This window comes from Pseudaquabacterium rugosum (assembly GCF_038066575.1).
Lineage (GTDB): Bacteria > Pseudomonadota > Gammaproteobacteria > Burkholderiales > Burkholderiaceae_C > Pseudaquabacterium > Pseudaquabacterium rugosum.
Window position 1 is genome coordinate 111944 of the sequence record NZ_JBBUTF010000011.1, and the last position, 56739, is coordinate 168682.

Sequence of the window (56739 nt, forward strand, 5' to 3'; positions counted from 1 at the left end):
AGATGGCGCCCGGCACCGTCGTCGACGAGGTCGCCCTCAGCGAGGAGTTCGGCCTGTCCCGCCCGCCGGTGCGCGAGCTGCTGCGCCAGATGGCCGCCGAGGGCTACATCGAGCTGGAGGCCAACCGCGCCGCGCGGGTCTCGGCGATGGGCTTCCAGTCACTGCGTGGCTTCTTCCTGGCCGCGCCGCTGATCTACATCGCGACCACCCAGCTGGCGGCCGAGCACGCCACGCGGCAGGACATCGACTCGCTGAAGGTGATCCAGCAGCGCTTCCGCACCGCGATGGAGAACCGCGATGTCGAGGGCCGCGTGCTGTGGAACGACGAGTTCCACCTGGAGATCGGCCGCATCGCGCGCAACCCCTACCTGATGCCCAGCCTGAGGCGCCTGCTGATCGACCACGCGCGCCTGGGCAAGACCTTCTATCGCCATCCGAGCACGCCGGACATGGAGGCCAATCTGGAGGCCGCCGTGGCCCAGCACGACGAGATCATCGCGGCCATCGCCCGCCATGACGCGGAGGGCGCCGGCGCCCTGGTGCGCGCCCACCTCGACCTCTCGCGCCACCGCATGGCCGAGTACGCGGCGCCGGAAGGCATCGAGATCCCGCTGGTCTACTGAAGACGCCGCGAGGCCGCGCACGGACGCGGCGCCTCGCCATCGCACCGCACCGCCGACCGGCGGTGCGCCGCCGTCCGCAGGCCGCGCACCTGCGGCACCGCTGCCGCCACGGCCCGGCCTCCTGACCTGATCCGCCCTCATCCGCCCTGTCCCGGGTTAACCCCGAATCTCGTCTGGCGCACTCATCATACCATGACACCATCACTCCACTGAGATGGCGCTGCGCGGCAGCGCGCATCCCGCCTGCCGCATGGACACCGCTGACACCCCACCGGACGACGTCGTCCGCCTCACCTATCGCATCGAGAGCGCGGGCGACACCCACGCGCTGGCGCGCAAGATCGCGCACGACCAGTCGACCGGCACCTTCGTCCACCTGCCGGGCGAGACGCCCGAGCTGAAGGCCCGTGTCGGCGCCCGCGTGGTGGCCGTGCGCGACCTGCCCGACCTGGACCGGCCCTCGATCCCCGAGGACGGCCCCGGCCCCTGGCACGTGGCCGAGGCCGACATCGACTTCCCGCTGGAGGCCATCGGCACCGATCTGGCCGCGCTGATGACGATCGCCATCGGCGGCACCTACTCGATCAAGGGCTTCTCGGGCATCCGCGTGACCGGCCTGCGCCTGCCGCCCGCCTTCGCCGAGCGCTACCCCGGCCCGCAGTTCGGCACCGCCGGCACGCGGCGGCTGACCGGCGTGCACGGCCGGCCGGTGATCGGCTCCATCGTCAAGCCGGCGCTCGGCCTGCGCCCGGCCGAGACGGCGGCCATGGTGCGCGAGCTGGTCGAGGCCGGCGTCGACTTCATCAAGGACGACGAGAAACTGATGAACCCAGGCTACTCCAGCCTGGCCGACCGGGTGCGCGCGGTGATGCCGGTGATCCTCGACCACGAGCAGCGCACCGGCAAGAAGGTGATGTACGCCTTCGGCATCTCCTGCACCGATCCCGAGGAGATGGTGCGCCAGGCCGATCGGGTGGCCGATGCCGGCGGCAATGCCGCGGTGATCAACATCCACTCGATCGGCCTGGGCGCGATGGCCTGGTTGCGACGCCGCTCACGCCTGGCGCTGCACGCCCACCGCAACGGCTGGGACATCCTGACGCGCCATCCAGGCCTGGGCATGGACTTCTCGGTGTACCAGCAGTTCTGGCGTCTGCTGGGCGTCGACCAGTTCCAGATCAACGGCATCGGCGCCAAGTACTGGGAGAGCGACGACTCCTTCGTGCGCTCGTTCCAGGCCGTGACCACACCGCTGTTCCACCCGGGCGACTGCGCGATGCCGGTGGTGTGCTCCGGCCAGTGGGGCGGCCAGGCGCCGGCCACCTGGGCCCGCACCGGGCAGACGCAGGACCTGCTCTACCTGTGCGGCGGCGGCGTGGTCAGCCATCCGGGCGGACCCGGCGCCGGCGTGCTGGCCGTGCGCCAGGCCTGGGAGGCCGCCGTGCAGGGCATCCCGCTGGAGGTCTACGCGCGTGAACACCCGCCGCTGGCGCAGTCGCTGGCCCGTTTCGGATCGTCGTCGAAGGAGTCCTCCGATGCGTAAACCCATGGTCGGCACCGGCTGGAAGATGAACCACGGCGCCGAGCAGGCCCGTCGTTATGCGGCCGAGCTGCGCACGGCGCTGGCGGGCGCCGACTTCGACGCCCAGGCACTGGATCTGTTCGTGCTGCCGCCCTTCGTCGCCTTGCCGGCGGCGGTCGAGGCCTTCGCCGGCTCGGCCGTGGCCGTCGGCGCGCAGAACATGCACTGGGACGCGGCCGGCGCCTGGACCGGCGAGGTCTCGGCGCCCATGCTGCGCGAGGCCGGCTGCCGCTACGTCGAGCTGGCCCACTCCGAGCGCCTGTGGCACTTCGGCGAGACCTATGCACAGGTGGCGCGCAAGCTGGACACGGCCTTCGGCCACGGCCTGGTGCCCATCCTGTGCCTGGGCGAGACGGCCGAGGAAAAGGACAGCGGCCGCGCCGACGAGGTGCTGGCCTGGCAGATCCGCACCGCACTGGCCGGCCAGGACGCCAGCCGCGCTGGCGCGGTGGTCTATGCCTACGAACCGCGCTGGGCCATCGGCACGGCCGAGGCCGCCAGCCCCGACTACGTGGCCGAGCGCCACGGCCGCATCCGCGCGCTGATCGGCCGCGACTGGGGCGCACCGGCGGCCGACGCCGCCCGCGTGATCTACGGCGGCTCGGTGAACCCGGATAACGGCCCGGCGCTGATCGCGCTGGCCGACGTCGACGGCCTGTTCATCGGCCGCGCCGCCTGGACGGCCGCCGGCTTCTTCACGCTGGTGCGCATCGTGGCGCAGGCGCGCCTGGCGGCGCGGGGCGCGGTGGCGGCCTGAGGCTGAGGCTGAGGCGGCAGGTCGGAGGGCCTGCCGCGGCCAGGCCCGTCGATCAGCGGACGGACCGCAGCTCCGTCAGTTCGACACCCCAGGGGGCCAGACCGCTGGCTTCGGCCTCGGCCTGCGGCGCCAGCGGATCATCCAGACGTACGCGCAGGCGGGCGCTCGCGGACGCCCCCTCGGCAACCGGCCCCGACGGCGCCAGCAACGCCATCGCGCACAGCCCGTCCAGCTGCGACGACTCCACCCGCACCGGCTGCGCGGACCAGGGCATCAGCCGCTGCAGCAGCCGCCAGGCCGGCACCGGCATCCCGTCGTGCGGCCCGCGGCCGAAGGGCCCCGAGGGCCCGTGGCTGGCCAGCAGCGTCAAGCGATCGACGCCCAGCGGGGCCAGCGTGACCACGGTGGCCGCCAGCCAGGCGGCGCCGAAGTCCGCGTCATGCCGCGGATCGCGGATCGCGAGCGGCAGCCGCCGATGTTGCGGATTGGGTGCCGGCGCGCGGCCGTAGGGGTTGCGCGCGGCGGCCAGCGTCAGCGGCCCCACCTGCCAGGGCAGACCGGGCCAGCGGGCGCGCACCGTGGCGGCCATCGCCGACCAGGTCTGCAGCGTCAGCAGCACCGAGCGGTCGTCGGCCGCATGCACGATCGGGCAGCTGCCGTGGCCGATGAAATCCAGACCGGCGGCCGGTGGATCCAGGCGGTTGAGCTCGGTGAAGTTGGTGTAGACGCCGCCGCCGATGGCCGCCGCGGGAAAGGCGGCACGCAGCGCGGCCGACCAGCGTGGCGGGGAAGGCACCGCCGGCCAGGTGTCGCGCGGCTGCCAGCTCAGCAGCAGCGAGCGCGGCAGCAGACGCACGGCCTGAGGTGCCAGTCCGGCCTGTGCGCAGGCCCGGGCCAGCCGGGCGGCCGCGTCGTCCGGCGACTGCGCATCGTCGGCGATCGCGTCGATCTGCACCCGGGCGCCGCAGGCCCGGGCCAGGGTCGCGGCGGACTGCAACTGGGCGGCCAGCGGCCAGGGCCGGCCGGCGGCGGGATCTGCATCCGGGTCTGCGTCGGTGTCAGTGTCGGTGTCGGCGTCGCCATCACCATCGGCATGCCGACCCAGATCGGCCTCGACCTGCAGCCACCGCGGCCGCAGCGCGATCACGGCGGCCACCTCGTCGGCGTCGGGACCGCGGGCCAGGTGCGGGAAGCCGATGCCGAGCGCCGGCAGGCACGGGGGTGACGCCGGGGGCACGATCGCACCCGATGGGCAGGACTCGGCGACCGGAGCCGCTGGGGCTGGGGCCGGGGCCGGGGCAGCGGGTTCCGCTTTGGCCGCCGCAGCGCCTGCCACGTCGCCCACGGGCAACCCCGTCGGCCAGACCCTCAGCACCGCCTGCTGCACCAGCGAATGCCCCGCAGGCAGCGCGTAAGGCCAGGGGTCGAGCAGCGAGCCGACATAGGTCTTGTACGAGGCGTCGGACCAGTTGCGCTGGTCCTCCATCTCGAAGGCCGCGTCCGGCCGGCCCGGCAGGTCGGCCGTCAGGCGGACCTGCGCCTGCCAGCCCGGCCCGGGCGACCAGTCCAGCGCGCGGATGTCGAACGCGGGCTGGCCCGGACTGATCGTCAGCGGAAAGCAGGTGGCCTCGATGCAACCGTCCGCATGCTCGACCGCCAGCGGCGTGCCCGCCAGCGTGGCCGGATGCAGCAGCACGAGACCGCTGCGCGCGCTGCGCAGCACGCCCCGGGCGCAGGACGCGACCCGCAGCGTCAGCCGGCCGCCACCGGCCGCGTCGATGAGAACCTCGCCGTGCACCACGGCGTGCAGACCGGGGGCGCCCTGCGCGGGGTCGGCCATGGCGTCCACCAGCGCGTCGACCGGCGCGTGCGTCGGCACAGAGGATCCGACCGGGGCCGGCGCGCCATCCGGCCCGCAGACACGACCCGGCCCGGCCTCCGGCCCCCAGTCCAGCGTCTGCTGCCAGACCAGGCGCTGCGCGTCACGGGCCTGCACCTGCAGCGCGCCGCAACGCGGCGTCGGCGTGCCCCAGTCCTCGTCACGCAGCAACCAGGCCAGGCCCCGCAGCAGCTCCACGCCCTGCCAGTGCACGGCCTGCAGCGCCCCGCCCTCACAGGCCAGGGCCCAGGGGCCGAGCTGGAGCGTGTGCGCGGCCGCGACCGACTCGTCGGTCCCATACCACGCGCGCCGCTGCGCCGGATCGATCGTCATGCCATCGCCCCCGCGCATGTCAGACCTGCGGCGTCACCGCACATTGATCGTCAGCCGCCGAGGCATAGGCCGCCTCCACCAGCGCCAGCGTGTGCAGGTTGTCGCGGCCGCTGGTGGCCGGCTCGCGGCCCGTGCGCAGGCAGTCCAGCCAGTGAGCCTGGATGTTGAGCACGCTGTCCTGGATGTTGTGCCAGGGCCGCTCGGCCCAGGCATGCAGCGGCGGGCTGACGTCACGCACCTCGGTGCGGCCATCGGCCAGCCCGGTGCCGAGGCGGCGCTGGTGCACCGTCAGGCGGTAGCCGGCATCCAGCCGCAGCGAGCCGCCGCTGGCCTCGATCTCGACCAGCGTCTGCGGAAACAGCTCCGCCTCGCGCGGCGCCGCATAGCTGCAGTCGACCACGCTGGTGGCGCCGCTGGCATGGCGCAGCAGCACGGTGGCCACGTCCTCGCCGCGGATGCGCGGATTGACGCGCTGCGTGCTCGCCGACAGCCGCGTCACCTCACCCATCAGGTCACGCGCCACGTCCAGGATGTGGATGCCCAGATCCTCCAGGATGAAGCGCTCGCCCTCCGCCAGATAGGGCTGGGCGCGGTAGACGTCGAAGGCCGAACGGAAGCTCAGCCGTGCCCACACCGGCGTGCCGATCACGCCGGAGGCCAGCACCTCGCGCACCGCCCGCAGCGGCGTCTGCCAGCGGAAGTTCTCGTGCACCATCAGCGGCACGCCGGCCTGCGCACAGGCCGCCACCATCGCCCGCGCGTCGGCCGGCGTCGGCGCGAAGGGCTTCTGGCAGATCACCGCCACGCCGTGGGCCGCGGCCAGCTCGACCAGCGCCCGGTGGCTGGGCGCGGTGGTGGCGATGTCGACGAAATCCGGCCGCACGCTGCGCAGCAGCTCGGCCGCATCGGCGAAGGTGGCCGGAATGTCGAAGGCCGAGGCCGCGGTGGCCAGGCGATCGGCATCGCGGTCGCACAGCGCGACGATCTCGACCGCGTGGGTCTCGCGCAACTGGGCCCAGGCATGCAGATGGTTGTGGGCGAAGAAGCCGCAGCCGATGAGGGCGCCGCGCAGGGGGCGCGGTGCGGAGGACGTCGGGATGCTCATGTCGCTCATCATGCCCGGATCAGGCTGCCGCCCGCGCCTGCAGCACCATGCGCTGCTGCAGCTTCTGCTGGACCTGGTCGACCACCACGGCGGTGATGATGACCAGGCCCTTGATGACGGTCTGCCAGAAGGCGCTGACGCCCATCATGACGAGACCGTCGGACAGGATGCCGATGACGAAGGCGCCGACGATGGTGCCGCCGATGCGCCCACGGCCACCGGCCATCGAGGTGCCGCCGAGCACGGCCGCGGCGATCGCGTTGAGCTCGAAGGTCTCGCCGGTCATCGGGTGCGAGGCCTCCAGCTGCGAGGCGATGATCAGGCCGACCAGCGCCGCGCAGCCGCCCGAGAACATGTAGACGAACATCTTCACGCGCGCCACCTTGACGCCCGAGAGCTGGGCCGCACGCTCGTTGCCGCCCACCGCGTAGATGTGGCGGCCCAGCGGTGTGCGGGCGCCGAGCCAGATGGCCCCGGCGGTCAACGCCACCAGCAGCCAGATCACCAGCGGCACGCCGGCCAGGCTGGTGCCGCCCAGCAGGGGGAAGCCGGTCGTGCCTTGCGACGCCTTGCCTTCGAGGTTGGGGAAGGTGGCGCCATCGGACATCAGCAGGGCCGCGCCACGCGCCACGTACAGCGTGCCCAACGTGGCGATGAAGGGGGCGACGTTCAGCCGCGTGATCAGCCAGCCGTTGACGGCACCGACGGCCACGCCCACCGCCATCGCGATGGCGATGATCTCGACCACGTTGAACCAGACCACGTGGGTGCCGCCGGGCAGCGGCAGGCCGTTCAGGATCAAGGCGCCGGCCACCATGCCCGACAGGCCGACGATGGAGCCCACCGACAGGTCGATGCCGCCGCTGACGATGACCCAGGTCATGCCGATGGCCAGGAAGGCGTTCAGAGCGACGTGCTTGCCGATGATGACGGCGTTGTCGGCCGACAGGAAGTTGGGCGCCGCCGCGGCGAAGAAGGCGGTGACGATGAACAGCGCGATGAAGGTGCGCGCCTTGAGCAGCAGCAGCAGGGCCGCATCGCGCGGCGCGGCGGCCGGCGCACGGGCCGTGGGAGCCAGGGTGGCGGACATGGTCGTTCCTGAGGACATGAGGGGTTGGATGCGGACGCGGCGCAGGAGGCGGCCGGGTGTCGGTGGCAGGGTCCTGGAGGGGGCCGGTCTCAGGCCGCCTGCGGCAGCGCCTGGCCGGGCGCGGAGGCGGCGACCACGGCCTGCTGCGTCGCCTCGCCTTCGGCGAAGGTGGCGGTGACGCGGCCTTCGCTCATGACGACGATGCGGTCGGACAGTGCCATCACTTCCTCCAGATCCGAGGTGACGAAGAGGATGCCCATGCCGTCCTTGGCCAGGTCGCGCATCACCTTGAACACGTCGGCCTTGGCGCCGATGTCGATGCCGCGGCTGGGCTCGTCCATCAGCAGCACGCGCGGGCCGGTCATCAGCGCACGGCCGATCACCACCTTCTGCTGGTTGCCGCCCGACAGCGAGCCGATGGGCAGCGCCGGGTCGGCCGCCTTGATGCGCAGGTCGCGCACGCTGGCGGCCACGGCCTGGCGCTCGTCGGCCGGCCGCAGGTGGAAGCGGCGCGCCAGCCGGCCGAGGAAGGACAGCGTCAGGTTCTCGGCGATGCTCATCGTGTGGACCAGGCCGTCGGCCTTGCGGTCCTCGGGGATCAGCGCCATGCCGGCGGCGATGCAGCCGCTGACGTCGCGGCCCATCAGCTCGACGCCGCCCAGCCGCACCCGGCCGCTGGCGCGGTCCGGATGGCAGCCGAACAGGCACTCGAACAGCTCGGTGCGGCCGGCGCCCATCAGGCCGTAGATGCCGACGATCTCGCCGGCGCGCAGCTGCAGCGAGACGTCCTGCACCAGCCAGCCCGGCGCATTGGCCCGCGGCAGGCGGACGCCCGCGACGTCGAGCACCACATCGCCGAAACGATGGTCCTCGGTGCGCGCGAAATCGCGCGTGGAGGCGCCGACCATCTGGCGCACGATCCACGGCACGTCGACCTCGGCCATGCGGGCCGAGCCGGTGATGCGGCCGTCGCGCAGCACGGTGATGTAGTCGCCGATGCGCACCAGCTCCTCCAGCCGGTGGGAGATGTAGACGATGGCCACGCCGCGGGCCCGCAGGTCGGCGATGACGCGGAACAGCACCTCGACCTCGGTCGCGCTCAGGGCCGAGGTCGGCTCGTCCAGGATCAGGATGCGCGCGTCCTGCGCCAGCGCCTTGGCGATCTCGATGATCTGCTGCTGGCCGATGCGCAGCTCGCCGACCAGGGTGTCGGGATCGAGCTCGTGGGCCAGATCGCGCAGCAGCGCGCGCGCCCGCTCACGCTGGGCGTCGGCATCGACGCGCAGGCCGCCGCGCGTGAGCTCGCGGCCCATGAACAGGTTCTCGGCGATCGACAGGTTCGGGAACAGGTTGAGTTCCTGGAACACGATGCCGATGCCATGGCCGCGGGCCACGTCGGTGCTGCTCAGCACGACCGGCTCGCCATCGAGCAGCACCTGACCGGTGGTCGGCTGCTCGACGCCGGCGATGATCTTCATCATCGTGGACTTGCCCGCGCCGTTCTCGCCCACCAGCACGTTGACGGCACCGGCGCGCAGCGCGAACTGCACCTGGCGCAGCGCGGTCGTGCCCGGATAGACCTTCTGCACCTCCTGCAGCCGCAGCACCACCGGATGATGGGCATCGTCGTCCGCACTGCAGGGCCGCGGCCGGTGGGGCGTCGTCGTGGGATGCGCCGTGCTCATGGGGCCTCCAGCGTCATCTGCACCGGCAGGATGGTCGGCGCCTCGGTGGCGTCGGCGGTGGTGAAGACACCCAACAGCGAAACCGTGCGTCCGACCAGCCGCTCACGTGGCAGGTCCTTGAGCGCGACGGCCGCGGCCTGGTCGTTGAAGGCATTGCCCAGCTGCGCGAACTCCACCTGGTTGGCGTAGTCGGTGAAGCTGACGAAGGGCAGCGCGTCGCGCAACGCGGTGCCGCGCAGCACCGGACCGATCTGGATGGTGACATCGGCCTGGCCATCGCCGTCGACATCCACCTCGGCGGTGGCCGCGCTCAGCTCGGTGTCGGCCTGCACGATGCGGCCCTTCAGGCGGGTGACGAAGTTCCAGGGCGCCCCCTCGCCACGGGCCCGGTGGCCGTGGGCGGCACCGGCGGCATCGAGGTCACGCTGCATGGCCGCGCGCAGGGCGGGGAATTCGCCCGCGCGCTGCTGCAGCGCCGGCAGCACCTTGGCCTGCCAGACATCGACGACCTGGGCGCGGGCATCGAAGGCCTGGTTGGAGAAGCTGCCACCCGGGGCCGTGGCGGCCTCGACCGGCACCGCGCGCTCGATGCGGCAGCCCGAGCTCAGCAGGCCGAGGCCGGCGACCAGGGCCAGCAGGCCGGCCCGGGCGGAGATCAGATCGGTCCGGTCCACGGTGTCACTTCTTCATCGCGAAGGTTTCGAGCTTGGCGGCGTTCTTCGCGTTGATCAGCACGCAGTCCATCAGCTGCTTCTCGGGCTGGCCGGTGGAGCCGGTCTTCAGGAACTTGTCGGCCTGCTCGACCGCGATCTCGGCCTGGCGGTGGGCCGGCTGCAGCACGGTGGCCTTGATGCCGCCCTTGAGGATGGAGTCGCGCACGTCGTTGCTGCCGTCGAAGCCGACGACGATGACGTCGGTGCGCTTGGCCGCCTGCAGCGCGGCCCAGGCGCCCATGGCCATCGTGTCGTTGCCGGCGATCACGCCCTTGATGTCGGGGTTGGCCTGCAGGATGGTCTCCATCTTCTTGAAGGCCTCCGGCTGGCTCCAGTTGGCCGACTGGCGCGCCACCATCTTCAGGCCGGGGTACTTGTCGATCACGTCGTGGTAGCCCTTGCTGCGCACGCCGGCGTTGATGTCGGCCTCACGGCCGACCAGCTCCACGTAGTTGCCCTTCTCCTTCATCAGCTTGACGAACTCCTCGGCGCCCAGCTGCGCGCCCTGGTAGTTGTTGCTGACGATCTGCGTGACGGCGATGCCGGTGGCATTGATCTCGCGGTCGATCAGGAAGGACGGGATGCCGGCCTTCTTGGCCTTGGCCACGGCCGACACCGACGCCTCACTGCCGGCGTTGTCCAGGATGATGGCCTTGGCCTTGCGCGCGATCGCGGTGTCGAACAGCTCGTTCTGCTTGTTGGCGTCGTCGTTGTGCACCAGCACGATGGCGTCGTAGCCGAGGGCCTTGGCCCGCGCCTCGGCCGCCAGCGCCTCGGCCTTGAAGAAGGGGTTGTCGTGCGAGGGCGTGATGACGGCGATCAGGTCCTTGGCGGCGGCCGGGACGCAGGCGGCCCAGCCGCTGAGGGCGGCGGCGACGAGGACGGCAAGAGCGGGACGACGGGTCATGGGGTCTCCTGAAGGCGCGACATCGGCGCCGTTGTGGTGTGATGAGTAGATCAATAGAGTGCATTGACCCGCACCCGTAGATACCCTTGAATGGCCGGGACACGGCCTCCCAAGAACAAGGGAATCGCTCGCATCTTCCAGTCACGACATGGACTTGCCACTGGAAACCGGGTTTCCGCCGGGCCTGGTCCATGGGAAAACCCGAACCACGCGAATGATCGACAGATCAGATACTCATCACACCAGCAAGACGCAATCCCTGCCCTTGCGCACCTGACCCTCCACCAAGGACCTCCCGCATGACCCCCACCATCGCCCTGTTCGGCGCCGGCGGCAAGATGGGCTGCCGCCTGTCGAAGAACCTGATGGGCTCGCCCTTCCGTGTGCGCCATGTCGAGCCCGGCGCCGTCGGCCGCCAGCGCCTGAAGGACGAGCTGGGCCTGGACGCCGTCACCGCCGAGGCCGCGCTCGACGGCGCCGACGTCGTCATCCTGGCCGTGCCCGACACGCTGATCGGCCGCCTGGCCGCCGAGATCTCGCCGCAGCTCAAGCCCGGCACCATGGTCATCACGCTGGATGCGGCCGCGCCCTTCGCCGGTCATCTGCCCGACCGGCCGGACCTGACCTACTTCGTCACCCACCCCTGCCACCCGACCATCTTCAGCCCCGAGGTCCACACGCCCGGTGCCGTCGACTACTTCGGCGGCATCTCCGCGCCGCAGAGCATCGTCAACGCGCTGATGCAGGGCCCCGAGGAGGCTTACGCGCTGGGTGAGGCGATCGCCCGCGTGATCTACCAGCCCATCCTGCGCAGCTACCGCGTGACGGTCGAGCAGATGGCCCTGCTGGAGCCCGGCCTGAGCGAGACCGTGTGCGCCACGCTGCTGGACGTGATGCGCGAGGCGATGGACGAGGTGGTGGCCCGCGGCGTGCCGGCGGACTGCGCGCGCGATTTCCTGCTCGGCCACATGACCATCCTGAGCGCGGTGATCTTCAAGCAGATCCCGGGTCAGTTCAGCGATGCCTGCAACAAGGCCATCACCTTCGGCAAGCCGCGCCTGATGCGCGACGACTGGCTGAAGATCTTCGACCGCGACGAGATCGCCGACAGCATCCAGCGCATCACCTGAGGTTCGACGGCAGCCCCGCCCGCCCCTCCGCCCCCCTTTCCGCATGGCCCATCCGACCTCCAGCCCGTCCGCGGGCATCTCCTGCGACCCCGCCCCCGGCCAGCACCCGGCCGACGCCTGGCCCGACGGCCCGCTGCTGGCCTGGTGCGGCGACGACTTCACCGGCTCCACCGACGTGATGGAGGCCTTCGCCCGCGCCGGCGTGCCCTGCGTGCTGTTCCTGGCACCGCCCGAGCCGCATTGGGTGCAGCGCTTCGCCGGCCAGCGCGCGATCGGCCTGGCCACCACCGCGCGCGGCCGTGATCCGGCCTGGATGGACACCCATCTGCCCGAGGCCTACGCCCGGCTGCAGGCCTTCGGCGCACCGATCCTGCAGTACAAGGTCTGCTCGACCTTCGACTCCGCGCCGCACGTGGGCAGCATCGGCCGCGCGGCCGAGCTGGGCCAGGCCGCGGTCGGGGGTGACTGGGTGCCGGTGGTCGTCGGTGCACCGCGTCTGAAGCGTTATCAGGCCTTCGGCAACCTGTTCGCGGTGGCCAACGGCCAGGGCCACCGGCTGGATCGTCATCCGACGATGGCCCGCCATCCGGTCACGCCGATGGACGAGGCCGACCTCGGCCGCCACCTGGCGCGGCAGACGGCGGCCCCGGTGGCGCTGATCGACCTGGCCCAGCTGCAGGCCGGCCAGGGCGCGGCCCGCCGCGACGCGCTGCGCGATGCGGCCACCGCGCCCCGGGTGCTGATCGACGTGATCGACGAGGCCACGCTGGCGGCGGCGGGCGCCCTGGTCTGGCGTGGCCGGGGCCAGGGCCTGTTCTGTGCCGCCTCGTCGGGCCTGCAGGATGCGCTGGCCGCGCACTGGCGCCGCTGCGGCCTGCTGGCGGCGGCGCAACCGCTGCCGCGCGCGCCGGCGGTCGAGGCGATCGCGGCCGTCAGCGGCAGTTGCTCGCCGGTGACCGCCGCCCAGATCGCGCGGGCCGCCGAGGACGGCTTCACGCTGCTGCGCATGGACTTGCCCGCCGCCCTCGACGGCGCCGGCACCGCCGAGGTCGAGCGTCTGGTGACGGCCGCGGCGCAGGCGCTGGCCGCCGGCCGCAGCCCGCTGGTGCATTCGGCCACCGGGCCGGACGATCCGGCGGTCACCGGCTTCGACGCGATCGCGCGCGCCGCCGGCCTGGGCCGTGCGGCCGCCGCCGAGCGGGTCGGTCAGCGGCTGGCCGACGTGATGCGCGGCCTGCTCGACCGCACACCGGCGCTGCGCCGCATCGCGATCGCCGGTGGCGACAGCTCGGGCGCGGTGGCCGGCTCGCTGGGCATCGCCGCCCTCAGCGTCAGCGCCGGTCTGGTGCCCGGTGCACCGCTGTGCCGCGGCTGGTCGGACGAGCCACGGCGCGATGGTCTGGAACTGGTGCTCAAGGGCGGCCAGATGGGGGGCGTGGACTTCTTCGGGCAAGTGCGGAGCGGGGGACACTGATGCCCCTGCCGCCATCCGGTATCCTCAGCTCATGAGCACCGGAGAACCGATCCAGCGTCGCAAGCTGTACCACGAGGTGATGGACCGTCTCGTCGAACGCATCCGCAACGGCGAGATCGGTCCGGGCCAGCACCTGCCCTCCGAGCGCGAGCTGATGGAGTTCTACGGCGTGGGCCGCCCCGCGGTGCGCGAGGCGCTGCAGGAACTGGCCCGCAGCGGCATCCTCGAGATCACGCACGGCGAGCGGGCCCGCGTGGTGGTGCCCACCGCCCAGTTGCTGATCGGCCAGATCGCGGGCGGCACCGAGCACCTGCTGCACGTGCAGCCCGACATGCTCGAACACCTGAAGGATGCCCGCATCTTCCTGGAGACCGGCCTGGCCCGGCTGGCCGCCGAGCGCGCCACGCTCGACGACGTCAGCCGCCTGCGCCTGCGCCTGACCGAGCACCGCCGCGCGCTGCAGCAGCTCGACCAGTTCATCGACCGCGACATGGCCTTCCACCGCGAGATCGCGGCCATCAGCGGCAACCCGATCATGCCGGCCATCGTCGAGGCGCTGTTCGGCTGGGCCCGCGCCTACTACCAGTCCATCGTCCGCGCCCCGGGCGCCGAGGACCTGACGCTGGCCGAGCACGAGCGCATCGTCGACGCCATCGCCGGCCACGACGCCGCCGGCGCCGAGCAGGCCATGCGCGATCACCTGACGCGGGCCAACGCGCTGTACCGGCGGGCCCCGCAGGCACCGGCATCCGCGGGCGCAGGGGATCCGGAGAAGCCGGCAAAATAGCGCGCTTCGTCAGCCAGCAGTCTGCCAGCCACGGCCCGGGCGCCACGCGCCCTCCTCCACCGTCACGCTGGCATGAATCCCCCTGCGCTCCGTCCCTTCCGCACCCTCCGCCCGCTGCTGCTGAGCCCGCTGGCCCTGGCCTGCGGCGCCGCTCTGGCACAAGAAGCCGCACCGGCTGCGGCCGCCGCGGCACCCACCGCCAGTACCCCGGCCGCTGTGCAGCCCACCCTGCTGCCCGCCCTCAAGGTCAAGGCCCGCAAGGCCGAGGTCGAGGGCGATGCCCGCCACAGCAGCGGCGCCACACGGATGCCGCTGTCGCTGCAGGACACGCCGTCATCGGTCAGCGTGATCGACGGGGCGCTGATGCGCGACTTCGGCATGCAGGACGTCAACCGCCTGCTGGATCTGACGCCCGGCGTGCTGGTCGAGCGGGTCGAGACCGACCGCGTCTACTACACCGCCCGCGGCTTCGACATCACCCAGTTCCAGCAGGACGGCCTGGGCATGCCCTTCGCCAACGGCGCCCAGTGGGGCCGGCTGGACACCGCCCCTTACGAGCGGGTGGAGGTGCTGCGGGGCGCCACCGGCCTGCTGGCGGGCACCGGCAATCCATCGGCCACGGTGAACTTCGTGCGCAAGCGCGCCAGCAGCACCGATCTGAAGGCCGAGGCCCAGCTGACGCTGGGCTCGTGGAACCAGCGCCGGCTGGACCTGGACGTCGGCGGCCGGCTGGTCGAGGACGGCAGCGTGCGCGGCCGCCTGGTGCTGGTCGATGACGACAAGGACAGCTACCTCGACCGTTATCACAGCCACCGCAACGTCGCCTACGGCGTGCTGGAGTGGGACATCGGCCGCGACACCCTGCTGAGCGTCGGCCTGCACGGCCAGCGCAGCGAGTCCGACAGCCCGATGTGGGGCGCCCTGCCGCTGATCGACAGCAACGGCCGACGTGTGGACTACTCGACCGGCACCAGCACCGCCGCGGACTGGAGCTGGTGGAACAACCGCAGCAACGAGGCCTTCGCCGAGCTCAGCCACACGCTGGGCGGCGGCTGGCAGACCCGCGCCACGCTGACGCGCCGCCACCGCGCCGCGCCCAGCGAGCTGCTCTACGTCTACGGCACGCCCGATGCCAGCGGCGCCAGCAGCGGGCTCTACGGCTATCCCTCGGCCTTCGACGGCCGCTACGTGGACACGGTGATCGACGCCTATGCCAGCGGCCCGCTGCGCCTGGCCGGCCGCACCCACACGCTGATGGCCGGCATCAACCTCGGCCGCCAGACGGTGGACGAGACCTCTCGCTATCCGGACGACACCGCGGTGGCCGTGCCCTCGCCCGAGGGCTGGGACGGCCGCCTGGCCGAGCCCTCGTTCACGGCCCGCCAGGACGGCTCGCAGGTGCAGCGCAAGCGCCACAGCGTCTATGCGGCAATGCGCCTGGACGCCAGCGACGGGCTCAAGGTCTCGCTCGGCCTGAACGCCAGCCAGGTGCGCCACACCGGCCAGAGCTACGGCGTGGACCAGGCCGTGCGCCACACCGCGGTCAAGCCCTTCATCGGCGCCGTGCTGGATCTGGACGCCACCTACAAGGCCTACGCGTCCTATGCAGAGGTCTTCAATCCGCAGATCGAGGCCGACGTCAACCGCCGCCCGCTGGACGCGCTGGAAGGCAGCAACCTGGAAGCCGGCGTCAAGGCCGCGTGGCTGCAGGGCCGGCTGGATGCCAGCGCCGCCGTCTTCCGCACCCGCCAGCGCAACGTGGCCGTGCACGCCGGCTACCACGACGACTGGAGCAGCTACTACCGCGGCATCGACGCGACCAGCACCGGCTACGAGCTGGAACTGCGCGGCCGCCCCGTGGCCGGCTGGCACGTGTCCGCCGGCTGGACCCACCTGCAGCTGCGCGACGGCGCCGACCAGGACGTCAACCGCTACATGCCCCGCCGCAGCCTGCGCCTGACCAGCACCTGGGACGTGCAGCCGCGCCTGAAGCTGGGCACCGCCGTGCGCTGGCAGAGCCGCGTGGCCGACGCCACCGGCACCGTCGAGCAGAAGGCCTACGGCCTGGTCGACCTGTCGGCCACCTGGACCATCGACCGCCAGTGGAACGCCCGCCTGGCCGTCGACAACGTGGCCAACGTGAAGTACCTGAACAGCCTGAAATGGGACCAGGCCTACTACGGTGAGCCGCGCAGCGTGAAGGCCACGGTGAGCTGGACGCACTGAGCGCCACCGCAGCGGCGACACTGCCGCCATGAAGATCGACATCGACGGCCTGCAGGCCTTCGTCGCCATCGCCGACCTGGGCGGCTTCGGCAAGGCGGCCGGGCATCTGCACCTGACCCAGACCGCGCTGACGCGCCGGCTGCAGAAGCTGGAGGCCTGGCTGGGCCTGCAGCTGATCGAGCGCAGCACGCGCCGCGTGGCCCTGACCGGCGTGGGCCGCGATTTCCTGCCGCAGGCGCGCGCGCTGGTGCAGGACATCGGCGGCGCGATGCAGCGCCTGCGCGAGATGGGCCAGCACGGCCACGGCCAGTTCACGCTGGCCTGCATCCCGTCGATGACCTCGCACGTGCTGCCGGGGCTGATCGTGCACTACGCGCGGCGGCACCCGGCCAACCACATCCGGCTGCTGGACGGCGCCTCGACCGAGGTGCGCCAGGCGGTGCTCGGCGGCCAGGCCGAGCTGGGCATCGCGCTGGCCGGCGAGCGCCACGCGGAGCTCGCCGAGACGGCGCTGTTCGACGATCCGCTGGTCTTCATCTGCCGCGACGACCATCCGCTGGCCGGCCGCACGCGCCTGCGCTGGCAGGACATGCGTGGCCAGGACCTGGTGGGCGTCGGCAGCCTGATGGCCACCCGCATCGAGATGGAGGCCCAGCTGGCGCGCAAGGGCATCACGCTGACCCCGCGCTACGAGGTGCAGCACCACGCGACCGCGCTGAACCTGGTGGCCGCCGGCGTGGGCTGCGCGATCCTGCCGGCCTCCACCTTCCGCGACGGCGATCGCCCGGGCGTGTGCCGCCGTGCGCTGACGCAGCCGGTGGTGCAGCGCCAGGTGCGGCTGCTGCAGCGCCGCGCGGCCGCCCTGTCGCCGGCCGCCCGCGCCTTCGTCGCGCTGCTGCGCGAGACGGACCTGCGCACGGCGGAGGCCGGGCACTGATGCCGAACGCTGATACCGGCAACTGATGCCTGACGGGCATGAATCGCACCCGGATCTTCATTTCACGCATGCATCGCCGCTGAGCAGAATCCGCTCCCGTCAACCACCCCGACGGAGACGAGCGGATGTCGCAGCAGGCGATGGACACCGATGTACTGGTCATCGGCGGCGGCAATGCCGCGCTGTGCGCCGCGCTGATGGCGGCCGAGGCCGGCGCGCGCGTGATGCTGCTGGAGGCAGCGCCGCGGGCGCTGCGCGGCGGCAACTCGTCCCATACCCGCAACCTGAGGTGCATGCACGACGGCCCGCAGGACGTGCTGGTCGACGCCTATCCTGAGGAGGAGTTCTGGCAGGACCTGCTGAAGGTCACCGGCGGGCGCACCGACGAGGCGCTGGCGCGGCTGACGATCCGCGCCTCGGCCCACTGCCGCGACTGGATGCGGCGCCACGGCGTGCGCTTCCAGCCGCCACTGTCGGGCGCGCTGCACGTGGCGCGCACCAATGCCTTCTTCATGGGCGGCGGCAAGGCGCTGGTCAATGCCTACTACCGCAGCGCGCAGCGCCTGGGCGTGGACGTGCGCTACGAGCACCCGGTGCAGCGGCTGGAGCTCGACGACGGCCGCTTCGTCGCCGCCTGGTCGGGCGAGCGGCGCATCACGGCGCGGGCCTGCGTGCTGGCCGCCGGCGGCTTCGAGTCCAACCGGGACTGGCTGCGCGAGGCCTGGGGCCGCAACGACCGCGGCGAGTGGCCGGCCGACAACTTCCTGATCCGCGGCACCCGCTTCAACCAGGGCACGCTGCTGCGCCACCTGATCGACGCGCACCATGCCGACGCCATCGGCGATCCGACCCAGGCCCACATGGTGGCCATCGACGCGCGGGCGCCGCTGTACGACGGCGGCATCTGCACCCGCATCGACGCGGTGTCGCTGGGCATCGTCGTCAACCGCGACGCGCAGCGCTTCCACGACGAGGGCGAGGACTTCTGGCCCAAGCGCTACGCGATCTGGGGCCGGCTGGTGGCCGGCCAGCCGCAGCAGACGGCCTGGTGCCTGATCGACGCCAAGGCCGCCGGCCGCTTCATGCCGCCGGTCTTCCCCGGCGAGCGGGCCGACACGCTGGAGGCGCTGGCCCGCGCCATCGGCCTCGATCCTCAGGCGCTGGGCCGCACCGTGCACACCTACAACGCCGCCTGCCAGGGCGGCCACTTCGACCACACCGTGCTCGACGACTGCCACACCCGCGATCTGAGCCCGCCCAAGAGCCATTGGGCGCGGCCACTCGACACGCCGCCCTACACCGCCTACCCGCTGCGCCCGGGCGTCACCTTCACCTACCTGGGCCTGCGCACCGACGCGACGGCGGCCGTGCATTTCGGCGGTCAGCCCAGCCCCAACCTGGGCGTGGCCGGCGAGATGATGGCCGGCAATGTGCTGGGCCAGGGCTACACGGCCGGCGTGGGCATGTCGATCGGCACCGCCTTCGGCCGCATCGCCGGTGCGCGGGCGGCGGCCACCGCGCTGGCCGCGCGCCCTGCCCGTGCGACGCGTACGGCGCGTCCGGTCCCCACCGGGAGCACCCGATGAGCACGCCGCAACTGGACGCGCTGACGCGCGAGGCCCATGCGCTGGCGCTCGGCGCGGCGCCCGCGTCCGCCCTCACGCCCGAGGCCGAGGTGGCCCGCGTGCTGCAGATCTGCAACGCCTGCCGCTACTGCGAGGGCTTCTGCGCGGTGTTCCCGGCGATGACGCGGCGCCTGTCCTTCGCCGAGGCCGACGTGCACTACCTGGCCAACCTCTGCCACAACTGCGGCGCCTGCCTGCACGCCTGCCAGTACGCGCCGCCGCACGACTTCGCCGTCAACGTGCCGCAGGCCATGGCCCGGGTGCGCGGCCGCACCTATGCCCGCCAGGCCTGGCCGCGCGCGGCCGCACGGCTGTACGAGCGCAACGGCCTGGTGGTGGCGCTGGCCCTGGCCATCGCGCTGGCGGCCTTCCTGGCGCTCGGCGTGGCGCGGCTGGGCGGCGGGGGCGCGCTGTGGCGCACGCCGGCCGGGGGCGATTTCTATGCCGTGTTTCCGCACGGGCTGCTGGTCGGGCTGTTCGCGCCGGTGGCGGCCTGGGTGGTGCTGGCACTCGGCATCGGCCTGCGCCGCTACTGGCGCGAGGTGAGCGCGGTGACCGGCGCCATCGCCCCCGGTCAGGCCGCCCTGGCCGACGCCGGCCGCGACGCACTGACGCTGCGCCACCTCGGCGGCGGCCACGGCGACGGCTGCCACGAGGCCGACGACGGCCACAGCCTGTGGCGCCGCCGCTGCCACCACCTGACGGCCGGCGGCTTCCTGCTGTGCTTCGCGGCCACCGGCGTGGCCACGCTGATGCACTACGCGTTCGGCCTGAGCGCGCCCTACGACTGGCCGTCGGCGCCGAAGCTGCTGGGGGGCGTCGGCGGCGTGGCGCTGCTGGCCGGATCGCTGGGCCTGGGCTGGCTGCGCCTGCGCCGTCACCCGCTGCACGGCGACGCCGCCCAACGGCCGATGGACCTGGCCTTCATCGCGCTGCTGGCGCTGGCCGCGGCCAGCGGGCTGGCGCTGTGGGCGGCCCGCGGCACGGCGGCGCTGCCGCTGCTGCTGTGCCTGCACCTGGGCGGCGTGATGGCGCTGTTCCTGACCCTGCCCTACGGCAAGTTCGGCCACGGGCTCTACCGCGGCGCGGCCCTGCTGCGCCACCACGTCGAACGCCGCCTGCCCGACCCGGTGCGCCTGGGCGGCGACTGATCGGCGGCACCGCATCCCCGGGGGGCCGGCCCCGTCATCCCCGGCCCGCACGCATCCCACGGGCCATCCGCTGCCCGACATCCCGAAGCCCCCGGGGCCGGGCTGTGCCCAGCCCGCCCCTCGAGGGGGTCAAGGCCGTTCGGGACGGCCCTTCATTTCCTTGTGAGGAGACACCCATGACCTGCACACGACGCCCGATCCGGGGCGCCGGGGCGACGCTCGCCCTGACGCTGACCCACGCCGTGCTGACCACCGCCCTGGCGAGCCCCGCCGCCCACGCCCAGACCGCCGAGCTGCCGCGCAAGCCGGTGACGCTGGTGGTGGGCTTCGCCGCCGGTGGCGCGGCCGATCTGGCCGCCCGCGTGATCGGCAAGAAACTGGCCGATCAGATCGGCCAGCCGGTGGTGATCGACAACCGGGCCGGTGCCGGGGGCAACCTGGCCCATCAGTTCGTGGCCCAGGGACCGGCCGATGGCAGCGTGCTGCTGTTCGGCTCGGTCGGGCCGCTGGCCATCGCGCCGCACCTGATGAAGATCGCCTACGACCCGCAGCGCGATCTGGCGCCGATCACGATGGGCGTCAACTTCCCCAACGTGCTGGTGGTGCATGCCGGTGCCGGCATCCGCAGCTTCGGCGAGTTCATCGCCGCCGCCCGCAAGAGCCCGGGCAAGCTCGACTACGCGTCCACCGGGCCCGGCTCCGCCAGCCACCTGGCCGGCGAACTGATGGACGACATGGCCCGCATCGACACCGTCCACATCCCCTACAAGGGCGGCGCCCCGGCGCTGCAGGATCTGCTGGGCGGCCGCGTCACCAGCTACTACTCGACCTATTCGACCGCGCAGGCCCACATCGACGGCGGCAAGCTGATCCCGCTGGCCGTCACCGGCCCGAAGCGCCTGCCCCAGCTGCCCCAGGTGCCCACCATCGCCGAATCCGGCTACCCCGGCTACAACGCGACCAACTGGTATGCGTTCGTCGCCTCGTCCAAGGTGCCCAAGGCGCTGCTCGACCGCTGGAACACCGAGCTGGTCAAGGTGCTGAAGTCGCCCGAGGTGGCGGCCGAGCTGAACCACCACGGCATGCCACCCGCCCCCTCGACGCGCGAGGAGCTGGCGCAGGAAATCGCCCGCGAGACCACCTACTGGGGCCGCGTGATCCGCGACCGCAAGATCACCCTGCAGTGAGACCCGAGGAGACCATGACCATGACGCCACACACCGCATCCCCGACATCGCCTGCGCCTGTCCTGGCCAGGCCGCGCGCGCCCGGGACCCGCAAACGGACCCGCACCCGCCTGCTGGCCATCGGCCTGGCCTGCGTCGGCTGGCTGGCCGCCACGCCGGTGCTGGCCGCTGAACTGAGGGTCATCACCAGCGGCGCCTTCACCGAGGCCTACAAGCAGCTGATCCCGCTGTTCGAGGCGGCCTCGGGTCACACCGTGGTCAGCGCCTTCGGTGCGTCCAGCGGCAATGCGCCCGACGCCATCCCGGTGCGCCTGGCCCGTGGCGAGGCCTTCGATCTGGTGATCCTGTCGGAGACCGGCCTGGCCGCGCTCGAACAGGCCGGCCACGTGCAGCCCGGCTCGCGCCAGGACCTGGCCCGCTCGGCCATCGGCGCGGCGGTGCGCAAGGGCTCGCCGCGGCCCGACATCTCGACCGTGGCCGCCCTGCGGCAGACGCTGCTGGACGCGAAGTCCGTCGCCTGGTCGGCCAGCGCCAGCGGCACCTGGCTGACCGGCACGGTCTTTCCGCAGCTCGGCGTGGCCGAGCAGATGCAGCGCACCGGCCGCAAGATCCTCAGCGAGCGGGTCGGCGCGGTGGTGGCGCGCGGGGATGCCGAGCTCGGCTTCCAGCAGATCAGCGAGCTGATCTACTTCAAGGAGCTCGACTTCCTGGGGCCCCTGCCCGAAGAGGTGCAGCAGAGCCTGTTCTTCTCCTCCGGCCTGGTGCGCGGCAGCACCGAGAGCGATGCGGCGCGGCAGCTGGTGCGCTTCCTGGCCTCGCCGGCGGTGGCGCCGATCGTGCGCAGCACCGGGCTGGATCCGGTGGGGGCGGCCCGGCCCGCCAGCGCGGCACGCTGAGGCCGCGGAATGGCCCTGCGCACCCCGTCCGCTTTGTTTCGAAGTTTGAATTGATGCAAAGTGCGGCCTACACTGCGCAGCCCCGCCCGGAAGCCCACGATGCCGCCTGACGCCACCACCGCCGCCATGCCTCCGCCGCCGCCGCCGCCGTCGCCATCACCGCCCCAGACCGACGCGCCCCAGCGCCCGAGCGGCCCGCTGCAGCTGTTCCGGGTCTTCACCTGGACGGCGCTGCAGGGCTTCGGCGGCGTGCTGGCGGTGGTGCAGCGCGAGCTGGTCGAGCGCCACCGCTGGTACACGCCGCAGGGCTTCGTGCAGGACTGGGCGGTGGCCCAGGTGCTGCCCGGGCCCAACGTCTGCAATCTGGCGCTGATGCTGGGCGACCGCACCCACGGCTGGCGCGGCGCGCTGGCCGCACTCGCCGGGCTGCTGGTGGCGCCGGCCGCCCTGCTGCTGACGCTGGCCGTGCTGGTCGGCCAGGCGGCCGCTCATCCGGACGGGCAGGCGCCGCTGCAGGGCGCGCTGCACGGCATGGGCGCGGTGGCCGCCGGGCTGATCGCGGGCACGGCGCTCAAGCTGTTCCAGGCGCTGCGCGAGCACCCGCTGGGCTGGACCGGCGCCGGCCTGGTCGCCGCCGCCACCTGGGCCGGCCTGGCCCTGGCCGGCTGGCCGCTGACGGCCCTGGTGCCCGGCCTGGGCGCCATCGCCTGCACCGCCACCGCCTGGCGGCTGTACCCCGCGCAGCCGCCCAGCGGCCCGGGGGCCGGCCCGGGCACCGGCCACCCCGACACCGGAGACCGCCGATGAGCCCCGCCGACTGGATGGACCTGGTCTGGCGCCACCTGAGCCTGTCGCTGCTGGCCGTCGGCGGCGCGATCACGCTGGCGCCCGCGCTGCACGATTTCCACGTCCGCGAGCACCACTGGCTGAGCGATGGCGACTTCGCCCAGGCCGTGACGCTGGCCCAGGCCGCGCCCGGCCCCAACGCGCTGTTCATCGCGCTGCTGGGCTGGCAGGCCGGGCTGGCCACCGCCACGACCCACGGTGCCGGCCCGGCCCTGGCGCTGCTGCACGGCCTGATGGCCGCATTGCTGAGCCTGGCCGCCATCCTGCTGCCCAGCTCGCTGCTGACACTGACGCTGACGCGCTGGACGCAACGCCACCGCCAGCACCTGGCCGTGCGCGCCTTCCGGCAGGGCATGTCGCCGTTGGTCATCGGCGTGCTGCTGGCCACCAGCACCCTGCTGCTGCGGGGGCAGACGGTGGCGCCAGTCGGCGCGATGGCCGATGCGTCGGGCAGTGCGGGCGTGGCCGCGGTGGCGCCTGCGACAGCGGCATCCGGCGCGGGCGCCCTCGCTGCGCTGTCCACCGTCACCTGGCACCATGCCGCGCCCTGGGCCATCGCCGCCACCGTCGCGCTGCTGGTGCTGCGCAGCCGCGTCCACATGCTGTGGCTGCTGGGGGCGGGCGCGCTGGCCGGGGGGCTGGGGTGGTTGTAGCGGCGCCAGCGCCGTGCATCGCGGCCTTCAGCGCCCCTGCGGGTCCGCGGTCGCACCGCCGATCACGCCCGCGGCCCGCAGCGCCGCGATCTCGTCGGCCGAGTAGCCGGCCTCGCGCAGCACCGCGTCGGTGTCCTGGCCCAGCGACGGGGGCGCGTGGCGCAGGCCCGGGCGCTGGCCGTCCAGCGTCAGCGGCAGCAGCGGCACCTGGGTCTCGACGGCGCGCCCGGCGCCGCTCGCATCGGCCGGCAGGGTGACGGGCGCCAGGCCGCCGGTGGCCTGCAGGTGCGGGTCGTCGAACAGCTCGTGCGGGCGGGCGATCGGGGCGTAGGGCAGTCCGATGCGCTCGAAACGCGCCGCCAGCTCGGCCGCGCCGAAGGCCTCGAAGCGCTGGCGCAGCAGCGGCAGCATCCAGGATCGGGCCTGCACGCGGTCGTTGTTGCTGACCAGGCGCGGATCGCGCTGCAGGTCGTCGAAGCCGAAGGCCTCGCACATCAGCGCCCACTGGGTGTCGGTGACGGCGGCCAGGAAGATCTGCTCGCCGTCCTTGACGCTGAACACGTCGTAGACGGCCCAGGCGCTGATGCGGCTGGGCATGGGCGCGGCCGGCCGGCCGGTGACGGCGAACTGCATCATGTGCTGGGCGACCAGGAACACGTTGTTCTCGAACAGCGCGCTCTGCACCTGCTGGCCACGGCCGGTGCGGTCGCGCTCGCGCAGCGCGGCCAGCACGCCGATGGCGCCGAACATGCCGCCCATGATGTCGTTGACGCTGGTGCCCGCGCGCAGCGGCCGGCCCTCGGGCCCGGTCATGTAGGCCAGGCCGCCCATCATCTGCACCACCTCGTCGAGCGCGGTGCGGTGCTCGTAGGGGCCGGGCAGGAAGCCCTTGTGCGAGACGCAGATCAGCCCCGGGTTCAGGCGCGACAGCGCCGCGGCGCCGAAGCCCAGCCGGTCCATCGTGCCGGCCTTGAAGTTCTCGCTGAAGACATCGGCGGTGGCCAGCAGGCGCAGCACCGCCTCACGGCCGCGCGGGTCCTTGACGTCGATGGCCAGGCTCTTCTTGTTGCGGTTGAAGATGCCGAAGAAGCCGGCGCCCGAGCCCAGCAGCTGGCGCGTGCTGTCGCCGGCCAGCGGCTCGACCTTGATGACCTCGGCGCCCAGATCGGCCAGGATCATCCCGCAGGTCGGGCCCATCACCATGTGGGTGAACTCGACCACGCGCAGGCCGGCCAGCGGCAGGGGGCGGTCGGCCGCGGCGTCGGTGGGGGCGGCGTGGGCGTTGGCGTTGGCGTTGGCGTTGGCCTTGGTGCCGGAAGAAACGTCGGTCATGAGCGGTCAGCGTCAGCGGAAGCGAGGGTGGAGGTGGCCGCCGAGGGTCGGCGGCCATCGGCATAGGTGAAGCCGGGCGGCAGGCCGGCCTCGGGCGTCATGCCGTACAGCGGCTCGCCGGGCAGGCCGGCGGCCAGCACGGCACGCGCGGCCTGCAGGCGCTCCAGATCGACGCCGGTGCGCACGCCCATGGCCTCGAACATGAACACCAGGTCCTCGGTCACGACATTGCCCGAGGCGCCGGGCGCATAGGGGCAGCCGCCCAGGCCGCCCTGCGAGCTGTCGAAGGTGCGCACGCCCTCGTCCCAGGCCGCCAGACAGTTGGCCAGGCCCAGGCCGCGGGTGTTGTGCAGATGGGCCGCGCCGGTGCGCGTGCCGATCTCGGCGCGCACGCGGCGGAACAGGCGGCGCACCTGCGCCGGATCGGCCATGCCGGTGGTGTCGGACAGGCCGACCTCGTCGACGCCGGCCTCGGCCAGCGCCACGGCCAGGCGCACCACATCGTCCTCGGGCACGCGGCCCTGCAGCGTGCAACCGAAGGCGGTGGACATGCCGGCCTCGACGCGCACCGCGGGCGCGCTGGCATCGCGCAGCGCGACGACCTGGCGCACCAGCTCGACCATCTGCGCCGGCGTCTGCCGCACATTGGCCATCGAGTGGGCGGCACTGGCCGACACCGGCAGCGTCAGCTTGTGCAGCGGGGTGGCCAGCGCGGCCTGGGCACCCCTCAGATTGGGCACCAGCGCCATCACCGTCAGGCCGGGCAGGCCGACGGCATGGCGCACCACGTCGGCCACATCGGCCATCTGCGGCAACAGGCGCGGCGACACGAAGGAGCCGACCTCGATCTCGCGCAGGCCAGCGGCGTGCAGCGCATCGATCCAGGCGCATTTGGCGGCGGTCGACATCGTGGCCTGCACGCTCTGCAGGCCGTCGCGCGGGCCGACCTCGCTGATCAGGACATCGGGGGGAGCAGTCACAGGCGGGGCATCCGGTCGGTGGATCGGGGTCAGCGTCATAAGTCTGTCAGACAGACCATGAATCTGTTCAATGGACTCATTATCGAAAGGCGGACCCGACCTTGTCAAACGGGCGGTTACGCTCGCCGGATGCCGAAGAAGTCTTCCCGCCCCTCCGTCGCCGACGAGCAGGCCGCCCCGGGCGGCGCCGCCGCCGTGGACCGCGCCATCAGCCTGCTGACGGCCTTCCAGCCCGGCGAAAGCGCACTGACCGTGACCGAACTGGCCGAGCGCACCCGTCTGTACAACAGCACCGTGCTGCGCCTGCTGGCCTCGCTGGCCCACGGCCGGCTGCTGCGCCGCACGGCCGACGGACGCTGGGCGCTGGGCCCTGAGGTGGCGCGTCTGGGGGCGCTCTACACCGCCTCGTTCTCGCTGGAGGACGTGGTGCTGCCCGAGATGCGCGAGCTGGTCGCGCGCACGCAGGAGAGCGTGGCCTTCCACGTGCGGCAGGGGGAGCAGCGGCTGGTGCTGCTGCGGGTCGATTCACCGCAGCTGCTGCGCGACCACGTGCGCGCCGGCGACGTGCTGCCGCTGGACCGCGGCGCCGGCGGCCGCGTGCTGATGGCCTGCTCCGGCGCGCCGGGTCGCCTCTACGACCAGGTGCGCCAGGACGGCTACGTGATGGTCACCGGGGACCGCATCCCCGGCCTGGTCGGCATCTCGGCGCCGGTCTGGCGCACCGGCACCGAGCTGGCCGGCGCGCTGACGCTGACGGCCCCCGAGATCCGCGTGCAGCCGTCCTTCGTCGACGAGCTGCGGGCCTCGGCCGCGCGGCTGACGCAGGCGCTCGGGGGGCGGGCGCCGGGCTGAACCGCCGCACCGCACGCGCTCGGGTGGAGGGCCCGCAGGCCCTCGGTTGGGTGGCTCCCGTGGCCCTCAGGCCGCGTCCCGCTCCGAGAACTCCGCCTCGATCTCGCACATGTGGCGCTGGCGGGCGGCGATGCGCTGGCCGATCGGCGGGCCGGCGAAGTGCTTGCGCACGCCGAAGCCGAACCAGATCACGCCCAGCAGCACGAACAGGCCGGCCGTCACCCAGGCCACCTTGCCGTTGGGCGGCTGCATGCCGACCCAGGCCAGCACCAGCGCACCGGCCGAGCCGGCCACCGCGCAGGGCTTGGACCAGAGGCCCAGCGAGAACGGCCCCTTCTTGTCCCAGCTGCGGCCCTCGGCCAGCACGCCGGCGGCGATCGGCATCGCGTAGGAGATGAACAGGAACACCGCGCTGCCCGCGCTCAGCACGGTGAAGGCGTCGCCGTACAGCGTGATGGCGATGGCCAGCACGGCGGTGACCCAGATCGCCGCACCCGGCGTGCGGTGCACATGGTGCACCTGCTTGAGCCAGCGCGAGCCCGGCAGGCCGCCGTCACGGGCGAACGCGTACATCATGCGGCTGCTGCTCGTCACGGCCGCCAGGCCGCAGACGAAGTTGATGAAGAACATCAGCAGCTCGATGGTGATGCGCAGGGGGGCGGGGATCGGCGCCAGGATGGCCTCGAAGAAGCCGGTGCCCATCTTCATCGCCGCGCCGAGATCCGGCATCACCAGCACGAAGCTGCAGACCAGCGCATAACCGAACAACACCGACCACAGCACCGCGTTGACGATGCCCTTGGGCACGGTGGCGGCCGCATCGCGCGTCTCCTCGGCCGTGTGGGCCGACGCGTCGAAGCCGGTGATGGTGTAGGCCGTCAGCAGCAGGCCCGACAGGAAGGCCAGGCCCAGGCCCTGCTGCGGCCAGGCGCTGCCCTCGGTGCCGGTGAAGTTGGTGAAGGTGACCAGGCGGCCGAAGTCCAGCGGCACCGGCGAGTACGCCAGCAGCGAGCCCACCAGCAGCAGCGTGACGACGAAGATGAGGTAACCGGACAGATCGGTGATGCGGCTGGCCAGCCGCACGTGGCGGTGGTTGAGCCAGGCCTGCAGGCCGGTGATGACGCACAGGAAGAGCGTCTGGTGGCCCCAGCCCAGCGCTTCGGGCCGCGCCCCGAACAGCGGCGCGATCAGCGTCTTGAAGAACGGATCCCAGGTGCCGAAGTTGATCGCCGCGACGACGAACACCAGGCCCAGCAGGTTGAACCAGGCGGTGACCCAACCCCAGGTCTTGCCGCCCAGGATCGAGCCCCAGTGGTACAGGCCGCCAGCCGTCGGATAGGCCGACGCGATCTGCGCCATCGACGCCGCGACGATCAGCGAGAACAGGCCACCCAAGGGCCAGCCGAGCCCGATGGACGCGCCGCCGGCCGCCGAGAAGCCCATCTGGAAGGCGGTGATGCCGCCCGACAGGATGCAGATCAGCGAGAACGAGACCGCGAAGTTGGAGAAGCCGCCCATGCGGCGCGACAGCTCCTGGGCATAGCCCATCTCGTGCAGCAGCTGGACGTCCGGGTCCAGATCCGGCTTGGCGTGGGCACTCATGGCGCGATGACCTTTCTTCAACTCGACTTCAGGATGAAGGCGACCCCGGCGGACAGACCGCCGCGAGCCGCGGGGACGGAATCCGGTGCGTGGCTCAGGCGGCGGTGAAGCCGTTGTCCACGAACAGATGGGCACCGTTGACGAAGCTGGCCTCGTCACTGGCCAGGAACAAGGCGGCGCGCGCCACCTCGTCGGGCCGGCACAGCCGGCCCTGCTGCGCGGCGAGCGCCTGCAGCGAGGCATCGACGCCATGGGCGCCGAGCGCCGCCAGCTCACGCTGGCCGTGCGGCGTGTCGATGAAGCCCGGGCACACGGCATTGCAGCGGATGCCGCGGTCGCGGTACTCGACCGCGATGGCCCGCGCCAGCATCGCGCAGGCGCCCTTGGTCATGCAGTACAGCACCTCCAGCGGCGTGGCCGCCACCGACGAGATCGACGCGGTGCAGACGATGCTGCCGCCACCGGCGGCCAGCATCTGCGGCAGCACGGCGCGGGTCATCATGAACATGCTCCTGACGTTGATGTCCATCAGGCGGTCGTAGTCCTCGTCGGTGGTGTCGAGGAAGGGCTTCACGGTGATGGTGCCCGCATGGTTGAACAGCACCGAGAGGGGACCGAAACGTGCACCGGCCTCGGCCACCGCACGGTCGACATCGGTGCGCCGCGAGACGTCGGCGGGGAAGAAGGCGGCCTGCCCGCCGGCGGCCTCGATGGCGGCCACGACCTCGCGGGCGGCCGTCTCGTTGATGTCGACCAGCGCGACGCGCGCGCCCTCGGCGGCGAACAGGCGGGAGGCGGCGCCCCCGGCGCCGGTGGCGCCACCGGAGATCAGGGCGGTCTTGCCGGCCAGGCGGCCGGCGGCGGGCCGGGCGGCACCGGACACGCCCAGGGCGTGAGGGGAGAAGGGGGACATCGCGGGTTCCTCCTGCCCCGTCGAAGGGGGCTCGGGTGCTGGATCAGGCTGGGTGAAACCAGTCTAGGAACGCGGACGCGCGGCCACTATCCTGAATTGGCAAAGCGCTTGCATGGACCACGTCCACCCGCCCCGCCCTGCGCCCCGCGCTGATCCGACGCCGCCATGCCCGCACCGCACCTGCCGCCCGTCCAGACCGCCCCGCCCGGCCCGTCCGCCTGCTCCCCCGGCCCGCAGGCGACGGCCGCACCGAGCCAGCCGGCAGGTCTGGTGCACAGCGCGGCCACGGCAGCACCCCACGCAGCGCCCCCCGTGCAGCCCATCGCCTGCCAGGACCTGGACGAGCAGGCCGCTCGCCTGGACGGTTGGAACCTGCGCTACTGCCAGCTTTCGCCCGGCCGCTTCGAGGGCAGCGTGGCCACGCTGGAGGCCGGCGGCGTGCGCCTGGTGGCCGAGCGGCTGAACCGCACGCTGCTGCAGCGCGGCGCGGTGGCGCCCGGCCGGCTGGTGGTGGGCGTGCCGGTGCATTACGACGGTCATGCGGTGCTGTGCGGCCAGCGCAGCCACCGCGACGGCCTGCACCTGTTCTCGGGCGCCGACGGCTTCGACTTCCTGTCGCCGGCCGAGCACCTGGTGATCAACATCGAGCTGCACGGCGCCGCGCTGCAGCGCCCGGCACTGCGCGCGACGGTCGAGCGCCTGGCCGCGCGACTCGGCCCACGGCCGGCCGTGCACGATCTGCCGCCCCAGGCGATGACGGCGCTGCGCGAGCGGCTGCTGATGCTGATGGCGGCGCTGCACCACGACAGCGCGCTGCTGACCCGCGGCACGGCGCGCGACGCCGTCGAGCGCACGGTGGTGCACGCGCTGGCCGAGGCGATGGGCGAGGGGATGGCCGAGGCGCTGCAGCCCGCCGGGGCGCCCGAGACGGCGGCCTGCCGGCCGGCAGCGGCGCCGCGGCAGGCGCAGGCGCAGGCGGAGGCGGAGGTACACGCGCAGGCACCGGCACAGGCGCGGCTGGCCGAGACCGCCCCGCGCCCGGGCGCCGGCGACATGCACCGCCCCTGGCGGCTGGTGCGCGCCGTCCAGGCCCGCATCGACGCCCATGCCGAGGACTGCCCGCTGTCGGTGGCCGAGCTGGTGGCCGACATCGGTGTCAGCCGCCGCAGCCTGCAGTACGCGTTCGAATCCGCGCTCGGCCTGAACCCAGTGGCCTATCTGCGCGCCGAGCGCCTGAACCGCGCCCGCGCCGCCCTCGGCCGCGCCGGCTCGGTCACCGAAGCCGCCACCCGCTTCGGCTTCTGGCACTTCGGCCGCTTCGCCAACGACTACCGCGCGCTGTTCGGCGAGCGGCCGTCGGAGACGTTCCGGCGGCGGCAGGCGCAGGGCGCGGGGACGGCCGGCGATCATCGCTTGAACTGAGAACCCGAGCGTGCGCGGTGCCGGCGTCACGCGCCGGCTGTGCCCGGGCACAGAGGTGCGCCAGTGCACCCACAGCCCGGGACGCCCATCGGGTTTGACCGGATACGACGGAAGCAACCTTCACGATTAAATTTGTTTGCCAAACAAACTAAATGGCTGATCCGCATACCGGATCGCTGACGTGGCGCCCAATCCCGCAACAGGAGACGACAGATGAATGGTCAAGTGATCAGGACCGCGGCGGCAGCCGTGCTCGCCGTGGCTTGCAGCGCCGCTGCCGCACAGTCCGTGGAGGTGATGCATTGGTGGACTTCGGGCGGTGAAGGCGCCGCCGTCGGCGTGCTGAAGAAGGACCTGGAGGCCAAGGGCGTGAAGTGGGTGGACATGGCCGTGTCCGGGGGCGGCGGCGAAGCCGCGATGACCGCCCTGCGTGCCCGTGCAGTCGCCGGCAACCCGCCGACCGCTGCACAGCTGCTGGGCATGGCCGTCATCGACTGGTCAGGAGAAGGGTTGCTGGGCGATCTGAACGAACAGGCCGCCAAGGAGGGCTGGGACAAGGTGGTGCCGCCCGCATTGCAACGCTTCGCCAAGGCCGACGGGAAGTGGGTGGCCGTGCCGGTGAACATCCATCGTCCGCACTGGCTGTGGATGAACGCCAAGATCTTCAAGGACAACGGCCTGACGCCGCCCAGGACCTGGGACGAGTTCAACGCCACTGCTGACAAGCTCAAGGCCAAGGGCATCCTGCCGCTGGCCATCGGCGGCCAGCCCTGGCAGGAGGCCACCGCCTGGGAAGGCATCGTGCTGGGCCTGGGCGGGCCTGACTTCTACCGCAAAGCCGTGATCGAGGCCGACGCAGCCTCGCTGAAGTCCGCCACCATGGTCAAGGTCTTCGACCAGATGCGCAAGCTCAGAGGTTACGCGGACAAGAACTTCGCGGGCCGCGACTGGAATCTCGCCACGGGCATGGTGCTCAAGGGCGAAGCCGCAATGCAGTTGATGGGTGACTGGGCCAAGGGGGAGGTGCTCGCCGCCAAGATGACACCAGGCAAGGACATCCTCTGCGCGGTGGCCCCAGGCACCCAGAACAGCTACCTGTTCAACACCGACTTCTTCGCCATGTTCAAGGTCGGCGGTGATCGCCGTCCAGCGCAGCTGACCATGGCATCGTCGGTGATGAACCCCGGCTTCCAGGAGACGTTCAACCTGGCCAAGGGCTCCATCCCTGCGCGCAGCGACGTGCCGATGGACAAGTTCGACGAGTGCGGCAAGAAGTCCATGACGGATCTGAAGGCGGCCGCCACCGCCAAGACCATGTACGGCTCGCTGGCTCACGGTCATGCCCAGCCGGCGGCCATCCAGCGCGCCTATCTGGACGTCATCACCAAGCACTTCAACTCCGAGCAGTCGTCCAAGGATGCAGCCGAGTCGCTGGCCAAGGCCGTGGCCGCCGCGAAGTAAGTCCGGCTTCCGAGGCTACGGCCCGGGTTCCGCCTGAGGCGCTCTACCAGGGGGTGCCGTGTCCCGGACGGCCGCGGCACCGTTCCCGCACCGAGGCCTGCGCCCACGCACAGGCCTCGGCCTGGCTTTTCACCAAACGGCAGACCACCGCCACTTGCCGACGGGCCTGCCCCTCACGGATCACGGAGCGCGCATGAACGCGGTATCCCGGTGGTTCGACCACCACATGTCCAAGCTGGCGCTGGCGCCCAGCCTGGTCCTCGTCACCGTCGGGGTGTACGGCTTCATCGCCTTCACCACGGTGCTCTCCTTCACCGGCAGCAAGATGCTGCCCAACCTGCAGAACTGGGTCGGCCTGCTGCAATACCAGCGGCTGTGGGCCAACCCGCGCTGGCAGGTGGCGGTGGAGAACTTCGCCGTCTTCAGCGCGCTGTACATCGGCCTGACGCTGGTGGCCGGCCTGCTGCTGGCCATCCTGCTGGACCAGAAGGTGCGCGCCGAAGGCGCGCTGCGTGCCATCTACCTGTACCCGATGTCGATCTCCTTCATCGTCACCGGCGTCGCCTGGCAGTGGCTGATGTCGCCCGACCTGGGGCTGGAGAAGGCCTTCCACACCTGGGGCTACACCAGCCTGCGCTTCGACTGGATCAAGGACGAACGCATGGCCCTGTACTGCGTGGTCATCGCCGGCCTGTGGCAGGCCACCGGCTTCGTGATGGCGCTGTTCCTGTCGGCGCTGCGCGGCATCAACCCCGAGATCATCTCCGCGGCCCGCATCGACGGCGCCGGTGGTGTGCAGATCTACCGCCACGTGGTGGTGCCGGCGCTGCGCCCGGCGCTTCTGACGGCGCTGGTGGTGCAGGCCCATCTGTCGATCAAGTCCTACGACCTGGTCATCGCGCTGACCCGTGGCGGCCCTGGCTACGCCACCGAGCTGCCCTCCACCTTCATGTACGGCTTTACCTTCTCGCGCAACGAGATGGCACTGGGCTCGGCCAGCGCGGTGGTGATGCTGTGCACGCTGGCAGCGGTCATCGTCCCCTACCTCGCGACGGAGCTCAAGCATGACCGTGCCCGCTGAGTTCGCTCCCGTGCTGGCAGCACCTTCCGCTACATCCACCGCCGTGAAGCGCGTCGGCCGCGCCGGAATCTACGCGCTGCTGCTGCTGGCGGCCGCCGGCTTCCTGCTGCCCCTGGTGGCGATGGTGTTCACCTCACTGAAGGGCACGCCCGAGATCACCGGCCAAGCGCCGTATGGGGACGCCACCATCCTCAGCTGGCCGCGCGACCCCTCGCTGGCCGCCTGGGGCCAGGCCTGGTCCAGCGCCTGCATCGCCGTGACCTGCGAAGGTCTGCGGGGCTACTTCGGCAACTCCATCGTGCTGTGCATCAGCGCGGTGGCGATCTCGGTGGCGCTGGGCGCGATCAACGGCTACGCCCTGACCCAATGGCGCTTCCGCGGCGACAACGTGGTGTTCGCGCTGTTCCTGTTCGGCTGCTTCATCCCCTTCCAGATCGTGCTGATCCCCATCGCGCGGCTACTGGGCCTGGCCGGGCTGGCCGGCTCGATGGCGGGGCTGGTGGCCGTACACGTGCTGTATGGCATCGCCTTCACAACGCTGTTCTTCCGCAACTTCTACGTGGCCATGCCCGAGGAGCTGGTGAAGGCCGCGCGCATGGACGGCGCCGGCTTCTGGGCCACCTTCTTCCACATCGTGCTGCCGATCTCCGGGCCCATCACCGTGGTGGCGGTGATCTGGCAGTTCACCTCGATCTGGAACGACTTCCTCTTCGGCGCCTCGTTCTCCGGCCCGGACACCCGGCCGCTGATGGTGGCGCTCAACAACCTCGTCAACACCTCCACCGGCACCAAGGCCTACAACGTGGACATGGCTGCTGCGCTGATCGCGGCACTGCCCACGATGCTCGTCTACGTGCTGGCCGGCAAGTTCTTCGTCCGCGGCCTGATGGCCGGGGCCGTCAAGGGATAAGCACCATGGCATCACTGGCCATCGACCAGGTCTGCAAGCAGTTCGGCCCCGTCGACATCCTGCGCGACATCAACCTCGCCATCGCTGACGGTGAATTCCTCGTGCTCGTCGGCCCCTCGGGCTGCGGCAAATCCACGCTGCTCAACATCATCGCCGGGCTGGAGCCGTTGAGCTCGGGCCACGTCCGCATCGACGGCCAGTCGGTGCAGCACCTGGCACCCAAGGAACGCGACATCGCGATGGTGTTCCAGTCCTACGCGCTGTACCCGGCGATGACGGTGGCGAAGAACATCGCCTTCCCGCTGCGCATGCGCGGCGCCAGCGCCACCGAGCAAGCCGCCAAGGTGAAGCAGGTGGCCGAGTTGCTGCAGATCGGCCACCTGCTGGACCGCAAGCCGCAGCAGCTCTCGGGCGGCCAGCGCCAGCGCGTGGCGATGGGCCGTGCGCTGGTACGCGACCCGAAGATCTTCCTCTTCGACGAGCCGCTGTCCAACCTCGACGCCAAACTGCGCGTGGACATGCGCACCGAGATCAAGCGCCTGCACCAGCGTGTGCGCAAGACCACCGTCTACGTCACGCACGATCAGGTTGAGGCCATGACCATGGCCACCCGCATCGCGGTGATGAAGGACGGCGTGGTGCAGCAGTTCGGCTCCCCGGCCGAAATCTATGAGCGCCCAGCCAACACCTTCGTCGCCACCTTCATGGGCTCGCCGGCGATGAACCTGGTGCCGGCCACCGCGCGCCTGGACGGCAGCCGCGCGCAGCTGGCCATCGACGGCACCGTGCTGACGCTGCCGCTGGACGGCGCCCCTCCCGGTCTGCTGCGCGAGGGCCAGGCCCTGCAGCTGGGCCTGCGGCCCGAGTGGTTCCAGCGCACCGACGCCATCGCCCCGCACCAAGCCACGCTGGACGCGCAGGTGGAGGTTCTGGAGCCCACCGGCCCTGACCTCTACGCCGCGCTTCGACTGGGCCCGCACGAGGTCATGGCCCGGCTACCAGCCGATGCCGCCATCAGTCCTGGCACCACGGCGCGCTTCGCCATCGATCTGGGCAAGGCCCTGGTGTTCGACCGCGACAGCGGCCAGCGACTGGTCTGAGGCCACGGCCCATCCAGCCAGGCGCAGGTTCAGACGAATTCCTGACGGCCCATCCGCCTACCCCACACAAGGATCTATCTCCCAATGCCGAAGAAAGAAGACCGACTGCTGCGCATCGGCGTGCTGGGCTGCGGCCCCATCGCCCAGGCCGCGCATTTCGAGAGCTGCACCAAAGCCCGCAACGCCGAGCTGTACGCCATCTGCGACGTCGCCGATGACCTGCGCGAGCGCATGGCCTGGACGCACAAGCCCACGCGCGACTACGCCGACTACGACGCCATGCTGGCCGACCCGGTGCTGGAGGCGGTGATCATCGCCACCAGCGACGCCTTCCACGTGCCCGCCGCGCTGCGCGCGCTGGAGGCCGGCAAGCACGTGCTGTGCGAGAAGCCGCTGGGCGTCACCGTCGAGGAGGTGCTGGCGCTGCAGCGCGCCGTCGAGGCCAGCGGCAAGGTGCTGCAGGTCGGCCACATGAAGCGCTTCGACGAGGGCATCCAGGCCGCCAAGGCCTTCATCGACGATGGCATCGGCGAGCTGCTGGCCGCCAAGCTCTGGTACTGCGACAACACCCACCGCTACACCATGACCAACGCGGTGCAGCCGCTGATGGTGACCAGCGCCGCCCGCAGGAAGCCCGCGGTGGACCCCAAGGCCGACATGCGCCGCTACCTGATGCTGGCCCACGGCTGCCACCTGGTGGACACCGCGCGCTTCCTGTGCGGCGAGATCGCGGCCGTGCGCACGCGGCTGTCCGAGCGCTTCGGCGCGCGCTGCTGGTTCGTCGAGACCGAGTTCGCCAACGGCACGCTGGGCCACCTGGACCTGACCGTGGCCGTGCGCATGGACTGGCACGAGGGCTTCCAGATCTACGGCCAGCACGGCAGCGTGCTGGCCAAGACCTACAACCCCTGGTACTACAAGAGCAGCGAGGTGGACATCTTCCACGAGGCCGACGCCACCACCCGACGCCCGCTGGCCGCCGACGGCCATTTCTACCGCCGCCAGACCGAGGCCTTCGCCGACGTCATCCTGCACGGCCAGCCCATGACCGGCGCCACCGTGCACGACGGCCTGCAGTCGGTGCGGGCCATGGTGGCCATCGCCCGCAGCGCCGAGAGCGGCCAGCGCGTGGCCCTGGCCGACGTGGAAGGCGGTGTGTGATGCAGCTCGGCATCTTCGCCAAGACCTTTGACGGCCGCGACGCCGGCTCCGTGCTGGCGGCCGTGCGCGCCGCCGGCTACGGCGCCACGCAGTACAACCTGGCCTGCTCGGGCCTGCCGTCCATGCCCGACGCCATCGCGCCCGAGGCGGCGGCCGCCGTGGCCGCGGCGGCGCGGGCCCAGGGGGTGTCGATGAGCGCCGTCTCCGGCACCTACAACATGGTCCACCCCGACGTGGCGGTGCGCGAGGCCGGCCACGCCCGGCTGGCCACGCTGGCCGCGGCCTGCGCCGCGATGGGCGCGCCCGGCATCACGCTGTGCACCGGCACGCGCGACGCGGCCGACCAGTGGCGCGGCCACCCCGACAACGACACGCCCGAGGCCTGGCGCGACCTGCTGGCCGCGATGGAGGTGGCCCTGGCCATCACCGAGCGGCACGACCTGTGGCTGGGCATCGAGCCCGAGCTGGCCAACGTCGTCAGCTCGGCCGCCAAGGCGCGCGCGCTGATCGAGCAGCTGGGCAGCCCGCGCCTGCGCATCGTGCTGGACGCCGCCAACCTGTTCGAGGCCGAGCCGCTGGATGCGCAGCGCCGCACCGTCAGCGCAGCCATCGACCTGCTGGCCGACCGCATCGTGATGGCCCACGCCAAGGACCGCCACGCCGACGGCCGCTTCGCCACCGCCGGTCAGGGCGTGCTGGACTACCCGCACTACCTGCGCTGCCTGCAGGCCGCCGGCTTCGACGGCGCGCTGATCACCCATGGCCTGGGCGCTGCAGAAGCCCCCGAAGTGGCGCGTTACCTCAGGCAGGTGGCGGGCGAGGCCGGCATCACCGTGCAACCGTGAGCGCCGTGCCGCCATGAACCCCGCGCACCTGATCCCCCGGCCCGTGCCGCGCCCCGGCGGCGTGACGCTGACCGCGCATGTGGCCGACGCAGCGCGCCCTGACGCCACGCCGCTGCTGCTGCAGCACGGCCTGTGCGGCAGCGCGCAGCAGACCGCCGAGGCCTGCCCCGACGACCCGGCGCTGCGCCTGCTGACGCTGGAATGCCGCGGCCATGGCCGCTCCGACGCCGGACCGCTGGACCAGTTGTCCATCGCCACCTTCGCCGACGACCTCATCGCCTGGATCACCGCACTGGGCTTGCCGCCGCTGGTGCTGGGTGGCATCTCGATGGGCGCGGCCATCGCCTGCCGCGTGGCCGTGCTGCGGCCCGAGCTGGTGCGTGCCCTGGTGCTGGTGCGCCCGGCCTGGGTGGCCGAGGCCGCTCCGGCCAACATGGCGCCCAACGCCGAGGTGGGCGCGCTGCTGGCCGCCCACCCGGGCGACCCGGCCGCCGCCCGCGCCGCGTTCGAGGCCGGCGACACCGCCCGCCGCCTGGCCGACGAGGCGCCGGACAACCTGGCCTCGCTGCGCGGCTTCTTCGACCGCGCGCCGCTGGACGTGACCGCGGCGCTGCTGCAGCGCATCTCGGCCGACGGCCCTGGCGTCAGCGAGGCGCAGCTGCGCGCCCTCGACGTGCCGGCGCTGGTGGTCGGCCACGGCCACGACGCCATCCACCCCTGGGCCCATGCCGAGCGCCTGGCCGGCCTGCTGCCGCAGGCGCGCCTGCAGGCCATCACGCCCAAGGCGCTGGACAAGGCGGCCTACGTGGCCGAGCTGCACGCCGCGATCAGCGGCTTCACCCGCGCGCTGGGTTGAGCCACCGCACGGCCTGCGCCAGCCCCTCATCTCCTCATCTTCCGCACCCACACACCCGACCCCACCATGCCCCGCCCGACCCCCGACTGGTTCGACCGCCTGCCCACCGACCGTCCGATCGCCGAGTTCTCGGTCTGGTCGGCCAGACTGCTGCACCTCGCCGACGAGCTGCAGCGCATCACCCCGCACGCCCACCTGCTGCACCTGGACGTGGCCGACGGCCACTTCGGCCCGGCCTTCCTGCTGTTCCCCGACCTGGTGGCGCAGGTGCGTGCCGCCAGTGCGCTTCCGCTGCACGTGCACCTGATGGTGAAGGACGAGATCCTGCTGGCCCAGGTCGAGCAGTTCGCCGACGCCGGAGCGGATGTCATCACCGTGCATGCCGAATGCCTCTCTGCCGGCGCCGCGGTGCGCCGCATCCGCGAGCGCGGCCTGCTGGCCGGACTCGTGCTGGGCGTGGAGACACCAACGTCGACTTTCGAGGCCTTCCTGCCGGATATCCACTTCGCCACGCTGTTGGGCACGGCCATCGGCGTCAAGGGCAAGGGACTGCACGAACGGGCACTGGACCGCCTGCGCGAGACGCGCGCGATGATCACCGGGCAAGAGCTTGACCACCGCGTGGTGCTGGTGGCCGACGGCGGCATCCGCCACGAGACGGTGCCGCTGCTGCGTGCCGCTGGGGCGGAAGCGGTGGTGCTGGGCTCGCTGGCCTTCGGCGATCCCGATCTCGCCCAACGGATGGCATGGTTGGCGACGCAATGAGCCTGCCCCTCGCCTCGCCCGCCGCGCGGCCAGCCGTTGGGCTCGACCTCGGAGGCACGCAGGTCCGCGCAGCGCTGGTGGCACCGGATGGTCGCCTTCTGGCCCGCGCAGCCACCCGGACCGACGTGTCCGGAGGTCCCAGAGCCGTCGTCGAACAGATGCGTCGACTGGTCGACGACGTCACAGCGGGTCAGCCCCGTCATGGGCTGGCAGGCATCGGCGTCTGTGCTCCTGGCCCCCTGGACAGCGCCGAGGGCATGGTGCTGGGCATTCCCACGCTGCCCGGCTGGACCGATGTACCACTGACCGCCTGGCTCCAGGAAGCACTCGAGCTGCCGGTACGACTGGAGAACGACGGCGTCGGCGCGGCGCTGGGAGAATGGCGATACGGCGCCGGCCGAGGCCTGAGCGACTTCGTCTACGTCACCGTCAGCACGGGCATCGGTGGCGGCGTGGTGTCCGATGGCCGCCTGTTGCGAGGACGGCGCCGACTGGCCGCCCATATCGGGCACATGACGGTCGTGCCGGACGGCCCCCTCTGCCCCTGCGGGAACTCCGGCTGCTGGGAAGCCGTGGCATCGGGCTCCGCGCTCGGAAGGCGAGCCCGTGAAGCCGCCGCGGCAGAGCCCTCGGGACGGCTGGCGGAACTCGCCCACGCACTCGCGGGCGGAGCCGATGCCGCCGTCCTGGTCCGGGCAGCCCGCGACGGCGATGCTGCCGCAGGACGTCTGATCGACGAAGAGGCCTCGGCACTGGGACTGGGAATCGTCAACCTGCTGCACCTGTTCAGCCCTCAGCGGGTGGTGCTGGGTGGCGGCGTCGCCCAAGCCTTCGATCTGCTCCAGGCGGGCATCGCACGAGAGATCGACAAGCGCGCAATGCCCCCGTTCCGGGACGTACCGGTGGTCGCGGCCTCGTGCGGCCAGGATGCAGGGTTGGTCGGCGCCGCCGCCTTGATCCTCGCCCCTCCCGAGCCACCCACGGGTGCGGGTTCCGCACACGGCTAGACTGCGCCGGCCAGCGGCTGTTCCACGACCTGCCGCGACCGACGCCAGAGACCGGCCCATACCATGTCCATGCCCCGTGCCGTGCGGCACATCAACGAGGTACGCATCCTGGATGCGCTGTACCGCCACGGCAGCACCACCCGTGCAGATCTGGCACGTGAGCTGGGACTGATGCGTTCGACCGTCGGGAACCTGGTGACTGGCCTGATTGGGCAGGGCCTGCTCAGCGAAGGCTCCGTGGTGGATCCGGCGGGGGGAGGCCGCGCCGGGCGCCCGGGACAGTTGGTGCAGCTCAATGCACGCACCCAGGCTTTCATCGGTGCTGACATCGGCGTCGGCCACCTGTCAGTCGTGTCGATCAATCTCCTGGGCCAGGTCATCCACAGTCGCACGGTGGCGTGTCAGCCCTCGCCGGGTGCCGTCGAGTCGGTGCTGGCGCCACTGTCGACGCTGATCCGTGACGCCGTGCGGTCCCTGCCGCAGGATCAAACCGTCCACGGTCTGTGCGTGACCGTGCCCGGCCTGGTCGACGATCAGGGGGTCGTGCTGCGCGCACCCATACTGGGCTGGTCGAACGTGGACGTTCTTCCCAGATTGGCCGCAGCGCTGAACTGGCAGGCCCCCATGACCGCGGAGAACGACGCCAACGCCTTCGCCGCGGCGGAGCTCTACGGACGGGATCCGTCACCCTCCGCGAATGCACTGTTCGTCTACCTCGATGCGGGCGTGGGGGGCGGCATGACCAGCCGCGGCGATCTGCTGCGCGGTGATCGTGGCCGGGCGGGAGAGATTGGCCACATTCACCTGGGCGAGCAGGGGTTCGACCCCAACACTGCCTTGCAGGGCTCATTCGAGAGCTATGTCGCCCGCAATGCGGTCCTGGCTCGCTGGATCCGGCACGGGGGCCCCGAAAACGGCCGCCTCGAGGACTTCGTGGGCGCGGTGCACGCCGGACAGCCCGCGGCCGCCCGGACACTGGATGAGTGGGCCTGGTGGATGGGGCGCGGTCTGGCCTCGCTGATCAGCGTGCTGGACCCGGGCCGGGTGGTGTTGGGTGGCCCAGTGGCAGCGCTCTACGCCTTGGCCAAGCACACAGTGGACGACGCGATCAGCCGCCATCTCGTCGCCCCACCGACGCTGCCGCGCATGGAGATCTCGGCACTGGGTGCGAATGCCTGCGCGATAGGCGGTGCACTGCTGCTGCACCACGCCCATCTCGCCGTGGATGAGTCACTGATCTACGGCGGCGGCCCGAACAACGCCTGAAGTCGCCCCTCAATCCCCACGGAACCCCGTGGCCCTGACCACCGCCGCCCAGCGCTGGGCCTCGGCCTTGAGCATCTTCTCGGTGTCGGCGCGCGAGGTGCCCAGCACGCGGAAGCCCGCCTCCTGCAGCTTGGCCCGGGTGGCCGGATCCTGCACCGCGGCCACCAGCTGGCGGTTGAGCAGGTCCAGCACGGCCGCCGGCGTGCCCTGCGGCGCGAAGACGACGAACCAGGCGGAGAAATCGATCTTCGGCAGGCCGGCTTCGGCGAAGGTCGGCACCTCGGGCATCAGCGGTGAGCGGCTGCCGGCGGTGGTGGCCAGCGCGCGCATCTTGCCGCCCTTGATCTGGGCGGCGGCCAGCGCGGTGGAGACGAAGGCGCCGGCCACGTCGCCGGCCACGATGGCCGTCACCGCGTCACCGGTGGCCCGGTAGTGGATGGGCTCGACGGCGAAGCCGGCCGCCTCGCCCAGCATCTCGGCGCCGAAGTGGCCGGGCGTGCCGGCGCCGAAGGTGGCCAGGTTCACGCGGTCGCCGCTGCGGGCCTTGGCGGCCTTGAGGAAGTCGCCCAGGCTGGCGTGCGGGGCGTGGGTCGGCACCACCAGCACGAAGTCCGAGCGCACCAGCTCGCTGATGCCGACCAGCTCCTTGGCCGGGTCGTAAGGCAGCTTGCCGAAGGCCGGTGGTGCGATGGCGATCGAGCCGACCTCGCCCAGTAGCAGGCCGTGGCCGTCGGGCGGGCTCTTGGCCACCGACTGGGTGGCGATCTGGCCACCGGCACCGGCCCGGTTGTCGACCACCACCTGCTGCCTGAGCAGCTCGGCCAGCTTGGCGCCGACCAGGCGGGCGACGACATCCGGGCCGGTGCCGGGCGGAAAGCCGACGGCCAGCTTGAGGGGCTTGTCGGGCCAGCTCTGGGCGGCGGCCGGCAGGCCCCAGGCGGACAGGGCCAGCGCGGGCACGGCGCCCAGCAGGTGACGGCGACGGGGCAGGGACGGACGGGTCATGGGCAAGTCTCCGGGCATGTTCTGGGCGCGGTCCGCCGCGCACGGCAGCCGCGCATCGGGCCTGGTCCGCAGTGTGGCCAGCACGCGCCGCCGCGGCTGTCATCCCGGAGGATGACCGCGTGCACCGGCCGCCGATGTCGGTCGCTAGAGTCCGCAACCGACGGGGGGCCCGCCACACCCCCGACCGGAGACCGACGATGCCCCAGACCCTGCCACTGCCCCGGCCCCTGCCCGTGCCCGAGACACGCGCCCCGCGGCCTGATGCCACCGACCGTCGGTGCGCATCGGCGCCACGGCCGAGCTGGACGCACCGCATCGCGCGGCCCGCGGCGCTGGCGTCCCTGACCACGCTGACGTCCTTCAGCGCACTGTCGACGCTGGCGGGCCCCGCCGTGGCGGCGGACAGCCCGGCGAACGCGACGGCCACCGCGGCAGCGCCGCCGTCGCGGGTCTCGACCGCGTCGCCCCCCTCGCCCGCCGAGCTGTGCGCGGCGGCCGGCCGGCTGGCCCTGCCCGGCCTGAGCCTGCAGACCGAGGCCATCCGCGGCGACACGGTGCGGGCCCCGGGCACGCCCAACGGGCCCTGGCTGGTCGCGCACTGCCGGCTCAGCGGCCGCCTGGCCGAGCGCACCGGCCAGGACGGCAAGCCCTACCACATCGGCTTCGAGCTGCGCCTGCCCGCGGCCTGGAACGGCCGCCTGCTCTACCAGGGCGGCGGCGGCAACGACGGCGTGGTGCGCCCGGCCATCGGGCCGCAGGCCACGGCCGACCAGCCGGCCCTCAACCGCGGCTACGCGGTGGTGACCACCGATGCCGGCCACCAGACCCCCACCGGCGATTTCGGCTTCGATCCGCAGGCCCGGCTGGACAACGCCTACGTCGCCCACGACCGCGTGGCCACCACCGCCAAGACCCTGCTGCAGGCGATCTACGGCCGGGGGCCGCAGCGCGCCTATTTCATCGGCTGCTCGGGCGGCGGACGCCAGGGCATGATGTTCAGCCAGCGCTTTCCGCAGCACTTCGACGGTGTGCTGGCGATGGCCCCGGCCATGCGCGTGGCCCAGGGCGCGACGATCGCCGCCGCCTGGGACGTGCAGGCCCTGGCCGCGATCGCCCCGCGCGCGGCCGACGGCCGGCCGATCCTGGCCCGGGCACTGAGCGACGCGGACCTCGGCCTGCTGCGCGAGCGCATCCTGGCGCGCTGCGATGCCGACGACGGGCTGGCCGACGGCCTGGTCTCGCATCCGGCGGCCTGCCGCTTCGACGTGCGCACGCTGCAGTGCGCGGACGGTGCGGACGGCACGGCCGCGCAGGCCGGCCGTTGTCTGGCCGCACCGCAGGTGCAGGCCCTGCAGCGCATGTTCGCCGGCCCGCACGACGGCGCCGGCCGCGCGCTCTACACCTCCTGGCCCTGGGATCCGGGCCTCGGCCATCCGGCCAACGACTGGCGGGCCTGGAAGCTGGGCACCAGCACGACGGCTGAACCCAACGCCCGGCATGTGGTGCTGATGCAGGACGCCCTGCAGGGCTACTTCGTCACCCCGCCCGACCGCGGCCTGAGCATCTTCGGCTTCGACTTCGACCGCGATCCGGCGCGCATGGCCGCCTATGCCTGGGTCTTCAACACGGCCGACGACGTGGCGCTCGACGGCTTCCGCGCGCGCCAGGGCAAGCTGCTGCTGATGCACGGCATGGCCGACGCCATCTTCTCGCCACACGAGTCCGTCGATTACCTGCAGCGGCTGCAGGCCCGCCACGGTCCGGCACAGGCCGCTGACTTCGCGCGTCTGTTCCTGGTGCCCGGCATGGGCCACTGCCAGGGCGGCGCGGCCACCGACCGCTTCGACGGCCTGGGCGCGCTGGAGGCCTGGGTCGAGCGCGGGCAGGCACCGCAGCGCATCACCGCCCACGGCAGCAGCGTGTACCCGGGCCGCAGCCGGCCGCTGTGCGCCTGGCCGCAGCATGCGCAATACGACGGCCAGGGCGATCCCGAACAGGCGGCCAGCTTCCGCTGCGCGCCCTGAGGCCCCGGGGCCCGACCGCCGACGCATCCACCGCACCCGCCGCCGCAGACGACGCATCCGATGCGCCCGCCCCACCGCCTGCCGCCGCGTGCCGCGCCCTCAGTGCGCGGCCCGATCCACGCGCGGCGCCACCGCGATCGGCATGTCGGCCGGCCCATCGGCCCCATCGGAGCGCGCATGGCCGAAGCGCGCGAACAGCTCGCTGCGGAAGTGCAGACCCAGGCGGGCGAAGGCCCGCGCGCGGTAGGTCTTGACCGTGGCCAGCGACAGGCCGAGGTCGGCCGCCACGCCGTCGTGGCTCCAGCCCCGCAGCAGACGCTCGCAGACGTCGAGCTCGCGCACGGTCAGGCCCGGCGCGGCCGCCTGCAGCGCCTGCCGCCGTGCCTGGGCCGACGCGGCGGGCGTCTCCCGCTGCCAGTCCACCTGGCGCCGCACCGCGTGATAGAGCAGCGGCGCCAGGGCCTGGAAGCGCTGACGCTCGGCTTCGCTGAACGGCCCCTGGTCCTCGTGGTGGTAGACGTTGACGGCCAGCAGCGTGCCGCGCGCGTCGAGCGCCGCCACCGACATCCGCTCCAGCACCTGATGGGCGCGGTAGATCGCCTCACGGTGGTCGCGGTTGGGCGCGGCATCGGCATGCATGGCCATCACCCGCGGGCCGTCCGCGGCGGCCGCGCGCACCGGATCGAAGCTGCTGTCGCGCAGGTAGAGCCCGCGCGCATAGGCGTCGAAGCAGGCGCGGGTCAGGTCCGGGCCCTGCCCGGTCGCCGACAGGTGCAGCTGCGGCGGGCCACCCCGCCGCAGCGCATAGACCGACCACGACGCGGCCTGCACCGCCGGCTGCAGCGCGGCCAGCGCGCGCGCCGCGAAATCGGGCCGGCCGATCGCCGCGATCACGCCACCCAGACTCTCGATCTCAGGGTCCGTCCACATGGCCCGGCCGCTCCTGCTGCATCGGCCCGCGCCATCGACCCGGCCCGCCCACCGGACCCGGCTGCCGCCGACCGGCCGCCGGCACTGCCGCGGCCGCTGGCGATGATGCCCGCGCAGCCCCCGCCACCGACAGCGGTGCAACCCCGAGACCGCCGCTGACGCCGCCACACCCCGACGCCGCCCCGGCCCCGGCCCCACACCGGCCTCAGTCCCTCCTGCCACCCCCGCCCCACCACGGCCCGCGCCCCTGCTCGCCGAACGCCCAGCCGCCCCCCGACGCCATGACCGCCCCACCCCGCCTCGACGCTTCGTTCTCCCCGCCGCCCGGCCTGCACCCCTTCACCCGCATCCACTGCGAGGTCGGCGCCGTGCACAGCCTGGGCGCGGCCCCACTGGGCGAACGCCGCTACGTGCCGCTGCAGGGCGGCCGCGTGCTGGGCCCGGAACTGAACGGACGCATCGTCGACGGCGGCGTCGACTGGCAGATCGCCCGCGCCGACGGCGTGCTGGAGATCGACGCCCACTACGTGATCGAGGCCGAGGACGGCGCCCGCATCGAGGTGCGCAGCCAGGGCCTGCGCTGCGGCCCGCCCGAGGTCATGGACCGCCTGGCCCGCGGCGAGGACGTGCCCGCCGACGCCTACTACTTCCGCACCGCCGTGCGCCTGACCACCGGCGCCCCGGCCTGGGCGCACCTCAACCGCCTGCTGGTGCTGGCCAGCGGACGGCGGCAGGCGCGCAGCGTGTGGCTGGAGTTGTGGCGGGTGGGGTGACGCAGAGGGTGGCGCGGTGACGCCCGCGCCACCCGCACCCGTGATTCAGCGCCCGTGACCGCGGCCCGGCCCGCCGGACCAGCCCGGCCCGCCATGGCCGCCCCCGTGGCCCCCGCCATGCCCACCCCCCGGTCCCCAGAACGGCAGCGCGCAGCAGCCCGACAGGGCGGCCACGGCCACCAGCACGACGGCCAGACGGATACGGGATCGGATCGTTCTCACTGCAGGTCTCCTGCCGGCACCGTGCCGGCAGGGTCTACAACGCCGGCAGGCCCGCACGGGGTTGACGGCGGCGCGTTGCTGCGCGGTAAAGCCCGGCGGCACGGATGCCTCCCCCCGCGCGGGCCGTCCGTTATCGGCCGATCATGTTTTGTGAATGGCCGGTGAAGGCCCTGCTGCCTAGCATCGATCTGTCCTCACGCCCTGCCTGACAGGGCGCCGAATGAGGTCCGAACCAGTTCGTACAACGATCGATCCACTGGAGACACGCATGCACCGCTACCGCATTCCCCTGGCGCTGACCACCCTGGCCACCGCCGCCGCCCTGACCCTGAGCGCCTGCGGCGGCAGCGACAGCTCGCTGCTGCCCTCGGCCACGGCCGCTGACGCCACGCCGGCGATGAACCGCTTCCTGCCGGTGGTGCGCGAGGCGGCCCCCGGCCTGCCCGGCTACACCGTCTATCGGCCGGTGGACCTGGCCGCCGTCGGCGGCACCGTGCCGGTGCTGCTGTGGGGCAACGGCGCCTGCAAGACCAGCAACCACCAGTACTGGGATGTGTTGGGGGCGATCGCCGCGCGTGGCTTCGTCGTCGTCGCCTACGGCGCAGCCGACCAGGTGGTCATCAAGGAGACCAACACCGTCACCCCCGCACGCATGCAGGCCTCGCTGGACTGGGTCAAGAACCAGGCCACCAGCCATGCGGGGTACGCCCAGCTGGACACCGGCAAGATCGGCGTGTTCGGCACGTCCTGCGGCGGCCTCGAAGCCCTGCTGGCCGGGGCCGACAGCCGGGTCAAGGCCGTGGGCGCGCTGAACACCGGCTTCTTCGCCGCAGGCAGCGCCGGGAGCACCAGCACCGGCGGCTACACCGTCGCCAATGTGCTCGACCTGAAGGCGCCGACCCTCTTCGTCGGTGGTGGCCCGTCGGACGTGGCCTACGCCCAGACACACAGCAACTACGACGCGGCCACGGTGCCCGTGGTGCTGGCCGAGAACCCGGCGGGCGGCCATTCCGGTCTCTGGGCCGGCCTGCGCTACACCTTCGCCGCGGTGGGAGACACCACGGCCACCGGCTCGACCGTGGACTACACGATCACCACCCAGGCCATCGAGACCGTCGTGCGCTGGTTCGACTACACGCTCAACGGGGTCACCGCACAGGGCGACCATCTGCTGGGCACGAACTGCGGCCTGTGCCAGGTGAGCGGCTGGACCGTGCAGAGCCGGAATTTCTGAAGGGACGGCCCACCGGGGTCCATGGGCCGGGCGTGAATGCACTGAAAATGAACCATTCAGTACACACGACCATCGCCTTGCACCATGCAGGTTCAAGGCGGTCGGCCGCCCCCTTGCATGCCCGGATCCGGACCCAATCGCCGCTACGAGTTCCTTCGCGTCCGGGACTTCCTGCTGCTGGACGCGATCGCCGAACACGGATCGCTGCGTCAGGTGGCGGCCGCCATGCACGTCACACAGCCCGCACTGACCCAGGTGCTGAAGACGCTGGAGGACGTGTTCGGCACCCGGCTGGTGGACCGCCTGCCGCACGGCCTGGTGCTGACCGCCGAAGGTCAGGCGGCCCTGACGCGGCTGCGATCAGCACATGGCGAGATCCTCGGCGCCCTGCAGGCCGTCAGAGCGAAGGCCGTGGCACCGGTCCGCCTGGGCGTGCTGCCCAGCACCGGCGCCACGGTGCTGCCTGACCTTCTGCTGGCGCTGCGCACCCGACGGCCGGATCTGCCGGTCGTGGTCACCGAGGCTGCGGCCCCCGTGTTGTGGGCCCAGGTGCAATCCGGTGCGCTGGACGCGGTGTTGACGCGTTATCCGATGCCCACAGCGGACCAGGGCCACGCCGACGGCCTGGTGCACGGAGTCGTCGCACGGACGCACTTCGCGCTGTATGCGCCAGCGGATCTGGCCATCGATCCGCAGGACTGGGCCACGCTCCAGCGCCTGCCATGGCTGATGCCCTCCGAACCGTCGTGGATCCGGCAGCGCTGGGCCGCACACTTCGCCGACGCCGGCCTGGGCGCGCCCGTGCCGGCGGTGGTCTCGGACGCCATGCACACCAATCTGGGCCTGGCCGCCAGATGCCGCCTGCTGACCGTGCTGCCCGTCCGCCATGACGCGGCACCCGCGGCAGCCGGCTTGCGACAGGTCGCCAGTCCCTGGCCCGATGCGGCGATTCCGATCGTGCTGGCGCACCGGCGCCTGTCGGAGGCCGTGCCGGCCGTGACCGACGTGGTGGAGGCGGCACGGACCCTGGAGACGGCCGGCGCGCCCTGCTGAGCACGGACGGCGGCCGCCCGGCAGGTCCCGCCGATGGGCGCGGAACGCGGGTCCGGCCGGCTCACGGCAGATTGCACGGCGTGATCACCTGCACCGGCGACAGCCCCGGCACCGCCTCGGCCAGGGTGATGCCGTGGGCCGCCATCAGCAGCAGGCAGGCACGGCGCATGTCCAGGCGCAGGTCGTGGTGGAGCACGGCGTCGATGCGGCGCTCGCGCAGCAGCTGCAGGTTGTCGCGGTCCAGATCGTGGCCGATGAAGGCGCGGCAGCGGCGACCGGCGCGCGCGAAGGCGTCCAGGATGGCCGCGTTCGCGCCGCCGGCCGAATAGACGGCGACCAGCTCCGGATGCGCGGCCAGATGCCGCTCGACCAGGCGCGCGGTGCGCTCGGACACGCCGCGGCCTTCGCTGACCTCGACCTGGCGGATGCGCGGCGCATCGCGCTGCAGCGCACGCCGGAACGCGATCAGCCGCGCCTCCTCGCCGCGGAAGCGCACGCTGCTGGCCGACACCAGCACGGCCGCGCGCCGCAGCGGCGCCAGCCAGCGGCCGAGCAGCCAGGCGGCGGTCTCGCCGGCGGCCTCGTTGTCCAGCCCGGCATAGCCGATGCGGCGCGAGCCACTCAGGTCGGTCACCAGGGTCACGGTGGGGATGCCGGCGGTGGCCAGACGATCGACCGCGGCCACCACCTCGGGCACGTCCGGCGCCTTCAGCAGCACGCCGTGGCTGCCGCGGCGCTCGATGCGCGCCAGCGCCTCGACCAGGCCCTGCGGCGACCACACCTCCTGCGATTCGCAGCGCGCGCGCAGCAGCACCGGACGCAGTGCGGCCATCTCGCGGTCCAGCGCGTCACGCACTTCGGCGGCGAAGCGCTGGGGCGTCTCCATCACGACGTCGAGCATCAGCTTGCGGCCGACGGCACCGATCTGGCCGCGCTGGCGCTGCAGCGCCGCGATCGCGTCGTGCACGCGGCGGGCCATGTGCTCGCGCACATGGAGGCGGCCGTTGAGCACGCGGTCGACGGTGGCGGTGCTGACACCGGCCTGCTCGGCGATGTCCTTGACGAGGAAGGGGCGGGACATGGGGGCGGTAGGGGCTGAAGTCGAGCGGCAGGACAGACAGCCGGACGGGTGGGCGGTGATGGCTGACGAGCGTCGTCCGTGCCGGTCAGTGCAGGCCGTCGGTCCGGCAACGCCGATCACACCGCACCGCTTGATGGATTCTTGATGGATCGCGGCCGCCGCGCCATCGGGCCCGCTGCCTATCCTGCGAGACATCCCCACCCCGCCATCCGCACCGCCATGCGCCGTCCCGCACCGCCTGCCCTGTTCCCCGCCGCCCCCGCCTTCCTGGATGCGGCCGCACTCGATGTCCGCGATCTGGAGGACCTGCTGGACGCCGCCGCCGACGGCCCCTGCCCGCCGCTGGCCAGCGCGCTGCGCGAGGGCGTGCCGGTCTACGACTGCGTCGGCCTGCAGGACGCGCTGCAGGCCCCGCACACCCTGCGCGCCCTGATGGACGAGTGGCACACGGTGCTGGCCGACGGCGCCGGCGTGCTGGTGCTGGCCGGCGCCTGGGCCGATGCGGCGCTGGTGGACGACGTCACACAGGCCTTCCAGCGGATGCTGCAGCGCGAGGCCGGCACCCGCGTGGCCGCCGACCACTTCGCCCGCGCCGGACGCAACGGCCGGGTCTGGAACGCGCTGCAGAAGCTCTGCCTGGACGATCCGCTGCTGTTCGCCCGCTACTACGCCAACCCCTGGCTGGCCCCCATCTGCACCGCCTGGCTGGGCCCGGCCTGGCAGGCCACCTCACAGGTCAACTGCGTCTACCCGGGCGGCGCCGCGCAGGATCCGCACCGCGACTACCACCTGGGCTTCGTCACCACCGCCGAGGCCGCCCGCTGGCCCCGCTCGGCCCACCGCCTGTCGCCGTGGCTGACGCTGCAGGGCGCGGTCGCCCATGTCGACATGCCGCTGGACAGCGGGCCGACGCTGCTGCTGCCGCATTCCCAGCGTTATGAGCCCGGCTATCTCGTGCGCACCCTGCCGGACTTCGACGCCTGCTTCGCCCGCCGCTGCGTGCAGCTGCCGCTGCAGAAAGGCGACGCCGTGTTCTTCAACCCCGCGCTGATGCACGCCGCCGGCCACAACCGCTCGACCGACATCGACCGCATGGCCAACCTGCTGCAGGTGTCCTCGGCCTTCGGCCGCGCGATGGAATCGGTGGACCGCCAGGCCATGTCGCTGGCGCTGCACCCGGCCCTGTGCGCGGCGCTGGACGACGGCCGGCTCACCCCCGAGGACGCCGACCGCGCGATCGCCGCCTGCGCCGAAGGCTATGCCTTCCCGACCAACCTGGACCTGGATCCCCCGGTGGGCGGCCTGGCCCCGGCCAGCCCGCAGGCGGTGCTGCGCCAGGCGGTGGCCGAGCGCTGGGCGCCGCCCCGGCTGGCGGACCGGTTGCGGACGATGGCGGCAGCGCGGCAGGCGTGAGGACGGACATCAAGGTCCGACCCGTGAATCGCGCTCGGCCACCGTCACGGGTGCGGCCGGCAACCCGAGCCCGTCGACGTCCGGCGCCTGCGTCTCCGCCCGGCTGCTGACCAGCACCCCCGCCACGATCAGACCACCACCGCCGATCGCCCCGGCACCCAGCCGCTCACCGGCCAGCCAGCCGATCAGCCCGGCCCACACCGGCTCGGCCGCGTACAGCACGGTGGCGCGCGCGGGTGCTACCCACTGCTGGGCCCAGTTCATCGTCCACTGGATCAGGGCGCTGGCCAGGCCCAGGCCGACGGCGGCCGACAGCCACAGGGGCGACGGCGCCGCCCAGCGCTCGCCGGCCAGCGGCATGGCCAGCAACGACAGCAGGCCGGCACTGGCCAGCTGCAGCACCGTCATCCGGCGCAGGTCGACACGGCCGGCCCAGAAGCCGATGACCAGCACCTCCAGCGCGATGGCCAGGGCGCTGGCCAGGGTCATCAGCTCGCCCGCGCCGGTGGCCTGCCAGGAGGCGCCCGGACCGGCCACCAGCAGCAGGCCGACGAAGGCCAACGCACAACCTGCGGTGACCGGCCAGGACGGCCAGCGCCGCCAGACCAGGCCCTGCAACAGCGGCACCAGCGGCACGTAGGCCGCGGTGATGAAGGCCGAGGTGCTGCTGTCGATGTGCCTCAGGCCGGCCGTCTGCAGGCCGTAGCCGAGGGCGATCAGGGCGCCCACCGACACGCCGGCCAGCAGCTCCTGCCGGGTCGTCGCGCGCCAGCGCGGGCGCAGCACCAGCGTGACCGCGGCCGCCGCGCACAGAAAGCGCAGGCCGACGAAGGACAGCGCACCGGCCTCGCGCATCGCGACGTGGACGATGAGGAAGGTGAAGCCCCAGATCATCGTGACGCCGACCAGCGCCAGCTCCGGGCCACGGCCACGCACCACCGGCGCGAGGGTGGCGCGCAGCGCCGGCCACCGGGTGGACAGGCCCAGGCGGCGGCAGGCCACGGCCCATGAGGAGGACGCGATGGAAGACAATGTGTGCAACATACTGCCCACCATCATATGCGCAACAAACTGCACATCGCCAGCGCCGAGGGCGAAGACCGCCCTGCGGTGCTGGGTTTCGTCGGCCGCAACCTGCGGCAGTTCCGGGCGCAGGCCGGCCTGAGCCAGCTGGCGCTGGCCGGCGCCTCGGGGCTGAGCCGGCGCATGATCGTGGCGCTGGAGGCCGGCGACACCAATGTCAGCCTGTCCAGCCTGGACCGCCTGGCCGAGGCGCTGGGCATCACCTTCGTCGATCTGGTGCGCGATCCCGATGCCCACCCGCTGGACCTGCGCACGCTGGCCTGGCAGGGCCGCAGCCCGGATAGCCGGGCCACGCTGCTGGCCAGCGTGCCGGCGCAGCGCGAATCCCAGCTGTGGCACTGGACGCTGGCCCCGGGCGAGCGCTACACCGCCGAGCCCGATCCCCAGGGCTGGCACGAGATGCTGCACATCAGCCACGGCCGCCTGACGCTGCACCTGCCCGACGGTGTGCGGCACATCCCGGCGGGCGGCCACGCGGCCTACAGCAGCGCCCAGGCCTATGCCTATGCCAACGACACGGATGAGGTGACGCACTTCATCCGCGTGGTGGTGTCCTGAGGCAGGCCCTGCGCGGCCGAGGAGGCCGCCGCTGACGCGCGGGGCCGTGCGGGATCCGGGCCGCCGCGGTCGGCCCTGCCCGACGGGCAGGGCCAGACACCCGACAGGTGCCAGGGCCTTGTTGATTTCTGGTCTTTTGGTTTTTTTTGGTTGTGATGTACCATTTGCATCATGACTTCGAACCACGGGACCGATGCCGCCGACCGGCCGGATGCCTTGCCGGCCGGCAGCGTGGACTGCCATGTCCACGTCTTCGATCCGCAGCGCCATCCGTTTGCGGCCGGACGCAGCTATACGCCAGCCCCTGCCCTCGCCAACGACCTGCGGGCGGTGCAGGACGCACTGGGCATCAGCCGCACGGTGGTGGTCCAGGCCAGTGTCCAGGGCACGCGGACCGCGGCGCTGTGCGATGCGCTGGCCGCGCTGGGGCCCGAGCGTGCCCGCGGCGTCGCCGTGGTCGATCACGACGATTCAGGACCATCCAAGCTGGACCAGTTGCAGGCCTGCGGTGTGCGCGGCCTGCGCCTGAACCTGGCCGTCACCGGCCAGACCGATGTCACGGCCATCGATCGTGCCCTGCGCGCCCAGGCCGCGCTGGCCGACCGGCCGGGCTGGCATCTGCAACTGCATCTGGACAGCGTGCTGCTGCCCTGGCTGGCCGAGACCCTGCCGCACCTGCCCGGTCGGCTGGTGCTGGACCATTTCGGCGGCCTGCATGCGGATGCGCGGCGCGACCCGCCCGCCGCGGCCGACGCGCTGCACCGCCTGCTCGACAGCGGCCGCGTGCACCTCAAGCTGTCGGCCTTCTACCGGGCGAGCGCGGCCGCACCCGACCATGCCGATCTGGATGCGCTGGCCACCACGCTGCTGCAGCGCCACCCGCAGCGCCTGGTCTGGGGCTCGGACTGGCCGCACACCGGCGGCGGCCACGGCCCGCGCGATCCGGCCGCCATCGAGCCCTTCCGCACGGTCGATCTGCCGGCCTCGCTGCGGGCCCTGCGGCGCTGGTGCGGCGATGCCGCCACGCTGCGGCAGGTGCTGGTCGACAACCCGCAGGCGCTCTACGGCTTCGAGGCCGTGGCGGGTGCGCGCACCGCGCCCTGATCTCACCGCCCCGCCCCACCTCACCCCGGCCACCCACGCCCGACCCCGCCCCGGAGCCCCGATGTCCACCACCGCCCACGCCCCCAGCGCCACCGTGCTGCGCCCGTCCGACCTGCCCTGCCACGACCGGGGCGGCGGTGCCGCCACCACGCCGCTGGTCGGACCGGCCATCGGCGCGCAAGGCTTCATCACCGGCATCACGTCCTTCTGCCCCGGGGCCGCCATCCCCTTCCACAGCCACAACTGCGAGGAAAGCGTGATGCTGCTCGAAGGCGAGGCGATGCTGGATGTGGACGGCCGCGCGCCGGTGCGCCTGCAGCCGCTGGACACCACCTGGCTGCCGCCGGGCCTGTCGCACCGCTTCCGCAACCTGTCGGACCACGCGCCGATGAAGATCCTGTGGATCTACGCGCGCACCGATGCCACGCGCACCCTGACCGACAGCGGCGAGACCCGCCCGATCACCGCCGAGCACCCGCGCTGAGGCCCGCCGGCCGGCGCCCACCAGCCGCAGGCCCACCGAACCGCACCCGCCCTCCGATCCCGATCCGGCAGGCCCCGAATGGCCTCCGGAGGGCGGAGCACATCCCGGACGGCCTCGCGTCAAGGCCCTGTGATGACGCATTACCTCAGGAGACAACATGGCACATCCATCATGCGGTGACATCAGCGCAGACCGCGAAGCCACCGGCCACGACCGACACCGTCCGCGCGACCCTGTCGCCTCCGCACGGACCCCCACGCTGACCGCCGCACGGGCCGCCGCATGGGCTGCCGCCGGCCTCGCGGCAGCCATCCTGGCACCGGCCAACGCCCAGGCCCAGGCCTTCCCGGCCAAGCCCGTCACCGTCATCGTGCCCTTCGCAGCCGGCGGCGGCAGCGACAACATCGCCCGCCTGATCACGAACCGGCTGGCCGAGCGCACCGGCAAGACCTTCATCGTCGACAACCGGGGCGGCGCCGGCACCAACATCGGCAACGAGGCCGCCGCCCGGGCCGCGGCCGACGGCCACACCGTGCTGCTGGCGCAGTTCACGCTGGCGGCCAACCCGCACCTGTACCCGACGCTGCGCTACCGCCCCGAGAAGGACTTCATCCCCGTCGTCCACATCGCCAACGCGCCCACGGTGCTGGTGGTGGCCGCCGGCTCGCCGATCAGCAGCGTGGCCTCGCTGGCCGCGCAGGCCAGGGCCAAGGCCGGCAAGCTGAACTTCGGCTCCGGCGGGGCGGGCACCTCGGTGCATCTGGCCGGCGAGCTGTTCCAGCAGCAGACCGGCACGGACCTGCAGCACATCCCCTACAAGGGCAGCTCACCGGCCATGGCCGATCTGATCGGCGGCCAGATCGAGATGATCTTCGACACCTCGACCTCGGCCCTGCCCCACATCCAGGGCGGCAAGGTGCGCGCGGTGGGCATCGCCGGGCCGCAGCGGCTCAAGGTGCTGCCGACCGTGCCCACCTTCGCCGAGCAGGGCCACAAGGATTTCGACGTGCCGGCCTGGTACGGCCTGGTGGCCCCCGCCGGCACGCCGCCGGCCGCCGTGCAGTGGCTCAACACCGAGGTCAACGCGATCCTGAAGGAGCCCGCGATGCAGTCCCGGCTCGACGCCATCGGCGCCGTGGCCGTCGGCGGTGCACCGGCCGCCTTCGGCGACTTCATGCAGGCGCAGTCCACCCGTTGGGCCAAGGTCATCAGGACCGCCCACATCACGCTGGAGTGAGCCGCCTGCGCGCCTCACCCCCTGGTTTCTCCGTTCATCCGCTTCCCTTCCCTCGAAAGCCCCGCCATGAAGCTCCTCGTCCTGCCCGGTGACGGCATCGGTCCCGAGATCGTCGCCGCCGCCCTCGTCGTGCTGAAGGCCGCCGACACCCGCCACGGCCTCGGCCTGTCCTTCCATCATGAGGAGGTCGGCTTCACCAGCCTGGCCCGGCACGGCACCACGCTGCGCGAGGACGTGCTGCAGGGCGCCCGCGCCTACGACGGCGTGATCCTGGGCACCCAGTCCCATGCCGACTACCCGGCGCCCGAGCAGGGCGGCCGCAACATCTCGGCCGCCTTCCGGGTCGGTCTGGACCTGTATGCCAACGTGCGGCCTGCGCGCACCCGGTCCTTCCTGGAGTCGAACCTGAAGCCGGGCAAGAGCATGGATCTGATCATCATGCGCGAGGCCACCGAGGGCTTCTACCCCGACCGCAACATGGCCCGTGGCTGGGGCGAGGTGATGCCCAGCCCCGACATGGCGCTGTCCACCCGCAAGATCACCCGCCACTGCAGCGAGCGCATCGCCCGCCGCGCCTGCGAGTGGGCGGCCAAGCGCCGCGGCAAGGTCACCGTCATCCACAAGGCCAACAGCTTCCACATGACCGACGGGCTGTTCCTGGAATCGGCCCGCAAGGTGGCGCGCGAGGAGTTCCCGCAGATCCAGCTCGACGACCTGCTGGTGGACGCCAGCACGGCCTGGCTGGTGCGCCACCCCGAGCGCTTCGACGTGCTGGTGGCCGAGAACTTCTATGGCGACATCCTGTCGGACCTGGCCAGCGAACTGAGCGGCAGCCTGGGCCTGGCCGGCTCGGTGATGGCCGGCGACACGCTGTGCTGCGCGCAGGCCCAGCACGGCTCGGCCCCTGACATCGAGGGCCAGGACAAGGCCAACCCGGTGTCGATGATCCTGTCGGTGGCCATGCTGCTGCAGTGGCTGGGCGAGCACCGCGCCAGCGCCGCCTGCACCGCGGCCGGCGACGCGATCAGCGCCGCCGTCGACCAGGTGCTGGAGAACCCCGCCACCCGCACCGCCGACCTCGGCGGCACGCTGGGCTGCGCGGCCTTCGCCCAGGCCGTGGCCCACGCCCTGGCCTGAGCCGGCGGCGCGCGCCACCCACCGCCGCGCGGCAGGGCAGCCAGGCACCCGATCGGAGCAGGCCCGTGGACCGGACAATCGGCGCCATGACCCGCGCCCTTTCCGAACAGCTCGCGGCGGCGATCGCCGCCTGGATCGTCGACGATGCCGTGCCGGCCGGCACCCGGCTGCCCGAGCGGCAGCTGGGCGAACGCTTCAAGGTCTCGCGCTCCCCGGTGCGCGAGGCATTGCTGCTGCTGGCCGCCCGACAGCTGATCACCGC

The 56739-nt window shown here is 72.5% G+C and carries 50 protein-coding genes and 1 pseudogene (2 of these 51 only partly in view); 37 read left to right on the forward strand and 14 right to left on the reverse strand.

The features are described 5' to 3' along the window. The 3 genes from AACH11_RS13190 to AACH11_RS13200 form a co-directional block, all read left to right on the forward strand. Window positions 1–623: the 3' portion of a GntR family transcriptional regulator gene (locus tag AACH11_RS13190; RefSeq protein ID WP_341374703.1), read on the forward strand. It extends 100 nt beyond the left edge of the window; only the last 623 of its 723 coding nucleotides appear in the window; its start codon lies beyond the left edge, outside the window; it ends in the stop codon at window positions 621–623. A 250-nt stretch (window positions 624–873) separates the two neighbouring features. Next, window positions 874–2166 (forward strand): 3-oxo-isoapionate-4-phosphate decarboxylase OiaX, encoded by a 1293-nt coding sequence (oiaX, locus tag AACH11_RS13195; protein WP_341374704.1) that lies wholly within the window; start codon window positions 874–876, stop codon window positions 2164–2166. Next, entirely contained in the window at window positions 2159–2962 is an 804-nt protein-coding gene (locus AACH11_RS13200) for a triose-phosphate isomerase family protein (protein WP_341374705.1), read from the forward strand. The genes oiaX and AACH11_RS13200 overlap by 8 nt, the downstream gene beginning before the upstream one ends. 52 nt (window positions 2963–3014) lie before the next feature. On the opposite strand, the gene AACH11_RS13205 is transcribed toward AACH11_RS13200, so the two are convergent. The 6 genes from AACH11_RS13205 to AACH11_RS13230 form a co-directional block, all read right to left on the reverse strand. After that, window positions 3015–5174: a D-apionate lactonase family protein gene (locus AACH11_RS13205; protein ID WP_341374706.1), complete on the reverse strand. Its 2160-nt coding sequence runs from the start codon at window positions 5172–5174 to the stop codon at window positions 3015–3017. Window positions 5175–5193: 19 nt separating this feature from the next. Continuing rightward, entirely contained in the window at window positions 5194–6279 is a 1086-nt protein-coding gene (locus AACH11_RS13210; protein ID WP_341374707.1) for a Gfo/Idh/MocA family protein, read from the reverse strand. A 19-nt stretch (window positions 6280–6298) separates the two neighbouring features. Beyond that, window positions 6299–7369 (reverse strand): ABC transporter permease, encoded by a 1071-nt coding sequence (locus tag AACH11_RS13215; protein WP_341374708.1) that lies wholly within the window; start codon window positions 7367–7369, stop codon window positions 6299–6301. A gap of 89 nt (window positions 7370–7458) precedes the next feature. Further along, a complete protein-coding gene (locus AACH11_RS13220) occupies window positions 7459–9054 on the reverse strand; it encodes a sugar ABC transporter ATP-binding protein (protein WP_341374709.1) in 1596 nt (531 codons plus the stop codon). Continuing rightward, window positions 9051–9728, reverse strand: coding sequence for a DUF2291 family protein (locus AACH11_RS13225; RefSeq protein WP_341374710.1), 678 nt, complete (start codon window positions 9726–9728; stop codon window positions 9051–9053). The genes AACH11_RS13220 and AACH11_RS13225 overlap by 4 nt, the downstream gene beginning before the upstream one ends. 4 nt (window positions 9729–9732) lie before the next feature. Then, complete coding sequence (locus AACH11_RS13230) at window positions 9733–10674, reverse strand: D-ribose ABC transporter substrate-binding protein (RefSeq protein ID WP_341374711.1); 942 nt, start codon at window positions 10672–10674, stop codon at window positions 9733–9735. Between the two features lie 299 nt (window positions 10675–10973). On the opposite strand from AACH11_RS13230, the gene AACH11_RS13235 reads away from it, so the two are divergent. The 11 genes and pseudogenes from AACH11_RS13235 to AACH11_RS13285 all read left to right on the forward strand — a co-directional run bounded on the left by AACH11_RS13235 (window position 10974) and on the right by AACH11_RS13285 (window position 23586). Further along, entirely contained in the window at window positions 10974–11804 is an 831-nt protein-coding gene (locus AACH11_RS13235) for a phosphogluconate dehydrogenase C-terminal domain-containing protein (RefSeq protein ID WP_341374712.1), read from the forward strand. 43 nt (window positions 11805–11847) lie between these two features. Next, on the forward strand, window positions 11848–13278 hold the full coding sequence (gene oiaK, locus AACH11_RS13240; protein WP_341374713.1) for a 3-oxo-isoapionate kinase OiaK: 1431 nt from the start codon (window positions 11848–11850) through the stop codon (window positions 13276–13278). A gap of 31 nt (window positions 13279–13309) precedes the next feature. Further along, on the forward strand, window positions 13310–14065 hold the full coding sequence (locus tag AACH11_RS13245; RefSeq protein ID WP_341374714.1) for a transcriptional regulator NanR: 756 nt from the start codon (window positions 13310–13312) through the stop codon (window positions 14063–14065). Between the two features lie 72 nt (window positions 14066–14137). Continuing rightward, window positions 14138–16291, forward strand: a complete 2154-nt coding sequence (locus tag AACH11_RS13250) for a TonB-dependent siderophore receptor (RefSeq protein WP_341374715.1) — start codon at window positions 14138–14140, stop codon at window positions 16289–16291. A gap of 28 nt (window positions 16292–16319) precedes the next feature. Beyond that, window positions 16320–17228 carry a LysR family transcriptional regulator gene (locus AACH11_RS13255; RefSeq protein WP_341374716.1) on the forward strand — a complete coding sequence of 303 codons (909 nt, stop codon included), beginning with the start codon at window positions 16320–16322 and terminating at the stop codon, window positions 17226–17228. A gap of 122 nt (window positions 17229–17350) precedes the next feature. Beyond that, a pseudogene (tcuA, locus tag AACH11_RS13260) lies at window positions 17351–18814 on the forward strand (FAD-dependent tricarballylate dehydrogenase TcuA); the annotation flags it as partial. Then, complete coding sequence (gene tcuB / locus AACH11_RS13265) at window positions 18811–20004, forward strand: tricarballylate utilization 4Fe-4S protein TcuB (protein WP_341374717.1); 1194 nt, start codon at window positions 18811–18813, stop codon at window positions 20002–20004. The pseudogene tcuA and the gene tcuB, both read left to right, overlap by 4 nt. 176 nt (window positions 20005–20180) lie before the next feature. Further along, window positions 20181–21191, forward strand: a complete 1011-nt coding sequence (locus AACH11_RS13270) for a Bug family tripartite tricarboxylate transporter substrate binding protein (protein WP_341374718.1) — start codon at window positions 20181–20183, stop codon at window positions 21189–21191. A 20-nt stretch (window positions 21192–21211) separates the two neighbouring features. Beyond that, window positions 21212–22087, forward strand: a complete 876-nt coding sequence (locus AACH11_RS13275; RefSeq protein WP_341374719.1) for a substrate-binding domain-containing protein — start codon at window positions 21212–21214, stop codon at window positions 22085–22087. A 99-nt stretch (window positions 22088–22186) separates the two neighbouring features. Beyond that, window positions 22187–22894, forward strand: a complete 708-nt coding sequence (locus tag AACH11_RS13280) for a chromate transporter (protein ID WP_341374720.1) — start codon at window positions 22187–22189, stop codon at window positions 22892–22894. Further along, window positions 22891–23586: a chromate transporter gene (locus tag AACH11_RS13285; protein WP_341374721.1), complete on the forward strand. Its 696-nt coding sequence runs from the start codon at window positions 22891–22893 to the stop codon at window positions 23584–23586. Before AACH11_RS13280 ends, AACH11_RS13285 begins: the two co-directional genes overlap by 4 nt. 27 nt (window positions 23587–23613) lie before the next feature. Here AACH11_RS13285 and AACH11_RS13290 read toward each other — a convergent pair whose 3' ends face one another. Both AACH11_RS13290 and AACH11_RS13295 read right to left on the reverse strand, forming a co-directional pair. After that, the gene (locus AACH11_RS13290; RefSeq protein ID WP_341374722.1) at window positions 23614–24918 is read right to left on the reverse strand and encodes a CaiB/BaiF CoA transferase family protein; all 1305 of its coding nucleotides are present in this window, start codon (window positions 24916–24918) and stop codon (window positions 23614–23616) included. Then, on the reverse strand, window positions 24915–25898 hold the full coding sequence (locus AACH11_RS13295) for a hydroxymethylglutaryl-CoA lyase (RefSeq protein ID WP_341374723.1): 984 nt from the start codon (window positions 25896–25898) through the stop codon (window positions 24915–24917). The genes AACH11_RS13290 and AACH11_RS13295 overlap by 4 nt, the downstream gene beginning before the upstream one ends. Before the next feature lie 129 nt (window positions 25899–26027). On the opposite strand from AACH11_RS13295, the gene AACH11_RS13300 reads away from it, so the two are divergent. Continuing rightward, window positions 26028–26750: an IclR family transcriptional regulator gene (locus AACH11_RS13300; protein ID WP_341374724.1), complete on the forward strand. Its 723-nt coding sequence runs from the start codon at window positions 26028–26030 to the stop codon at window positions 26748–26750. 66 nt (window positions 26751–26816) lie between these two features. Here AACH11_RS13300 and AACH11_RS13305 read toward each other — a convergent pair whose 3' ends face one another. Next, window positions 26817–28352, reverse strand: a complete 1536-nt coding sequence (locus AACH11_RS13305) for an amino acid permease (RefSeq protein WP_341374725.1) — start codon at window positions 28350–28352, stop codon at window positions 26817–26819. 94 nt (window positions 28353–28446) lie between these two features. Further along, entirely contained in the window at window positions 28447–29265 is an 819-nt protein-coding gene (locus AACH11_RS13310; protein ID WP_341374726.1) for an SDR family NAD(P)-dependent oxidoreductase, read from the reverse strand. Between the two features lie 165 nt (window positions 29266–29430). On the opposite strand from AACH11_RS13310, the gene AACH11_RS13315 reads away from it, so the two are divergent. The 11 genes from AACH11_RS13315 (at window position 29431) to AACH11_RS13365 (ending at window position 41139) form a co-directional block, all read left to right on the forward strand. Next, entirely contained in the window at window positions 29431–30687 is a 1257-nt protein-coding gene (locus AACH11_RS13315; protein WP_341374727.1) for a helix-turn-helix domain-containing protein, read from the forward strand. Window positions 30688–30900: 213 nt separating this feature from the next. Further along, on the forward strand, window positions 30901–32148 hold the full coding sequence (locus AACH11_RS13320; RefSeq protein WP_423228739.1) for an ABC transporter substrate-binding protein: 1248 nt from the start codon (window positions 30901–30903) through the stop codon (window positions 32146–32148). 193 nt (window positions 32149–32341) lie between these two features. Beyond that, a complete protein-coding gene (locus AACH11_RS13325) occupies window positions 32342–33229 on the forward strand; it encodes a carbohydrate ABC transporter permease (RefSeq protein ID WP_341374729.1) in 888 nt (295 codons plus the stop codon). Then, on the forward strand, window positions 33213–34139 hold the full coding sequence (locus tag AACH11_RS13330) for a carbohydrate ABC transporter permease (RefSeq protein WP_341374730.1): 927 nt from the start codon (window positions 33213–33215) through the stop codon (window positions 34137–34139). The genes AACH11_RS13325 and AACH11_RS13330 overlap by 17 nt, the downstream gene beginning before the upstream one ends. Before the next feature lie 5 nt (window positions 34140–34144). Then, the gene (locus AACH11_RS13335) at window positions 34145–35239 is read left to right on the forward strand and encodes an ABC transporter ATP-binding protein (protein ID WP_341374731.1); all 1095 of its coding nucleotides are present in this window, start codon (window positions 34145–34147) and stop codon (window positions 35237–35239) included. Window positions 35240–35323: 84 nt separating this feature from the next. Next, the gene (locus tag AACH11_RS13340; RefSeq protein ID WP_341374732.1) at window positions 35324–36400 is read left to right on the forward strand and encodes a Gfo/Idh/MocA family protein; all 1077 of its coding nucleotides are present in this window, start codon (window positions 35324–35326) and stop codon (window positions 36398–36400) included. Beyond that, window positions 36400–37245 (forward strand): sugar phosphate isomerase/epimerase family protein, encoded by an 846-nt coding sequence (locus AACH11_RS13345; protein ID WP_341374733.1) that lies wholly within the window; start codon window positions 36400–36402, stop codon window positions 37243–37245. Before AACH11_RS13340 ends, AACH11_RS13345 begins: the two co-directional genes overlap by 1 nt. A 13-nt stretch (window positions 37246–37258) precedes the next feature. Beyond that, window positions 37259–38101, forward strand: coding sequence for an alpha/beta fold hydrolase (locus AACH11_RS13350; protein ID WP_341374734.1), 843 nt, complete (start codon window positions 37259–37261; stop codon window positions 38099–38101). A 66-nt stretch (window positions 38102–38167) separates the two neighbouring features. After that, entirely contained in the window at window positions 38168–38866 is a 699-nt protein-coding gene (locus AACH11_RS13355; RefSeq protein WP_341374735.1) for a ribulose-phosphate 3-epimerase, read from the forward strand. Further along, the gene (locus tag AACH11_RS13360; protein ID WP_341374736.1) at window positions 38863–39873 is read left to right on the forward strand and encodes an ROK family protein; all 1011 of its coding nucleotides are present in this window, start codon (window positions 38863–38865) and stop codon (window positions 39871–39873) included. The genes AACH11_RS13355 and AACH11_RS13360 overlap by 4 nt, the downstream gene beginning before the upstream one ends. Before the next feature lie 69 nt (window positions 39874–39942). After that, window positions 39943–41139, forward strand: a complete 1197-nt coding sequence (locus AACH11_RS13365) for an ROK family transcriptional regulator (RefSeq protein ID WP_341374737.1) — start codon at window positions 39943–39945, stop codon at window positions 41137–41139. 9 nt (window positions 41140–41148) lie between these two features. On the opposite strand, the gene AACH11_RS13370 is transcribed toward AACH11_RS13365, so the two are convergent. Then, on the reverse strand, window positions 41149–42144 hold the full coding sequence (locus AACH11_RS13370) for a Bug family tripartite tricarboxylate transporter substrate binding protein (protein ID WP_341374738.1): 996 nt from the start codon (window positions 42142–42144) through the stop codon (window positions 41149–41151). A 197-nt stretch (window positions 42145–42341) separates the two neighbouring features. Here AACH11_RS13370 and AACH11_RS13375 point away from each other — a divergent pair, with 197 nt between their 5' ends. Then, the gene (locus AACH11_RS13375) at window positions 42342–44168 is read left to right on the forward strand and encodes a tannase/feruloyl esterase family alpha/beta hydrolase (protein WP_341374739.1); all 1827 of its coding nucleotides are present in this window, start codon (window positions 42342–42344) and stop codon (window positions 44166–44168) included. Between the two features lie 99 nt (window positions 44169–44267). Here AACH11_RS13375 and AACH11_RS13380 read toward each other — a convergent pair whose 3' ends face one another. Further along, entirely contained in the window at window positions 44268–45098 is an 831-nt protein-coding gene (locus tag AACH11_RS13380; RefSeq protein ID WP_341374740.1) for a helix-turn-helix transcriptional regulator, read from the reverse strand. 281 nt (window positions 45099–45379) lie between these two features. Here AACH11_RS13380 and AACH11_RS13385 point away from each other — a divergent pair, with 281 nt between their 5' ends. The 3 genes from AACH11_RS13385 (at window position 45380) to AACH11_RS13395 (ending at window position 48380) form a co-directional block, all read left to right on the forward strand. Then, window positions 45380–45871 carry a DUF3237 domain-containing protein gene (locus AACH11_RS13385; RefSeq protein ID WP_341374741.1) on the forward strand — a complete coding sequence of 164 codons (492 nt, stop codon included), beginning with the start codon at window positions 45380–45382 and terminating at the stop codon, window positions 45869–45871. Between the two features lie 490 nt (window positions 45872–46361). Beyond that, window positions 46362–47327 carry an alpha/beta hydrolase family protein gene (locus AACH11_RS13390; RefSeq protein WP_341374742.1) on the forward strand — a complete coding sequence of 322 codons (966 nt, stop codon included), beginning with the start codon at window positions 46362–46364 and terminating at the stop codon, window positions 47325–47327. A 117-nt stretch (window positions 47328–47444) separates the two neighbouring features. Then, a complete protein-coding gene (locus tag AACH11_RS13395; RefSeq protein ID WP_341374743.1) occupies window positions 47445–48380 on the forward strand; it encodes a LysR family transcriptional regulator in 936 nt (311 codons plus the stop codon). 61 nt (window positions 48381–48441) lie between these two features. Here AACH11_RS13395 and AACH11_RS13400 read toward each other — a convergent pair whose 3' ends face one another. Next, complete coding sequence (locus AACH11_RS13400) at window positions 48442–49461, reverse strand: LacI family DNA-binding transcriptional regulator (protein WP_341374744.1); 1020 nt, start codon at window positions 49459–49461, stop codon at window positions 48442–48444. Window positions 49462–49680: 219 nt separating this feature from the next. Between AACH11_RS13400 and AACH11_RS13405 the strand changes: the two genes are divergently transcribed. Beyond that, the gene (locus tag AACH11_RS13405) at window positions 49681–50874 is read left to right on the forward strand and encodes a phytanoyl-CoA dioxygenase family protein (protein ID WP_341374745.1); all 1194 of its coding nucleotides are present in this window, start codon (window positions 49681–49683) and stop codon (window positions 50872–50874) included. A gap of 9 nt (window positions 50875–50883) precedes the next feature. Here the strand turns inward: AACH11_RS13405 and AACH11_RS13410 are convergent, their stop codons facing one another. After that, complete coding sequence (locus AACH11_RS13410; RefSeq protein WP_341374746.1) at window positions 50884–51918, reverse strand: DMT family transporter; 1035 nt, start codon at window positions 51916–51918, stop codon at window positions 50884–50886. Window positions 51919–51933: 15 nt separating this feature from the next. Here AACH11_RS13410 and AACH11_RS13415 point away from each other — a divergent pair, with 15 nt between their 5' ends. From AACH11_RS13415 to AACH11_RS13440, 6 genes are all read left to right on the forward strand, one after another. Continuing rightward, window positions 51934–52515: a helix-turn-helix domain-containing protein gene (locus AACH11_RS13415; protein ID WP_341374747.1), complete on the forward strand. Its 582-nt coding sequence runs from the start codon at window positions 51934–51936 to the stop codon at window positions 52513–52515. 171 nt (window positions 52516–52686) lie between these two features. Next, window positions 52687–53619 carry an amidohydrolase family protein gene (locus tag AACH11_RS13420; RefSeq protein ID WP_341374748.1) on the forward strand — a complete coding sequence of 311 codons (933 nt, stop codon included), beginning with the start codon at window positions 52687–52689 and terminating at the stop codon, window positions 53617–53619. Window positions 53620–53680: 61 nt separating this feature from the next. Next, window positions 53681–54103, forward strand: coding sequence for a cupin domain-containing protein (locus AACH11_RS13425; RefSeq protein WP_341374749.1), 423 nt, complete (start codon window positions 53681–53683; stop codon window positions 54101–54103). Between the two features lie 157 nt (window positions 54104–54260). Further along, window positions 54261–55340, forward strand: a complete 1080-nt coding sequence (locus AACH11_RS13430; RefSeq protein ID WP_341374750.1) for a Bug family tripartite tricarboxylate transporter substrate binding protein — start codon at window positions 54261–54263, stop codon at window positions 55338–55340. Window positions 55341–55406: 66 nt separating this feature from the next. Further along, window positions 55407–56477 carry an isocitrate/isopropylmalate dehydrogenase family protein gene (locus AACH11_RS13435; protein ID WP_341374751.1) on the forward strand — a complete coding sequence of 357 codons (1071 nt, stop codon included), beginning with the start codon at window positions 55407–55409 and terminating at the stop codon, window positions 56475–56477. A gap of 86 nt (window positions 56478–56563) precedes the next feature. Then, window positions 56564–56739, forward strand: partial view of a GntR family transcriptional regulator gene (locus AACH11_RS13440; protein ID WP_341374752.1) — the start only. It continues 778 nt past the right edge of the window; only the first 176 of its 954 coding nucleotides appear in the window; it begins with the start codon at window positions 56564–56566; its stop codon lies off the right edge, out of view.

Coding starts and splice junctions, on each gene's coding strand:
- AACH11_RS13275 (WP_341374719.1), top strand. CDS start 21,212: ATGACGCCACACACCGCATCCCCGACATCGCCTGCGCCTGTCCTGGCC.
- AACH11_RS13435 (WP_341374751.1), top strand. CDS start 55,407: ATGAAGCTCCTCGTCCTGCCCGGTGACGGCATCGGTCCCGAGATCGTC.
- AACH11_RS13390 (WP_341374742.1), top strand. CDS start 46,362: ATGCACCGCTACCGCATTCCCCTGGCGCTGACCACCCTGGCCACCGCC.
- AACH11_RS13305 (WP_341374725.1), bottom strand. CDS start 28,352: ATGAGTGCCCACGCCAAGCCGGATCTGGACCCGGACGTCCAGCTGCTG.
- AACH11_RS13235 (WP_341374712.1), top strand. CDS start 10,974: ATGACCCCCACCATCGCCCTGTTCGGCGCCGGCGGCAAGATGGGCTGC.
- AACH11_RS13335 (WP_341374731.1), top strand. CDS start 34,145: ATGGCATCACTGGCCATCGACCAGGTCTGCAAGCAGTTCGGCCCCGTC.
- tcuB (WP_341374717.1), top strand. CDS start 18,811: ATGAGCACGCCGCAACTGGACGCGCTGACGCGCGAGGCCCATGCGCTG.
- oiaX (WP_341374704.1), top strand. CDS start 874: ATGGACACCGCTGACACCCCACCGGACGACGTCGTCCGCCTCACCTAT.
- AACH11_RS13340 (WP_341374732.1), top strand. CDS start 35,324: ATGCCGAAGAAAGAAGACCGACTGCTGCGCATCGGCGTGCTGGGCTGC.
- AACH11_RS13200 (WP_341374705.1), top strand. CDS start 2,159: ATGCGTAAACCCATGGTCGGCACCGGCTGGAAGATGAACCACGGCGCC.
- AACH11_RS13210 (WP_341374707.1), bottom strand. CDS start 6,279: ATGAGCATCCCGACGTCCTCCGCACCGCGCCCCCTGCGCGGCGCCCTC.
- AACH11_RS13385 (WP_341374741.1), top strand. CDS start 45,380: ATGACCGCCCCACCCCGCCTCGACGCTTCGTTCTCCCCGCCGCCCGGC.
- AACH11_RS13255 (WP_341374716.1), top strand. CDS start 16,320: ATGAAGATCGACATCGACGGCCTGCAGGCCTTCGTCGCCATCGCCGAC.
- AACH11_RS13370 (WP_341374738.1), bottom strand. CDS start 42,144: ATGACCCGTCCGTCCCTGCCCCGTCGCCGTCACCTGCTGGGCGCCGTG.
- AACH11_RS13400 (WP_341374744.1), bottom strand. CDS start 49,461: ATGTCCCGCCCCTTCCTCGTCAAGGACATCGCCGAGCAGGCCGGTGTC.
- AACH11_RS13320 (WP_423228739.1), top strand. CDS start 30,901: ATGAATGGTCAAGTGATCAGGACCGCGGCGGCAGCCGTGCTCGCCGTG.
- AACH11_RS13425 (WP_341374749.1), top strand. CDS start 53,681: ATGTCCACCACCGCCCACGCCCCCAGCGCCACCGTGCTGCGCCCGTCC.
- AACH11_RS13315 (WP_341374727.1), top strand. CDS start 29,431: ATGCCCGCACCGCACCTGCCGCCCGTCCAGACCGCCCCGCCCGGCCCG.
- AACH11_RS13350 (WP_341374734.1), top strand. CDS start 37,259: ATGAACCCCGCGCACCTGATCCCCCGGCCCGTGCCGCGCCCCGGCGGC.
- AACH11_RS13405 (WP_341374745.1), top strand. CDS start 49,681: ATGCGCCGTCCCGCACCGCCTGCCCTGTTCCCCGCCGCCCCCGCCTTC.
- AACH11_RS13420 (WP_341374748.1), top strand. CDS start 52,687: ATGACTTCGAACCACGGGACCGATGCCGCCGACCGGCCGGATGCCTTG.
- AACH11_RS13365 (WP_341374737.1), top strand. CDS start 39,943: ATGCCCCGTGCCGTGCGGCACATCAACGAGGTACGCATCCTGGATGCG.
- AACH11_RS13395 (WP_341374743.1), top strand. CDS start 47,445: ATGCCCGGATCCGGACCCAATCGCCGCTACGAGTTCCTTCGCGTCCGG.
- AACH11_RS13215 (WP_341374708.1), bottom strand. CDS start 7,369: ATGTCCGCCACCCTGGCTCCCACGGCCCGTGCGCCGGCCGCCGCGCCG.
- AACH11_RS13345 (WP_341374733.1), top strand. CDS start 36,400: ATGCAGCTCGGCATCTTCGCCAAGACCTTTGACGGCCGCGACGCCGGC.
- AACH11_RS13355 (WP_341374735.1), top strand. CDS start 38,168: ATGCCCCGCCCGACCCCCGACTGGTTCGACCGCCTGCCCACCGACCGT.
- AACH11_RS13380 (WP_341374740.1), bottom strand. CDS start 45,098: ATGTGGACGGACCCTGAGATCGAGAGTCTGGGTGGCGTGATCGCGGCG.
- AACH11_RS13410 (WP_341374746.1), bottom strand. CDS start 51,918: ATGTTGCACACATTGTCTTCCATCGCGTCCTCCTCATGGGCCGTGGCC.
- AACH11_RS13280 (WP_341374720.1), top strand. CDS start 22,187: ATGCCGCCTGACGCCACCACCGCCGCCATGCCTCCGCCGCCGCCGCCG.
- AACH11_RS13290 (WP_341374722.1), bottom strand. CDS start 24,918: ATGACCGACGTTTCTTCCGGCACCAAGGCCAACGCCAACGCCAACGCC.
- AACH11_RS13430 (WP_341374750.1), top strand. CDS start 54,261: ATGGCACATCCATCATGCGGTGACATCAGCGCAGACCGCGAAGCCACC.
- AACH11_RS13270 (WP_341374718.1), top strand. CDS start 20,181: ATGACCTGCACACGACGCCCGATCCGGGGCGCCGGGGCGACGCTCGCC.
- AACH11_RS13220 (WP_341374709.1), bottom strand. CDS start 9,054: ATGAGCACGGCGCATCCCACGACGACGCCCCACCGGCCGCGGCCCTGC.
- AACH11_RS13285 (WP_341374721.1), top strand. CDS start 22,891: ATGAGCCCCGCCGACTGGATGGACCTGGTCTGGCGCCACCTGAGCCTG.
- AACH11_RS13230 (WP_341374711.1), bottom strand. CDS start 10,674: ATGACCCGTCGTCCCGCTCTTGCCGTCCTCGTCGCCGCCGCCCTCAGC.
- AACH11_RS13415 (WP_341374747.1), top strand. CDS start 51,934: ATGCGCAACAAACTGCACATCGCCAGCGCCGAGGGCGAAGACCGCCCT.
- AACH11_RS13245 (WP_341374714.1), top strand. CDS start 13,310: ATGAGCACCGGAGAACCGATCCAGCGTCGCAAGCTGTACCACGAGGTG.
- AACH11_RS13300 (WP_341374724.1), top strand. CDS start 26,028: ATGCCGAAGAAGTCTTCCCGCCCCTCCGTCGCCGACGAGCAGGCCGCC.
- AACH11_RS13205 (WP_341374706.1), bottom strand. CDS start 5,174: ATGACGATCGATCCGGCGCAGCGGCGCGCGTGGTATGGGACCGACGAG.
- AACH11_RS13310 (WP_341374726.1), bottom strand. CDS start 29,265: ATGTCCCCCTTCTCCCCTCACGCCCTGGGCGTGTCCGGTGCCGCCCGG.
- AACH11_RS13330 (WP_341374730.1), top strand. CDS start 33,213: ATGACCGTGCCCGCTGAGTTCGCTCCCGTGCTGGCAGCACCTTCCGCT.
- AACH11_RS13360 (WP_341374736.1), top strand. CDS start 38,863: ATGAGCCTGCCCCTCGCCTCGCCCGCCGCGCGGCCAGCCGTTGGGCTC.
- oiaK (WP_341374713.1), top strand. CDS start 11,848: ATGGCCCATCCGACCTCCAGCCCGTCCGCGGGCATCTCCTGCGACCCC.
- AACH11_RS13375 (WP_341374739.1), top strand. CDS start 42,342: ATGCCCCAGACCCTGCCACTGCCCCGGCCCCTGCCCGTGCCCGAGACA.
- AACH11_RS13250 (WP_341374715.1), top strand. CDS start 14,138: ATGAATCCCCCTGCGCTCCGTCCCTTCCGCACCCTCCGCCCGCTGCTG.
- AACH11_RS13325 (WP_341374729.1), top strand. CDS start 32,342: ATGAACGCGGTATCCCGGTGGTTCGACCACCACATGTCCAAGCTGGCG.